Source organism: Ottowia sp., assembly GCF_047975795.1.
In the GTDB taxonomy this organism is placed as follows: domain Bacteria; phylum Pseudomonadota; class Gammaproteobacteria; order Burkholderiales; family Burkholderiaceae_C; genus Ottowia.
The window spans coordinates 1-56,736 of record NZ_JBKEEE010000002.1 but is presented as its reverse complement, the minus strand read 5'-3'; the positions used below and the strand labels follow the sequence as shown (position 1 = coordinate 56,736).

The following is a 56,736-nucleotide window of genomic DNA, read 5'->3' as shown; positions in this document are numbered from 1 at the left end:
TTTGGTGCTCTTGGCTGGCGGTGCCATCGATCAGGCCGCGCAGGGCCTGGCTGACCGGATCGTCGTTTTGCGTCACGCCGTAGGCTGAAAAGCCTAGCTTGGCCGCCGCTTCTTCACGGCGGGCATCGGTTTCGGCGTGGATGATGCGCGCCGGGTTGCCCACCGCCGTGGCCCCGGCGGGTACAGGCTTGGTGACCACGGCGTTGGAGCCTATTTTGGCCCCATCGCCCACCTCAAAGCCACCCAGCACCTGGCTGTTGGCACCGACAATGACGCCTTTACCCAGCGTGGGGTGGCGCTTGCTGCCGCGTGCCAGCGAGGTGCCCCCCAGCGTGACGCCCTGGTAAATGGTGCAGTCGTCGCCTACTTCGGCGGTTTCGCCAATCACCACGCCCATGCCGTGGTCGATGAACACGCGCTCGCCAATGGTGGCACCAGGGTGGATTTCAATGCCGGTGAAAAACCGTCCCCAGTGCGAAATCCAGCGCGCCAGCCAGAACCAGCCGCGCTGCCACAGCGCGTGCGCTGCGCGGTGCAGCACCAGGGCGTGAAAGCTGGGATAAGAAAAAACCACATCCCACACGCTGCGCGCGGCAGGGTCGCGTTCGCGGATGGCCTGGGTGTAGGTACGGATTCGATGCCACATGATGGTTGGCGAGTCTAGCGCCCCTGCCTTTGCGGTGCGGACTTGGCGCGGGCAGCCGGGTCAGCCCGCGCAGGCCAATCGGCTTGAGCCGCCGTCTGCATGGCCTTGGCCATGCCGCGCAGGATATGGATTTCTTCCGGCGTAAGCTGGGCACGGTTGAACAGTTGCGCCAGCCGCGGCATCAGCTTCTTGGGCGCGGCGGGATCAAGAAAGTCCACCGCGATCAGCGCCGTTTCCAGGTGTGCCAGCATGGCGCTGACCTGCGCCGCATCGGCATGGCGTGCGGGCGCGTTTTGGGGGCGATGCCCGGGCTGCACCGTAAAGCCGCCCGCATCGCCAAAGCGCTGCACCAGCGCCTGCCGCCAGTCGTAGGCGATCAACTGCACCGCCGCCGCCAGGTTGAGTGATCCGTAGACCGGGTCGGTGGGGATGCTCAACGCCACGTGGCAGCGGTACACGTCTTCATTTTTCATGCCGTAACGCTCGGAACCGAACAGGAAGGCCACGCCTTCAGGCACCGCGTGTTCAGATGGAGACTTTTGTACCAAATCGCCATCTATCGCAAGCGCATCAAGCGCAGAAAGCTCTTGATTCAATAGCAAATCAAAGTGCGCGCGCGGCGCACGCGTGGGCGGGCCAAAGTCGCGCGGCGTCATAGCGGTGGCGCACAGGTGGGTCATGCCGTGCAGGGCGTCGTCCAGCGTGGGCACGCAGCGGGCAGCGGCCAGCACATCGGTGGCACCGCTGGCGCGCTCCAGCGCTTCGGGGCGCGTGAGCACATCCGCCCAGCGCGGGCGCACCAGCATCAGATCGTCAAAACCCATCACCTTCAACGCCCGCGCCACCGCGCCCACATTGCCTGCGTGGCTGGGTTCGATGAGTACAAAACGGGTGCGCGGCAGCGCGGCAGCATTGCTCATGGCATCCATTGTCGCCGCGCAGCTAACATCGGCGCTTTTGCCCAGCACGCGCCATGACGACTTCCAGCACCACGGTCAACATTCCCAACGTCACCCTTAACCCCCAGGCCAACGTCTACTTCGGCGGCCAATGCGTGTCACACAGCTTCACACTGGCCGACGGCACCCAAAAAAGCGCGGGCGTGGTACTGCCCGCCACCTTGACTTTCAACACCGGCGCGGCCGAAATCATGGAATGCGTGGCGGGCGGCTGCGACTACAAGCTGGCGGGCAGCGATGCATGGGTGCACTGCGGCCCCGGCCAGCAGTTCAGCATTGCCGCCAACTCGTCGTTCGACATCCGCGTGGCTGAGGCTTTTCACTACATCTGTCATTACGGCTGAGCCTGGCCTGAGCATTGCATGGACATCGCCCACTCGCCCCTACATCGGCACCCACCATCGTGCTGCGCGACCCGCGCCCTGGCGACATGGGCTGGGTCATCCGCCAGCATGGCCAGCGCTATGCTGAAGAGTTTGGCTGGAACAGCGACTTTGAGGCGCTGGTGGCCGAGATCGTGGCGGGCATGATGGAGCACCACGACCCCGCGTGGGAGCGCGGCTGGATCGCAGAAGTCAACGGTGAGCGCGCAGACTCGGTCTTTGTGGTGCGCAAAACCGCACAAGATACACAAGACGCGCCTGTTGCAGCACCCCCCCACAGCCCAGTTGCGTTTGCTGCTACTCACCCCCGCCGCCCGTGGCCTGGGTTTGGGTGGCCGCTTGACGGATGAGTGCATGGCCTTCGCCCGCGCCAAGGGCTATCGAAAGCTGGTGCTGTGGACACACGCCAGCCTGACCGCTGCGCGCAAGATTTACGCCCAGCGCGGTTTTGTGCTGACGCACAGCGAACCTTACACCGCCTTTGGGCAATCGCAGGTGAGCGAACAGTGGGAATTGGTGCTCTGACGCTCAAGGAAGGCTGCTTCGTCACGCCCATCTGAATCGACTTGCTGTCTACGCCCGCCCCGGCCCACCGGCCACCCAGCCCGTTTCAACGGCCACGCGGGTCAGCAGCACACGGCCAGGATGGTGCGCAGGCACATGCATCCGCAGGTGTTGCAACCCATACAGCAGCGCTGGCTCCCAGGCGTCTTCGAGCAGCCATGCACCGATGGCGTGGCACACGTCGGGCGGTAGATGCGGCAGCACTTGCGCGAGGGCCGTTTGCGCCCGCTCGGCGGCGTCAAAATCTGGTGCCGCAGCAAAGCGGGCCACAAAGCCCGCGCCGGCCAACGCGGTGATGCAGGCGCGGGCAGCGGCGTCATCGGGCAAGGTCAGTTGCGGGCGGCCACCGCCCACCGCAACATACAACGCGGCCTGTGCCTGGTCTGCCGTCAGGCCCGCGTGCTGCTGCATCAAGTCCAGCGCACGGGGCTTGTCGCGCACACGGCGCAGGCGAAACAGCTCAATGGCACGCATGGGATGGGAACGTGTGGCTTAGAGCGTGTTCAAAGTCTCTGCGCGGGTGTGTGGGCGCGGCCCCGGGCGGTTTGCGCCTTGCCATCCATCCCAATCCGCATCCCTCACGCTGAAACGTTGAACACGCTCTTACACCACCACCGGCTCCGGCTCCAGCCGGATGCCAAAGCGTTCGTACACGCTGGTCTGGATGGCTTTGGCCAGGGTCATCACCTCGCCGCCGGTGGCTGGGTTGTCTGGCCCGCCGCGGTTGATCAGCACCAGCGCCTGCTTGTCGTACACCGCCGCGTTGCCCACGCTTTTGCCCTTCCAGCCGCAGGCGTCGATCAACCAGCCCGCCGCCAGTTTGATGCTGCCATCGGGCATGGGGTAATGCACCACCTTGGGGTCACGACCAATGATGTCCTGGCACTGCTCGGGCGTGACAGTGGGGTTTTTGAAGAAGCTGCCTGCGTTGCCGATCACCGCCGGATCGGGCAGTTTGGCGCGCCGGATAGCCACCACCCAGTCAAAAATCTGGCGCGCACTGGGCCGGGCGATGCCGCTTTCCTGCGCCTTGCGCTGCAAGTCCAGATAGCCCAGCTCAGGCTTCCAATCATGCGGCAGCGCCAGACGCACGCGCAAAATCAGCGCCCGCCCGGCCAATCCCAAGCCACCGGGCTGCGCAGGCATGTGCTTGAACACCGAGTCGCGGTAGCCAAAGCCGCATTGCGCGGCGTTCAGCGTGAATTCCTCACCGCTTTGCAAGTCCACGGCATCCAGTTCGTGAAAACGGTCTTGCAGCTCCACCCCATAAGCGCCGATGTTCTGCACCGGGCTGGCCCCCACGGTGCCCGGAATCAGCGCCATGTTTTCCAGCCCAGGCAGGCCCTGCGTCAGCGTCCAGTCGACCAGGCCGTGCCAGTTTTCGCCCGCGCCAGCTTCGACGATGGTGTGGCGTGCAGTTTGCTGCACCACCCGGCGACCAGGCACCTCTATTTTCAGCACCACGGCTTTGACATCGCCTGTCAGCACCACGTTGCTGCCACCGCCCAGCACCAGCTTGGGCTGGGTGCGCAAATCGGCATCGGCCAGCACGGCGCGCACGTCGTCGGCACTGCGCACGCGCACCAACGTGGCTGCACGGGCGGCAATGCCAAAGCTGTTCAAAGGCTGCAAGGAAACCTGGCGTTCAACGAGCATGGGACAATTGTCGCATTCGACTTTGCCCCCCAACCAGAGAGGAAACAGCCCATGCCTTCTTTCGACACTGTTTGCGACCCCGACATGGTGGAAGTCAAAAACGCGGTGGAAAACGCAGCCAAAGAGATCGGCACGCGCTTCGACTTCAAAGGCACCAGCGCCGCAATTGAGCTGAAAGACAAGGAAATCACCCTGCTGGGCGACGCCGACTTTCAGTTGCAGCAGGTGGAAGACATTTTGCGCAACAAACTCACCAAACGCAGCGTGGACGTGCGCTTTCTGGACAAAGGCGCAGTGCAAAAAGTAGGCGGCGACAAGGTCAAGCAGGTGCTCAAAGTCAAAAGCGGTATCGCCACGGAAGACGGCAAAAAGATCCAAAAACTCATCAAGGAAAGCAAGCTGAAAGTGCAGGCCGCCATTCAGGGCGATGCGGTGCGCGTCACCGGTACCAAGCGCGACGACTTACAGGCCGTGATGGCGCTGCTGCGCAAGGACATGGCCGATTTGCCGCTGTCGTTTGACAATTTCAGGGATTGAAACATCCCCCCTGAGTCGCGCTCCCGCACGCCTTCCCCTAGGGGACGCGCTCAGTGCCGGGGAAACCCCGAACACGAGCGCCCTCGCAATTTCAGCTTGACGAACACGCCCATGGTCATTCAACTCTTGCGCTTTACACCATCCCTGCTGACACTGACGCTCTTGGCAGGCATGCCCGTCGCCCACGCTGCCGACAGCGTGTCGTTGCAAGGCATGCTGGGCAACAAGGCCTTGTTGATCGTAGATGGCGGCGCGCCGCGCACGGTGGCACCGGGCCAAACGCACCAGGGCGTGAAAGTGTTGTCCACCAGTGGCGATCAGGCCGTGGTACTGGTGGGCGGCGAGCGCCTGACGCTGCGCGTGGGCGAAACACCGGCCAGCGTAGGCAGCCATGCCACCACCAGCGGCGGCAACCAGATTGCGTTGACGGCCGATTCGCGCGGCCACTTTGTCACCCAGGGCAGCATCAACAACCGGCCCGTGCGCTTTATGGTGGACACGGGTGCCTCGCTGGTGGCCATGAGCCAGTCCGAAGCCGACCGCCTGGGGCTGGACTACAAAAAAGGTCAGCGCGTGCTGATGGGCACCGCCAACGGCACCTCGGCCGGCTGGACCATCACCATCGATACCCTGCGCGTGGGCGACGTCACCAGCTACAACGTCAGCGCCGTGGTCACCCCTGCCTCCATGCCCGTGGTACTGCTGGGTAACAGCTTTTTGAACCGCTTCAACATGCAGCGCACAGGCAGCCAGATGATGCTGGTCAGGCGCTGAAGTTTTACAAGTTCGCCAGGGAAAGCTTGAGCAACAAGTCTTGATTTTCCTTATGAAGCACCAGCGTGCTTGGGCTTTACTTGCCCCGCACGACGACCTGCCGTCTGGAGCCTCTCCAAAAAAATCTTTCCCCTTCCCGCTGCGGCTAAGAGCGTATTCAACCTCTCAGCCGTGAGGGGTGTGGGATGCGTATCGGGATGGGCTGCAAGGCGAAAACCGCAGCGATACCTGGTGGCGGTATCGCGAGGATTTGCAACGCAGCAGACCGCCCGAGGCCGCGCCCACACACCCGCGCTGAGACATTGAACACGCTCTAAGGCAGTGAAAGGGCTTTGGTTAAGCGGCGGGGCGGGGCGGGCCGCAGCCCGCTCAGGCCCTGGACTGCCGCAGCCCCCACATGGCCGCCAGCAGCCACAGCGACCATTGACCCAGCGTAGGCACGGCCACTGCGCTGGTGCTTCGGAACACAATCGTGACGTGCGACTGGCCGCTGGCCGTCGTGGGTGTGCCGTTGTTGGCCGTCAGGCTCCAGTCGGTGGCACCGCCGGTGGAAACAGGTGTGGGCACCGATGCCGGGGCTCCTGTTGATGAAGATGCGTAACTCGACGGGAAAGTGGGCACGGGATTGGGTGCATTGGCTCCAAAGGTCAGTGTGCCTGCTGCAGGTGCGGTGCTGCTGCTGGTTCCGCCAGAGCCAATGGCCGCGCCACCTGAATAGCTGGCGCTTGCATCTTCCGCGCTGCCCGTCGCGCTGATGACGCCGCCACCAAGGGTCACCGTGGCACCATCGCCGTCCCAGCCACCGCCAATGCCCGCGCCAAATTGGCCACCCGTGGCCGTGACCGTGCCACCCCTTACTTCCACCGTGCCGCCTGCGCCGGAAGAGCCACCGCCAATGCCCGCGCCCTGGTCCCCACCCCTGGCCTCGACCGTGCCGCTACCCCCAGCGCTGCTGTCGACAATCGTGAGTGTCTCAGTTGCGCCGACACCAATGGCGGCAGAATAAATAGGCGGGTTGGTAATGCTGACGCTCTGGCCATTCAAGTCGATGGTCAGGCTGCGCCCGGCAGGGGTGAGCAGATATTCGCCTGCTCCTGCGGTGTAGGCACCCGCCACCAGACAGAACGTCAGATCGGTGGCCGCACCGTTGTAAGCCGTCATCAGACTGCTCCAATCAGTCACGTTGGTGCCCACGCAAGTGCCAGTGTCGGCCCGCGCCGGTGTGCCCACCAGGGCCGCCAGCGCAACAGCGGCAAAGCCAAGGCCCGCTGCGCGGGCAAGCCGCTGGCGAACGTTTGAAACTGGGGGCGCGGTGGTGTCGGAGGTCAAGGTGCTGAAGGTCAAGGTACTGGATATCGAGTGGTCGGCTGGTCAGACTGCACGGTCAATCAGAACTGACGCCAACCCGGTTTGCTGCCAACCACTGTCAAAACCATGAAACCGTCGCCCGATGTCGCCCGATCTCAGCGCCGCGCCGCCACTTCGATGCGCCACGCCGTGGCGATGGACGGCGGTCATGGCTTTTTCTTGCTCCCCAGTTTGGATTCAGTGCCTGTCAGCAGCCGCTGGATGTTTTCGCGGTGCCGCCACAGCAGCAGCGCCCCCATGCCCATCATGGCCAGTGCAATTTGCCCCGATGCGGCCCACAGCGTGCCACCGCCCAGCAGGTAAATCGCCGGGGCCAGTACCGCTGCCGTCATAGATGCCAGCGACGAGTAGCGAAACCCCACCGCCATGCCAATCCACACCAGCAGCGCCGCTGCCCCCAAGCCCGGCTCAAACGCCAGCAGCACGCCCGCCGCCGTGGCCACGCCTTTGCCACCTTCAAAGCGAAAGAACACTGGCCACAAATGCCCCAAAAAAGCCGCCAGCCCCACCAGCGCCTGCGTGCCCTCGCCCAGTCCGTAAGGCGCGCCGAACCACTTGACCAGCACCACTGGCAGCCAGCCTTTGGCCGCATCGAGCAGCAGCGTGACGATGGCCGCCTTTTTTGACCCAGAGCGCAACACGTTGGTCGCTCCGGGATTGCCGCTGCCATAAGTGCGCGGGTCGTTCAGGCCCATCACGCGACTGACGATGACCGCAAAACTCAACGAACCCATCAAATACGCGGCCAACACCGCCAATAAAGGGCCTAGCATGTTTACTCCATATTTGATAGCTGTTTGCGCTTGATGAACAAGCGATAAAGGCTTATTTCATTGATGAAAATTGGCCGTGTGCCGGTCACAAGTCGATCGCGCACTGTACCGGCTTGGCACCCAGCACCTGCACGCACACCTGCGGAGCAATGCCGATCAGATAGCCGCGTCGCCCACCGTTGATGGCGATGCGTGGCAACTCCAAAATGGTCTGCTCCACATACACCGGCATCGCCCGCCGGGTACCAAAAGGCGAAGTGCCACCCACCAGATAACCGCTGTGGCGCTGGGCCACCTCAGGCGCACACGGGGCGACCGATTTGGCCCCGATCTGCCGCGCCAGCTGCTTCGTCGACACCTTGCGGTTGCCGTGCATCAGCACGATCAAGGCTTTGGCATCCTGATCTTGCATCACCAAGGTTTTGACCACCGCATACGGATCAAAACCCAGCACCTCGGCGCTGTGCGTGGCCCCGCCGCGCTCCACGTACTCATAAGGGTGTTCTGTAAAGGCCGCGCTGTGCGCACGCAGCATGGCGGTAGCGGATGTTTCGGCGATGTGCTTGGGCTTGCTCATGCCCGCATTTTGGGGCATGCCCCGCCCTCACCCAACCCTTTGTCGCCAGCGGGAGATGGCACCAAGAGGTCACAAAGCAAGCCAAACCAGCGGGTGCCGTGGCCGGGCTGTGCCCAGGCACCGGTACCGCCTCCTGGAGGGGGGAAGAGCGAAACATGGCCAAGCCAGTGCAGCCAAGGGGGTTGGTCTAATTCGCCGGATCACGCATTTCCAGCCGGATGGCATCGCACGCGGCCAGTATGTCGTCATTGAGTTGCACGTCCCACGCATCCAAGTCTTCGTCCAGTTGTGCCAGCGTGGTCACGCCGATGATGGTGCTGGCCACGCGCCACGAGCGGTAGCAAAACGCCAGCGCCAGTTGCGTGGGCGTCAGGCCGTTGTCCAGCGCCAGCGCGTTGTAGCGCTTGGCGGCGGCCAGTGATGATGGGCGGCCCCAGCGCTGATTTTTCATGCGCTCGTAAATGCTCATGCGGCCGCGCGGCGCATCAGGGCTGTGGATGCCGGTGACGTCGTACTTGCCCGTCAGCAGGCCAAAGCCCAGCGGCGAATAGGCCAGCAGGCCCACGTTCAGCCGGTGGCAGGTTTCGTCCAGCGCGTTGTCGTAGACACGGCTGATCAGGCAATACGGGTTTTGCGTGCTGACGATGCGTGGCAAGCCATGCTCTTCGGCCAGGCGCACGAATTCGTGCACGCCGTAAGGTGTTTCGTTGGACAGGCCAATGTGGCGCACTTTGCCCGCGCGCACCAGCTTGGCCAGCGCCTCCAGTTGTTCACAGATGGGCGTTTGCGTGTGTTCTTGCTGCGGGTTGTAGTACTGCATGCCAAAGGCGGGCACGTGGCGCTCGGGCCAGTGGATTTGGTACAGATCGATCACGTCGGTTTGCAAGCGCTTCAAACTGGCGTGGCACGAGGCTTCAATGTCGGCCGCCGTCATGCCGACCCCTTCACGAATCCAGGGCATGCCACGCGAAGGCCCGGCCACTTTGCTGGCCAACACGATCTTGTCCCGCGCACCCGGGCGAGTACTCAGCCATCGACCAATGATGGTTTCAGTGGCACCGCAGGTGTCGGCGGTGGGCGGCACGGGGTACATCTCGGCGGTATCAAAAAACGTCACGCCGCGCTCCAGCGCGCGGTCCATGATGGCAAAGGCATCGGCTTGAGCCACCTGCTGGCCAAAGGTCATGGTGCCCAGAAAAATGGGGGTGACGTGCAGATCGCTTGTGCCCAGAGAAATAGTTTGCATGGAAGAGTTGGATGGAGTCGACATGCTGCCAAGTCTATGGCCAGTTGCATGAGGCGGCCCCGCGCCAGCCTGTCGCACGACGGACTCCGCAAAGCCCGCACCTGCATGCCACGCCTGAATAATGCGGCCCATGCATTGCACAGACGACGCTCACAATATTTATCAGCCTCGGCGCGCTGCGCGCAGCGAGTTCGTGCCCATCCGCCTGCACCGCTACCACGTGCACGTGTGGGGCAACCCTGCCGCCAGCCAGCCACCACTGGTGCTGATGCACGGCTGGATGGACGTGGGCGCGTCTTACCAGTTCATGGTGGATGCGCTGTCGGACGATTTTCTGGCTGACCGCCTGATCATCGCGCCCGACTGGCGCGGCTTTGGCCGCACCACCGGCCCGGCGTGCGATCACTACAGCTTTGCCGACTATCTGGGCGATCTGGAATACCTGCTTGACCATTACGCGGGCGAGCGCCCGGTCGATCTGGTGGGGCACAGCATGGGCGGCAACGCCGTCATGCTCTACAGCGGCACGCGAGCTGCACGCATTCGCCGCCTGATCAATCTTGAAGGCTTTGGCATGCCCGCCACGCGGGCCAGCCAGGCACCAGGGCGTTACGCCCGCTGGATCGACGAAATCAAAACCCTGCACAGCGGCGGCTACGCCCTCAAAACCTATGCCGACGCTGATGGCGTGGCCGATCGGCTGATGAAAACCAATCGCCGCCTGCTGCGTAACAAGGCTCTTTGGTTGGCCCGGCAATGGGCCGAGTCGCGCCAAGACGCGGACGGCCAAACCCGCTGGCACGTACTGGGCGATGCCGCCCACCGCGTCATCAACCCGCAGCTTTACCGGGTGGACGAGGTGCTGGCCCTGCTGGCGCACATTACCGCCCCCATGCTGATGGTGGAAGCGGCAGATGACAGCCTTTCCGGCTGGTGGGAAGGCAAGTTCACGCTGGACGAATTTCACGAACGCCTGCAAGCCGTGCCCAACGTGCGCCGACTCGTGCTGCCCGACTGCGGCCATATGCTGCACCACGATCAACCCGAGCGGCTGGCGCTCGAACTGGAAGCCTTTTTGCAAAGTTGATGCCTGTGCATTGGTATCCTTTAGCGCTTTTCCCCACAGGAACTCGCCATGCGCACCCGCCACCTGTTCGTATCGCTTTGCTTGATCGCCCCCTCCACCATGCTGGGTGGCATCCCTGCGGCGCTGGCTCAAACCACGGCAGATCAAACACCACAAATCCGCGTCAGCGGCACCGCCGCCGTGCGCGTGGTGCCCGATGAAGTCATGCTGGACATTGGCGTAGAAACCCGCCATGCCGACCTGCAAGAAGCCACGCGCCAAAACGCCGAACGGGTTACCCGCGCGCTGGCGCTGATTCGCCAGCACGGCGTGGCCGAGAAAAACATCCAGACCAACTACCTCCAGGTCGAGCCAGACTACATCCACGACCGCATCGATCCCCCCGCCTACCGGGTGAACAAACGCATCGGCCTGACGCTGACCGATTTAAACCAGTTCGAGGCACTGCTTTCCGGCCTGTATGCCGCTGGCGTCAACCGGGTAGGCAGCATTGAATTTCGCACCACGCAACTGCGCCAGCACCGAGACCGGGCGCGCGGGCTGGCCATCCAGGCCGCACGCGAAAAAGCCGACGCCATGACGGCGCAATTGGACGTCAAGCGAGGACGGCCCTTGCAAATCAGCGAATCTGCGGCCTCCGTGTGGGGCGGATCATGGAGCGGCTGGCGCGGGCGCGACATGCGCCAGCAAAACACCGTCCAACAGGGCGCAGACCAAGCCGCTGGTGGCGATGATGGCTTGACCGTCGGTCAGATCAGCGTCACCGCCACCGTGGACGTGGTATTTCAACTGGAGTAACCAGCTGGCCTTTGCGATGGGGTTTTGCATGAGAAAATCTGCGGTTTTGCCACAGAACCCGCAGGACAACACAGCATGGACGCAGAACGCATCAACCAGATTGGCGACCGCATCGACGACCTTCGCGCGCGCACCGACGCGCTACGGGGGTATCTTTGACTACCCTGCCAAAGCCGAGCGCCTGCGCACTGTGAACGCCGCGCTGGAAGACCCAGCGATCTGGAACGACCCCAAAAAAGCCCAGGAGCTGGGCAAAGAAAAAAAATCCCTCGACAGCGTGGTGGTGGTGCTGGACGCGTTGACGCAAAACCTGTCCGACAACGCCGAGTTGTTCGAGATGAGCCGCGACGAAGGCGACGAAGCCGCCCTGCAGGCCATCGACGACGACGTGGGCAGCCAAGCCAGCACGGTGGAAGACCTGGAGTTCCGCCGCATGTTCAACCAGCCTGCTGACCCCAGCAATGCCTTCATCGACATCCAGGCCGGTGCCGGTGGTACCGAAGCGCAGGACTGGGCCAGCATGCTGCTGCGCCAGTACCTGAAGTACGCTGAACGCAAAGGCTTCAAAACCGACATCGAAGACGAAACACCGGGCGAAACCGCAGGCATCAAGAGCGCTACCATCAAGGTCGAGGGCGAATACGCCTTTGGCCTGCTGCGCACCGAAACCGGCGTGCACCGCCTGGTGCGCAAAAGCCCGTTTGACTCAGCCGGAGGGCGTCACACCTCGTTTGCGTCGATCTTCGTCTACCCCGAGATCGACGATTCGATCGACATCGACATCAACCCCGCCGACGTGCGCGTGGACACCTATCGCGCCTCAGGCGCGGGCGGCCAGCACATCAACAAAACAGATTCCGCCGTGCGCCTGACCCACACACCCACCGGCATCGTGGTGCAGTGCCAGGACAGCCGCAGCCAGCACAGCAACCGCGACGTGGCCTGGCGCCGCCTGCGCAGCCGCCTGTACGACCACGAAATGCGCAAGCGCATGGAAGAGCAGCAAAAGCTCGAAGACAGCAAGACCGACGTCGGCTGGGGCCACCAGATCCGCAGCTACGTGCTGGACCAGAGCCGCATCAAGGACCTGCGCACCAGCGTCGAAATCAGCAACACGCAAAAAGTGCTGGACGGCGATCTTGACCCTTTCATCGAGGCCAGTCTCAAACAAGGCGTCTAAGCCTTTCTCGCCACCACCCCCGCCACAAGCCTTCAGGGGTTTGGGCTACAACCACTTTTTTTCATCCTTCAGGGAGCCTGCATCCAATGAACCACCCAACCACCCGCCTTTTTTGCCTCGCCGCCGCCAGCGCTCTGAGTCTGGCTGCGCTGTCGGCCTGCTCCGACAAGGCCGCCGAGCCAGCCGCCCCAGCCACAGAAACAGCCGCCACCAGCACTCCAGCGCCTGAAACCGCCCCCGCAGCAGCGCCTGCTGCCCCTGCTGCGCCCGCCCCCGAAGTTGTCGACAGCGCTCAAGTCATCAGCGATAAGCTGAACGCCTACATCAAGTGCTACAACGGCGTGAACCAGAGTGCGCAACGGAGCATCGAACGCTACGCCAGTTGGGTCAAGAACATGGACACTGGCCCCACGGGCCAGGAGAGCATCGTCTATGGCCTCGACACGCTCGCCTCAAGTGCCGTCAGCAACTGCAAAGACGACATCACCGCCGCCGTTGCGCAAACGCCAGCCATTGACGGTCTGGACAACGCCGCGCGTGCCTACCTCGACGCGCTGCTGCCACTCAACGACAAGCTGAATGAGGCCGACAATTACTACAGCCGCGAGAATCACAAGGACGACGCCTTCGCCAAAGGCAAAGCCATGCACCAGCCGCTGAGGCAGGCCATGCAGGCCTTTGAGGTCGCCAGCACCGCTATGTCCAACGCGCTCGACGTGGAAAACGACAAACGGCAGGCCACCGAGCTGGCACGCGTCGAGCAAACCGAAGGCCGCAAACTGCGCTACTGGCACATGGCGACCATGGCTGATGCCAAACACCTGGTGCACATCCTCGATAAAGCCTCGTTCAACATGGAAGACGCTACCGCCAAACTCGCGGCCTACGAAAAAACCGCCGACGAACTGGTCGCCTACGCCAAGGCGCACGAAGACGAACGACCCATGATGTGGTCCAGCGTGGACCAACACCTGGAGACTTTTCGCGTCGCGGCCAAAGAGCGCCTGCGCCGCGTGCGCGACAAAACGCCCTACAACAGCGGCGAGCGCATGATCGTCGGCACCGACGGCGAATGGATGGTCAAAGGCTCGCCCGGCAAACTGGTGCACGCCTACAACGACTTGATCAAGAGCAGCAACAGCTTGCGTTGATACCCACCATCCAATGCCCCGCCAGCCTGTACAAACCGTAGGTTGACCGCTTGCCCCCATGAACGCCACCGCAACTTCAGCCCAGGAATGGAAAGCTGCTGTCTATGCCTACGCAGCGGATTTGAATGCCTACATCGCCCGTGGCGATGCCTGCAATTGGAAAGGCATGGATGATCACGACCGCGCACCTGACACCTCAAAGCTGCTCGAGCACATGCTGACGCAGTTGCACGCCGCCAACGCGCAAGGCACCGAATCGGCCATCGCCGCTTTTCGGGCGCAGTGGCCACCGCTGTACGAAGCCACGTTCCCGCTTTTGGAGGACAACAGCCAAGACTTTGCCGGGCTGGCGTGGTTGCCGGATGGCGCGTTGATGGTACGCACGGGTTCCTATTACGAACCGGGTCAGGTGTTCAAAATTCACGGCGTGCAAGTGGCCGAAATGCCCGAGGTCGACATGTTCGGCCTCAGCCCTAACCAGCAGGTATTGGCACTCGTGGCCCCCGGCTCTGATGTGGTCCGGTTGGTGAAAAGCGCAGACCAAACGCCGCTGGCCCAGTTCAATCTGCCCGATGGCAGCGAGGGGCTGCCGCCGGGCTTTACCACCCAGAGCGTCGAAGGCGACTCCAGCAGCGACAACGGGTACGAGGGGCTTAATGTCAACACCTTGGTGCAGATCATTCCTTTTGACGACGCCAGTGGCGTGGTCGTGGTGCAAAACACTGGGGTATTTTTGGTCACAGCCTCTGGCATTCGGCGCTTGTTGCCCACAGCCGATGACCTGCAAGAAGAAATGGAGGGCGCAGAGCCTTACCCGGTTCACCTGGACATGGCGCATGCAGCCATTTCACCAGACGGGCGCTGGATTGTGTGCGGCTCGCAAGACAGTTGCCACTGCGTGTTCAATGCACAAGGCGAATTGATCGACTGCATTGACCCCCACAGCGAATACCCGCACCATGCGGCCTTTTTTGCAGATGGACGGCACGTGGCCTTCAATGCCTGCCACTTGTACAACGGCGCAACCATGGCTGTTGCAGTCGATGCGTTGGGCAGCATCCAAAGTGATCATTACGAAGAGCACCCGGCAGTGACCGATATCGACACCTCTGCGCGTGTTTATGCCAGCGCGGCAGTCGATGACGCGCTGGTGCTGGGCGATGCCAATGGTTACCTCTGGGTGCGCAACCCCAAAGGCGAGTTGCAATGGAAGCAGCACCTGGGCAGCACCATCAACGCCATGGCAGCATCGGCGGACGGAAAGCGCCTGGCCGTGGGAAGCTACTCCGGCACGGTGCACATCATCGATTTGACCAACACCCAGGCTGCACCTGAGCAAATTGGCGTGCGTGCGCGCCGGGAAGTGCGCCGCTGGCTTTTCTGGAAACAGCAAAATCGCCCACTGGCCTGGTAAATCGCACACCAAGCCCATTCAACCTGAAGTACCCAAGGAATTTACATGCGTGAAGGACAAGCCCACGTCACCCGCCGCCAGGACTACGCGTCGCCTGCGTTCTGGATTGATGAGGTCGCGCTCAGCTTCGACCTCGACCCCACCAAGACCCGCGTGCTGAACAAGATGCGCCTGCGCCGCAATCCGGACGTAGCCACCCAGCCGCTGCGCCTGGATGGCGATGGTCTGAACCTCTCGCGCGTGGTGCTGGCGGGCCAGGGTTGCAGCTTTCGCATGGACGGCAGCGCGCTGGTGCTGGAAAACCTGCCCGAAGGGGATGCGCCTTTCGAGCTGGAAATCTTCACCACCTGCAACCCCGAGAAAAACACCCAGCTCATGGGCTTGTTCTTGAGCGGTGGCGACTTTTTTACCCAGTGCGAGGCCGAGGGGTTCAGGCGCATCACCTATTTTCTTGACCGCCCCGACGTCATGGCCACCTACACCGTCACGCTGCGGGCCGACAAGGCGCGCTACCCGGTGCTGCTGTCCAATGGCAACCTCGTCGATGCAGGTGATCTTGAAGACGGTCGCCACTTTGCCACCTGGCACGACCCGCACAAAAAACCCAGCTACCTGTTCGCCCTGGTGGCCGGCCAGTTCGTGGCGCGCGAGCAGCGCATCACCACGCGCAGCGGCGGCGACCATCTGTTGCAGGTGTATGTGCGCCCCGGCGATCTGGACCAGACCGAACACGCCATGCGCTCGCTCATCCACTCAGTGCTGTGGGACGAAGCGCGCTTTGGCCTCAAGCTCGATCTGGAGCGCTTCATGGTGGTGGCCACCAGCGATTTCAACATGGGCGCGATGGAAAACAAGGGCTTGAACATCTTCAACACCCGATTCGTGCTGGCCAAACCCGCCACCGCCACCGATGCTGATTTTGATGCAGTGGAAAGCGTGATCGGCCACGAATACTTTCACAACTGGACCGGCAACCGCGTCACCTGCCGCGACTGGTTCCAGCTCAGCCTGAAAGAAGGGCTGACCGTGTTCCGCGACCAGGAATTCAGCATGGATTTGGCGGGCACGCCCAGCGCGCGCGCCGTCAAGCGCATCGAGGATGTGATCCGCCTGCGCGCCGCACAGTTTCCGGAAGACGCTGGCCCCATGGCGCACCCGGTGCGGCCCGATGAGTACCTGGAGATCAGCAACTTCTACACCACCACCATTTACGAAAAAGGTGCCGAAGTGGTGCGCATGGTGCAAACGCTGGTGGGGCGCGAGGGCTTTCGGCGCGGCATGGATATGTACTTTGAGCGCCACGACGGTCAGGCCGTCACCTGCGACGATTTCGCCCAGGCCATGGCCGATGCCAACCCCGGCAGTGATCTGGCCCGCCTGCTGTCACAGTTCAAGCGCTGGTACAGCCAAGCGGGCACGCCCGTGCTCAAGGCCGAGGAGCATTACGACGCCGCTGCGCGCACCTACACCTTGCAACTGTCGCAAAGCTGCCCGCCCACACCTGGGCAAACCGACAAGCAGCCTTTTGTGATCCCTGTCCGGCTGGGATTGGTGGGCACTGATGGTGCCGACTTGCCCCTGCAACTGGCCGATGCCGAAACGCCGATTCAAAACCACACCTTCGTGCTAAGCGAGGCCCAAACCACGCTGCGCTTTACGGGCGTGGACAGCGTGCCCGTGCCATCGCTGCTGCGCGGTTTTTCTGCCCCGGTGGAATTGTCTGTGGGCCACAGCACCGAGCAGTTGCTGCACCTGCTGGCGCACGACAGCGACCCCTTCAACCGCTGGGAAGCTGGGCAGCAACTGGCGCTGCAATTTGCTACTCAATGTATAGCTGATAACGCAAGCACCAAAAGCACAAAACCGCTCAATGACGCTTACATTCAGGCACTGCGCACGGCCCTGCATGACCCTGCGCTGGACGCCGCCTTCAAAGCCTTGCTGCTCACCCTGCCCAGCGAGGACTACATCGCCGAACAACTGGACGTGGTCGATCCGCAGCACATCCACGCCGTGGCCACGGCCATGGACTGCCAACTGGCAAGCGAGCTGCAAACCGACTGGCAGCAGGCGTATGCACAACATGCCGACACCGGTGCCTACACGCCCGATCCGGTCTCCAGCGGACGCCGCGCACTGGCCGGTCTGGCCCTGCGCATGCTGTGCATGGCAGCACACGTCCAGGGCGACGCCGTATGGCCGGGCAAGGCTTACCAGCGCACCAAAGACGCGGGCAACATGACCGACCGCCTGAACGCCTTGCACGCGCTGGTGTGCAGCGGCCACGATCTGGCCGCACCTGCCCTGCAGCGCTTTTACCAGCAGTTCAAGTCTGAACCTCTGGCGCTGGACAAATGGTTTTCGCTGCAAGCGCGCCAACCCGACCGGGGTGGCCAAGTGTTGCCGCTGGTGCGCGAACTCATGCGCCATCCCGACTTCAAACTGCGCAACCCCAACCGGGCGCGCAGCCTGATCTTTGGTTTTTGCAGTGGCAACCCTGCGGCCTTTCACCGCAGCGACGCCGCAGGCTACGTGTTCTGGGCCGACCGCGTGCTGGAGCTGGACGCCATCAACCCGCAAGTGGCCGCCCGCCTGGCACGCGCGCTCGATGCCTGGGCGCGCCTGGCCGAGCCTTACCGCAGCGCCGCACACGAAGCCATTGCCCGCGTAGCCGCCAAGAGCGATTTGAGCCGCGACGTGCGCGAAGTCATCACCCGCGCGCTGGCTGCGGCCGATACCGACAACCCCGCACCCACTTCCAACCCTTGAACTGAAAAGGCCCACACCATGAGCGCCCGTGTATCCCTGACCCGCCACCTGGTTGAAAAGCAGCGCGTGGACGGCCTTATCCCGTCCAACCTGCGCCTGCTGCTGGAAGTGGTGGCGCGCGCCTGCAAAAGCATCAGCCACGCCGTCAACAAAGGCGCTTTGGGCGGCGTGCTGGGCAGTGCGGGCAGCGAGAACGTGCAAGGCGAGGTACAGAAAAAGCTCGACATCATCGCCAACGAGGTGCTGATCGAGGCCAACGAATGGGGCGGCCACCTGGCGGCCATGGCCAGCGAAGAGATGGACGCCATCCACGTTGTGCCCAACCGCTACCCCAAAGGCGAATACCTGCTGCTGTTCGACCCGCTGGACGGCTCCAGCAACATCGACGTCAACGTCAGCATCGGCACCATCTTTAGCGTGCTGAAAATGCCCGAAGGCGACCGCGGCGTGGAAGAACAAGACTTTCTGCAACCCGGCTGCCAGCAGGTGGCCGCAGGCTATTGCGTGTACGGCCCGCAAACCACGCTGGTGCTGACAGTGGGCGATGGCGTGTCGATGTTCACGCTTGACCGCGAGCAAGGCAGCTTCGTGCTGATCGAGGACAACGTGCGCATTCCTGAAGACACCAAGGAATTTGCCATCAACATGAGCAACATGCGCCACTGGGATACCCCGGTCAAGCGCTACATCGACGAATGCCTGGCCGGCAAAGATGGCCCACGCGGCAAAGATTTCAACATGCGCTGGGTGGCCAGCATGGTGGCCGACGTGCACCGCATCATGACGCGTGGCGGCATCTTCATGTACCCCTGGGACAAGCGTGAACCCCATAAGCCCGGCAAGCTGCGCCTGATGTACGAGGCCAACCCCATGGGCTGGCTGATCGAGCAGGCCGGCGGTGCCGCCACCAACGGCCACCAGCGCGTTCTGGACGTACAGCCCAAACACCTGCATGAGCGCGTGAGCGTGATACTGGGCAGCAAGAACGAGGTGGACCGCCTGACCGCGTATTACAAGGAAAGCGCGCCCGCTGCGCCAATGGTTTCATAGATACTTTTTTGTCAGGCACGGCACGTGCCTTGAAAAGATCGGCGCGGCCCTCGTCAAGGGCCGCATTTTTTTGCTGCACAAGCACACAAGGAAAAACCACATGACAGGGAATCTGCTGGCCAAGCTGCCGCCGCTGACGCGCGTGCTGATGTGGATGGTGGCCCTGCCTTTGGCGCTGGCCGCTTTTGGCGGCTGGGAATTGAGCCAATATCCGGCCTCAGCCCCTGCAGGCATGACCGCCAGCGACAACGCCCAAGCCCAGCACATCCAGGATCTGCAAGCTTTGCAGGCGCAACTGGCCTCGCGCTCGCCACACGACACCGTGCGCATCAACGGCCGCCCTACCACGGTGGTCGTGGCCAGAGCGAAGGTCAAAGCCCTGCTGGATCAGATCAAAGAAGAACAGACGCGCCAAAACATGGCCACCCGCATCGTGCGCCCTGCGGCCTGGACGGTGGTGGTCAGCGGCCTGCTGGCGGCCCTGTGGGGCGTGCTGGGCATTGCGAGCGCACGGCATGCGGGCGGGCGGGCATTGCGTTCACGCGATGCACTGATTGCGGCCTTTGCCCGCTGGCGCGGCTATTTGCAACCTTATCTGGGGGTGCTGCTGGCGCTCATTACCCTGACTTTTCTGGCCCTGACCGTGGTGCGCTGCGCGGTGGCCTACGACGTGTTCACCGCTGATGGCCGCGTATCCAGCGGCATGGTCAAGTGGCAGGCGCTGTTGGTCATGATCACGGCCTTCACGGCCTGGGGCGCTGCCGCCGCATGGTGGCGTCTGCGCCAATCGGTGCAGTTCATCAGCGAACCCAACGACGTCATGGGCCAGGCGCTGACGCCCCAACAAGCGCCTGGGCTGTGGCAGCACGTGCGCGAGCTGGCCGCACGCGTGGGCACGGCCCCGCCCGAGCACATGGTGCTGGGCATGGTCGAAAGCTTTTACGTCACCAACCACACCCTGCGCACGCAGCCTGCACAGCAACTGCTGGAAGGGCGCACACTGCATTTGCCACTGACTTACCTGAGCCTGCTGCGGCGCGACGAGATCGACGCCATCATCGCCCACGAAATGGGGCACTTTCTGGGTGAAGACACCGCCTACAGCATGCGCTTTGTGCCGCTGTACGCCAGCATGGAGCACGCGCTGCACAGCATGACCGACAAGGGCGAAATCCCTTGGGGATCGATCCCCGCCTACACCTTCAGCGCCTATCTGCTGGAAAGCTTTCACGGTGCGGTCAACCACTGGAGCCGCCAGCGCGAGCTGGCGGCTGATGCCGTCAGCGCCCGTGTGGCAAGCCCCGAAGCAGCGGCACGCGCACTGGTGCACGTGTCGGCCCTGGCACCGGTGGTCGAAGAACGCCTGGAGGCCATTGCCCGCCGCCCGGCCGAGACCGGGCACGATTTGATCGCCATGCTGCAAGAAGACGTGCGCGCCAAGCCACTGGCTCCGCCCGATCTCAGCGCCGAGGCCGCCACCACCCACCCGTTCGACACCCACCCGCCCACGATAGACCGGCTGAAAGCCCTGGGCGCACCCCGCATGCCCCAACTGGCTGCCCCCGACGATGATGCGCTGCAATGGGTGCGGTCGCTGTTTGCCGACAGCGCTGCCGTGCAAAGCGCACTGCTGGCCGACTTCAAATCCGCCGCCACCGAATACAACGCCGAAACCCGCCGCCACCTGCAAGCCATGAGCGATCAGGTCAAAGGCACCGTGGTGCTGCACGAATCCCGCGCGCTGCCCATCGGGGTCTTTGCAGCTGCTGCCGTATTGGGCCTGGCCACACTGGCCGCAGCGGCGCTGACTGGCTGGAGTCAGCACCTCGTTGCACTGCTGATCATGCTGACGATCACCGCCGCTTTGGGTGGTCTGGCCGTTTTGTGCTGGAAGCGCACCCAGCACGAGGTGATGACACTGACCCCCGATCACCTGTTGCTGCCCGGCATGGATCAGCCCTTGAGCTGGGGTGCGGTTGAATCGCTGCAAATCAACCTCGTCAACAGCACTTTGAGCGCCATCTTTGACTTGACGCCCGAAACCCCTTTGCCCACCTTGCGCCACAGCAACATGCGGCGCACCGTCGTCAAGGCCCGCAAACACCGGCTCATCGTCTCGGCAGTTGGCACGCGTGGCCTCAAAATCGAGCAAGCCGCCGAGTTGATCGACACCTACCTGAGCGGCTGGCATGCGCGCGAGGCCATGCAGCAGATGTAAGCATCCGGCTGCTATCCGCCCGCATCCGTCACCCCTCATCCATCACAATCTGCGCGTGGCCATTCCCCAGCATTTCATTCAGGAGCTTGTTGCACGCACCGACATCGTGGAGATCGTCGGTCGCTACGTGCCGCTGAAGAAGACCGGGGCCAATTTCTCGGGGCTTTGCCCTTTTCACTCCGAAAAATCGCCCAGCTTCAGCGTCAGTCCGTCCAAACAGTTTTTTCACTGCTTTGGCTGCGGCAAAAACGGCAACGCCATTGGTTTTTTGATGGAGCACACGGGCGCGGGCTTCATAGAAGTGGTGCACGATCTGGCCCAGCAATACGGCATGCCGGTGCCCGAGGACGAGCGCAGTCCCGCCGAGCGCGAGCACGCCGCCCAGCAGGCCGCACAACGCGCCACCCTGACCGACGTGCTGGCGCGCGCAGGCCAAGCCTACAGCAAAGCGCTGAAAGACACGCCCCGCGCCATCGACTACCTCAAACGCCGCGGCCTGTCGGGCGCAGTGGCGCGCGACTTTGGTCTGGGTTATGCGCCCGAAGGCTGGCGCACGCTGGCGGGGGTGTTTCCCGACTACACCGATCCGCTGCTGACCGAAAGCGGCCTGGTCATCACCAGCGAAGAAGATGAGGACAAACGCTATGACCGCTTTCGCGATCGCATCATGTTCCCCATCCGCTCAATCAAGGGCGAGGTCATTGGTTTTGGTGGCCGCGTGCTGGGCGATGAGAAGCCCAAGTACCTCAACTCACCCGAAACCCCGGTGTTTCACAAGGGGCGCGAGTTGTACGGCCTGTTCGAGGCCCGCAGCGCGCTGCGCGAGCACGGCTATGCGCTGGTCACCGAAGGCTACATGGATGTGGTGGCCTTGGCACAGCTTGGGTTTGGCAACGCCGTGGCCACCCTGGGCACGGCCTGCACGCCCGAGCACGTGCAAAAGCTGTTTCGCTTTACCGACAGCGTGGTCTTCAGCTTTGACGGCGACGCCGCAGGCCGCCGCGCCGCCCGCAAGGCGCTGGAAGCCGCCCTGCCCTTTGCCACCGACGTGCGCAGCGTCAAGTTTCTGTTTTTGCCGCCCGAGCACGACCCCGACAGCTTTATCCGCACCGAAGGGGCTGATGCCTTTGGCCAGGCCGTCAAAGACGCCATGCCACTGTCGCTGTTTCTGCGTGAAGTGGCGGCCGAAGACTGCGATTTGAATACGGCTGAAGGGCGTTCACGCATGGCGGCCAACGCCCAGCCTTTGTGGCGCTTGTTGCCCGGCGGCGTGCTGGCGCAGCAAATGCTGGCTGATCTGGCTGCGCAAGTGCACATCGGCACCCATGAGCTGGAGCAGCTCTGGGGTATGCCACAGCGCGGCACGCCCAGCGGCAGCGGCCACCGCGAGCCGCGCCAACCCCATCGGGCACCTGAGCGCACCGCCTCACGCACAGCCATGCGCCCCGCGCTCGAAGCCCATGCCCGCAACATCATCCGCCTGTTGCTGCGCCACACCGCGCTGTGGGACGACCTGACCAGCGCCGACCATGAAATGCTGTGCCGCATCGACGGCCCTTACGGCGACGCTTTTCGTTGGCTGGACGCACAAACGCTGGAGCACGGGCCGCAACCGCTGGCCTTGATCTTCGTGGCGATGGAAGGTGCTGGTTTTGAAAGCCTCGTCAAAACCATTTATGCCGAAGACACCATGCACGCCAGGCTTTCCGACGATGCAGTCCCCAGCAGCAGCCCACAGGAAGCAGACACCTCAACCCAGGACTTGAAGGTTTGTGTGACCAAAGCCTGGCTTGAAGTCACGGGCGATGACATCCGCTTGCTGGCCGAACAACTGGCGGGCAACACCACAGCAGAGGCCACCACAGCAGAGTCAGAAATTCGCACCGAATACCAGCAAGCCATGGCCAAACAGATGCAATTGAAGCGCCAACTGCTTGAACTCACCCGATCCAGCCCCAAGTAAACGTATAATTACAGGTTGTTTTTCAGGCAAGAGCGACAGCAGCACCTCCGAGTCGGCCCGCGCGCCCGCGTCAAGCGCGCAACCCACAATGGGTCAGGCCACCTTATCGCAAGGACTGCATACCAAATGTTCGCCCCACCATCTTGCCCGTAACGCCCGTGACCACCATGTTCGTGGCCGCTTCATGGCGTTGCTGACCGCTTTCTCGCAACTTGTTCGTTAATTTGAGCTGTCCTGCCTGGGGCTTCGTGCGTTGTCATGGGGCTGGGCCTGTCAGCTCGTTCCACAATCCAAGAGGTTTTATTCATGCCGACCAGCGCCAAAACCATCAAAGCAGCCGCCAAACCTGCCATCAAGAAGGCCGCCGCCAAAAAAGCGCCCGCCGCAGAAGAGCTTGAGTCCCAAACAGGCAAAACTGCCAACGCAAAATCTACCGCTGCACCCGCCAAAAAGACAACACGCCCGGCCAAAGGCGCTGCGGCGGCTGAAAAATCAGCACCACCAAAGCGCGGACGTGCGGCGAAAAAATCGGGCCGCAAAGGCGACGATGACGATACCGATTTGTCTGACATCGAAAGCGATCTGGAAGGCGAGCCAGAGGCACCGTCTGAACCCACTGTGGTTGAAAAAGTCAAACCTCTGCGCATGAAAATCAGCAAGGCCAAGGAACGGGCCTTGATGAAAGAGTTTGGCCTGGACGAGGGCGTGCTGTCGGAAGAAGAAGTCAGCACACGCCGCGCCAACCTGAAGGCGCTGCTCAAGCTGGGCAAAACACGCGGCTACCTGACACACCAGGAGATCAACGACCATTTGCCCGAAAAACTGGTTGACACCGAGACGCTGGAGGCCGTGATCTCCATGCTGAATGATCTGGGCGTGGCCGTTTACGAGCAAACGCCCGATGCTGAAACCCTGCTGATCACCAACACCGGCAGCAACACCGCCACCGAAGAAGAGGCCGAAGAAGAAGCCGAGGCCGCACTGTCCACCGTAGACAGCGAATTCGGCCGCACCACCGACCCGGTACGCATGTACATGCGCGAGATGGGCACTGTGGAGCTGCTCACGCGCGAAGGCGAAATCGAAATCGCCAAACGCATCGAAGGCGGCCTGATGGACATGATGCAGGCCATCAGCGCATCGCCCGCCACGATTGCCGAAATTTTGAAAATGGCCGCCGAAATTCGTGAAGGCAAGGTGGTGATCAACACTATCGTCGACGGTTTCAGCGATGCCGATGAAAACGATGACTACGTCGCCGAAGAAGATTTCGACGAATACGACGAAGACGATGATGACGATGGCAAGGGCGGCTCCAAGGCCATGACCCGACTGCTTGAAATGCTGAAAAATCAGGCGCTGGAGCGCTTTGACGAGATTGGCGCACTGTTTGAGAAAGTACACAAAGCCTACGACAAGGAAGGCTGGGGCTCGCCCAACTACACCAAGGCCCAGCATGCGCTGTCTGAGCGGTTGATGACCATCCGATTCACCGCCAAAACCATTGAAAAGCTGTGCGATCTGCTGCGTGGTCAGGTCGACGACGTGCGCAAATACGAGCGCGAGCTGCGCCGCATCATCGTGGACAAATGCGGCTTTCCGCAAGAGCAGTTCATTGCCGATTTTTCAGGCCGCGACAAGGCGGGCAACAAAGCCCCCTCTCACCTGCTCAACCTGAAATGGGTGGAAAAGCAGGCTGCAGCGGGCAAACCCTGGAGCACCATCATGGAGCGCAACATTCCACCCATTCAGGATTTGCAGCAAAAGCTGACCGACCTGCAAGCCCAGGTGGTGGTGCCGCTCGATGAGCTGAAAGGCATCAACAAGCGCATGAACGAGGGCGAAGCCTCCTCGCGCGACGCCAAGAAAGAAATGATCGAGGCCAACCTGCGTCTGGTGATCTCGATCGCCAAAAAATACACCAACCGTGGCCTGCAATTCCTGGATTTGATTCAGGAAGGCAACATCGGCCTGATGAAAGCGGTGGACAAGTTTGAATACCGCCGTGGCTACAAATTCTCGACCTACGCCACCTGGTGGATTCGCCAGGCCATCACGCGCTCCATCGCCGACCAGGCCCGCACCATCCGCATTCCGGTGCACATGATCGAAACCATCAACAAGATGAACCGTATCAGCCGCCAGCATCTGCAAGAGTTTGGTTTTGAGCCAGACGCCGGCATTCTGGCCGAGAAGATGGAAATGCCCGAGGACAAGATTCGCAAGATCATGAAAATCGCCAAAGAGCCGATCTCCATGGAAACACCCATCGGCGACGACGACGATTCGCACCTGGGCGACTTTATCGAAGACCAAAACAACACCGCCCCAGCCGACGCCGCCGTGCAGGCCGGTCTGCGCGATGTGGTCAAAGACATCCTCGATGGCCTGACCCCGCGCGAAGCCAAGGTGCTGCGCATGCGCTTTGGCATCGAAATGACCAGCGACCACACGCTGGAAGAAGTGGGCAAACAGTTCGACGTCACGCGCGAGCGCATCCGCCAGATCGAGGCCAAAGCGCTGCGCAAACTCAAACACCCCAGCCGCTCCGACAAGCTACGCAGCTTTATGGATCCCACAAGCTAAACGCCGATACAGCTACGGCAACCACCACCGCCATCAGCCATGCACTGATGGCGGTTTTTTTATGGATCACCCCAGCAGCCGTTCAATGGCATGCCACTCTTGGGCCGTCACCGGGGTGATCGACAGGCGGTTGCCACGTTGCAGCACACGCATGCCTGCCAGCGCGGGGGTTTCGCGCATTTCTTTCAGGCCCAGCACACGCGTTTTGCGCAACGCCTGCACGTCCAGCAACAACCAGCGCGGGGCGTGCTGCTGGCTGGACGCATCAAAGTAAGGCGACGCAGGATCAAACTGCGTCGGGTCGGCCCGGGTGCCCGAAGCCACGCGCGCAATGCCCACCACGCCCGGCTCGGCGCAACTGGAGTGGTAGAACAACACCCCATCGCCCACACGCATGGCATCGCGCATGAAGTTGCGGGCCTGGTAATTGCGCACACCCGTCCAGGGCACAGTGTGTTGCAGCGCGGCCAATGCATCGTCAATCGAGCACTCCTCAGGCTCTGACTTCATCAACCAGTATTGAATGGCAGATCGGGTTGTCGTCATGCACGCATTGTGTCGCCTGCCGGCATGCGCCCTCCAGGCCCGACAATGGCAACCATGGATGAACCTGCACCTCACCCTTTCAGCCAGCTCACACCCAATTTGGTGCAAGACGCTCTCTCGGCCCTGGGCCTGATGGGCGACGGGCGGCTGATGCCCCTCAACTCGTACGAAAACCGCGTCTACCTGGCCCATCTGGAGCCTGGTACGCCGCTGGCCGCCGAGCACCCGGCGGTGGTGCTCAAGTTCTACCGCCCTGGGCGCTGGTCGCACGCGCAGATTGAAGAGGAACACGCTTTCGCAAACGAACTGGCAGCGGCTGAAGTGCCCGTGGTCGCCCCACTGGCCGTGGGCGGGCGCACGCTGCACCAGCACGGCAACTTTGCCTTCAGCCTGTCGCCTCGCCGTGGGGGCCGCACGCCCGAGCTGAGCGATGCCGAGGCGCTGGAATGGATTGGCCGCTTCATCGCCCGTCTACACACCGTGGGCGCACGCCAGCCTTTTGCACACCGGCCCGCCGTGGACATCGCCAGCTACGGCATCGAACCACGCCACTGGCTGCTGACGCACCACGCCTTGCCGCTGGAAGTCGAACGAACCTGGGCCGATATCAGCCAAGAAGCTATTGATTTAATAGCTATAAACCAAATATCTACCTTCAATAACAATCAATTTGATATTGATAAGAATAGCCTTTCCACCCTGCGCCTGCACGCCGACTGCCACCCCGGCAACATCTTGTGGACGCCCACCGACCGACCTGGCGGCGGCCCGCACTTCGTCGACCTGGACGATTGCCGCACCGGCTGCGCCGTACAAGATTTGTGGATGCTGCTGGCCGGTGACCGCCTTGAACGTCAGCGCGCCCTGGGTACCTTGCTGGACGGCTATGAGCAGGTGCGCCACTTCGATCGACGCGAACTGGCGCTGATCGAGGCCCTGCGCACCCTGCGGCTGATCCACTACAGCGCCTGGCTGGCCCGCCGCTGGGACGACCCGGCTTTTCCCGCTGCCTTTCCCAGCTTTGGCACCCCCGACTACTGGCGCGGCCAGATCAATATCTTGCGCGAACAGATCGAGGCCATGCAGGCCCCGCCGCTGGTGGTCTGAATGCGCTTCACGCCTCTACGTACACCACATGGGTGTGGGTGTACTCGTACAGGCCGTGCTTGCCATCGGCTCCACCCACACCAGATTTGCGCACCCCAGCGTGAAAGCCCTGCATGGCCTCGAAGTTCTCGCGGTTGATATAGGTTTCGCCAAAATCAATCTCACGCATGGCGTGCATGGCCTTGGACAAATCGCGCGTGTAAATGGAAGAGGTCAAACCGTATTCACAGTCGTTGGCCATGGCAATGGCCTCGTCCAGATCATCCACGATCTGGATCGGCAGCACTGGGCCAAAGATCTCTTTGCGCATAATTTCCATATCGGCCTTGCAACCTGCCAGCACAGTGGGCTGGTAGTGAAAGCCCTTGCCAAGGTCGGCCACCTGGCCACCCGTGACCACCTGGGCACCGTCAGCAACCGCCTGGCGCACCTTGGCGGCTACGCCATCCAGTCCTTTTTGATTGATCAGCGGCCCCATTTCCACATCCGCTTGGGCCAGTGGGTCGCCGTAGCGTGTTGCGCTCATTGCCTTGGCCATGCGGTCGGTAAATTCTTGTGCCACAGACCGCTCGACATAAACACGCTCGGCGCAGTTGCAAACCTGGCCCGTGTTGATGATGCGCGAGGCACGAATGGCATTCACCGCCAAATCCAAATCTGCATCAGCGAGCACAATGGCCGGTGCTTTTCCGCCCAGTTCCAGGTTGAGCTTGGTGATGTTGCTGGCTGCCGCCGCCGCAATGCGCGCACCGGTAGGCACGCTGCCGGTAAAGCTGATCATGTTGACACCAGCGTGGGCCGCAATAGCTGCGCCCGTCGCCCCCTGCCCATAGACGACGTTGAACACACCGGCGGGCAAGTCGGTCTCAGCCAGCAGTTCGGTGAAAGCGTGGCAGTTGATGGGCGTTTCTTCGCTGGGCTTGATGACGATGGTGTTTCCAGTCAGCAGGGCGGGAGCCATCTTGCGGGCAATCAGAAAGAAGGGAAAGTTCCAGGGCAGAATGCCGCCCACCACGCCCAGTGGTTTACGCAACAAAAAGATGTTTTCTTTGGGGCGGTCGCTGGTGATGATTTCACCTTCCAGGCGGCGCGCCCATTCGGCCATGTAATCCATATAGTCGGCCGTAAAGTTCACCTCTACTTCGGCCAGCCCGGAAATCTTGCCTTGCTCTTGGGTAATAGTGCGCGCCAAGCGTGGCGCATGTTCGCGCAGTTTGGCGGCAATCCGGCGCAAATGACCTGCGCGTTCGATGGCCGGTTTGCGTGCCCAGTCTTTCTGTGCGGCGCGGGCCGCTTGTAGGGCACGGTCAACGTCTTCCTGGCTTGACAGCGGTGATTGCGCCAGCACCTCCCCCGTAGCTGGGTTTGTGACCTCGTGCAGTTGTGTGCTGTCGGTAAATACGCCGTTGATGTAGTTGCGAAGGGTTGTGACCTTGCTCATGCCTTATCTCCTTGGTGTGGCTTTCAATTTTGTAGTCTGCGGACAATCGCCAGCCCGGTGAGTGAACGTCGATTCACCTTGCGGTCAACGCGCTCTGGTCTGGCACTCAAAACCTGGGCGGGCACATCCCCGAAGCACCCTCTCATACGGGAGACCCAGTGGCACAACTTATACCCCACACGTGCACCCCTCAAACCCAAGATCAAGGCCACCATTTAATCTGCATCAACCTGCCCATTCCTACAATCCACGGTTTGACGTACATTACTAACCAGCCAGTCAGTAACATGAACGCCAGCACCTCCTCACCCACCGATACCGCACACAAGCGCGAACGCCGCAAGCACGATCGCCCGGGCGAGCTGCTGGACGCAGCGCTTCAAGTGTTTGTGGAAAAAGGCTACGCCGCCGCGCGGGTGGAAGAAGTGGCCAGGCGCGCGGGTGTGTCCAAGGGCACGTTGTTTTTGTACTTTGCCAGCAAAGAGGCGCTGTTCAAGGCCGTGGTGCGCGAGAACATTGGACGCCATGTGGCCGATGGACTGCGTCAAGTGGCCGAGTTCACTGGCCCCAGTGACGAGTTGATGCGCGAATTCATCCGTCATTGGTGGCAAAGCTACGGCAGCTCTCCGGCAGCCGGTTTGAGCAAGCTGCTGGTGGCCGAAGCGGCCAACTTCCCGTCGCTGGTCGCGTATTACCGTCAGGAGGTGGTCGAGCCTGAGCATGAACTAGTGCGCCAAATCTTGCAGCGCGGCATGGCGCGGGGCGATTTTCGTGCGGTCGATTTGAACTTGACGCCGCTGCTCATCATCGCCCCGCTGGTGCAGATGACGCTGTGGCGCTTTACCCAAACGGTGTGCTGCACGCCCAGCGTGGCACCGGACCCCACCGCTTTGCTGGAGCAGCATGCCGAGATGGTGATTCGCGGTCTGCGTAAGGATGGTTCCGCCCCATGAAAACCTGGCAAAAACTGGCTTTGACTGCACTGGCGCTGGCTGCACTGGCCGGTCTGGGTGCGCGCAGTTATCAGGCTCGCCAGGCCGAGCGACAAGCCTTGTTAGCGACCACCAAGCCCCCGTTGATGGCGTTGACTCCTGCCGATCTGGCCATCGCGCAGGTGCGCGATCTGGACACCGGCCTGCCCCTGACGGGCACGCTCAAAGCCGTTAACTCGGCCATCGTCAAAGCACGGGTGCCGGGCGAATTGCAGGGCTTGAGCGTGCGCGAAGGCGACAGCGTGCGGGCAGGCCAGGTGCTGGCCCGGGTAGAACCCACCGAATACGCCGAGCGCGTGCGCCAGATGCGGCTGCAAGCCGATGCGGCGCAAGCCCAGGTCGATATCGCCCAGCGCCAGTACGACAACAACGTGGCACTGATGGACAAGGGCTTCATCTCCAAAACCGCGCTCGACAACTCGCTGGCCAGCCTCAACAGCGCCCAGGCGAATTACCGCGCCGCCCAGGCTGGGGCTGAAGTGGTACGCCAATCGCTGTCCGACACGGTGCTCAAAGCGCCCATCGACGGCCAGATTGCCCAGCGCCTGGCCCAACCCGGCGAGCGCGTGTCCCCCGAAGCACGCATTGTCGAAATTGTCGACCTAAGCCGACTGGAGCTGGAAGCCGCGCTGGCCCCTGCCGACTCGGTGGCGGTGCGTGTGGGCCAGCACGCGCTGCTGGACATCGAAGGCGTGGCCCAGCCGGTGCAGGCCACGGTGGCGCGCATCAACCCCAGCGCCCAGGCGGGCAGCCGCAGCGTGCTGGTGTATTTGAACGTGGCCACCCAGCCAGGCCTGCGTCAGGGCCTGTTTGCCCACGGCCAGCTGCGCATGGCCAGTGAACGCGCACTGGCCGTACCCCTGAACGCCGTGCGCACCGACAAGCCTGCGCCTTATGTGCAAGTGGTGGATACGGCCAAGGGCACCATCGAGCACCTGCCGGTGCAAACCGGTGCCCGCGGCAAAGCGCATGACACTGCCCAGAGTGCACCCCAAGGTGCTGCCCACAGCGTGCCGCAAGATGAAACATGGGTGGCCGTGCAGGGCGTGCCCGAAGGCGCATGGGTGCTGCGCGGCACCGCCGGCGTGTTGCGTGCAGGCACCCCTGTCAACGTCGAAGCGATCAAGGCGTCATCGACCGCGCCCTCTTCTGCTGCGGCCAGCGCCGCATCCAGCATGCACCCGTCATGAAAGCGCAGCGCGTGTCAGCCTTTTGCCCCAGTGCAGCAACATCTATCGTTTTGATAGCTGATTGTGCAATATGGTACTGCGTTAAATGCCAATTTGGTTTTCAGACCTGGCATTGCAAGGCACGCTGAACACGCCTCCAAACTGCCATGTGGTTCACCAAAATCAGCCTGAACAATCCGGTGCTCGCCACCATGATGATGCTGACGTTTGTGGTGCTGGGCCTGTTCTCGCTGCAACGCTTGCAGGTCGATCATTTCCCTAACGTGGAATTCCCGGTGGTGGTCGTCACCACCGAATATCCTGGCGCAGCCCCGGCCATTGTCGAGAGCGAAGTCAGCAAGAAGATCGAAGAAGCCGTCAACGCCATTGCGGGCGTCAATCAACTGACCTCGCGCAGCTATGAAGGCATGTCGGTCGTCATCATCGAATTTCAGCTCTACATCGATGGCCGCAAGGCCGCTGACGATGTGCGCGAAAAAATCGGCCAGGTGCGCCCTCTGCTGCGCGACGAGGTGGAAGAGCCGCGCGTGCTGCGCTTTGACCCGGCCAGCCGCCCGGTCTGGTCAGTGGCCGTGGTGCCCGAGCCGCAAAGCGATGCCCAGCCCCTGTCGGCCGTCGAGCTGACCAACTGGGCCGACCAGGTGTTCAAAAAGCGCCTGGAAAACGTGCGCGGCGTGGGGTCAGTCAGCCTGGTGGGTGGCACCAAGCGCGAGCTGAACATTTACCTGCAACCGCAGGCCATGGAAGCACTGGGCATCACGCCCGAACAAGTCATCGCCGCCGTGCGCAGCGGCAACCAGGATCAGCCGCTGGGCGCGGTGCGCGCCCGCGCGCAAGAGCTGACGGTGCAGCTCGATGGCCGCCGCCAGCGGCCTGAAGATTTTGACCGCATCATCGTCACCCGCCGCAATGGCTCACCGGTGTATCTGGCTCAGGTAGCCCGCGTGAACGACGGCGCGCAAGAGCTGGAAAGCCTGGCCCTGTACAACGACCAGCGAACCCTGGTGCTGTCGGTGCAAAAAGCACAAGACGAAAACACCATCGCCGTCGTGGACGGCCTGCATGACGCCTTGCAGGCCATTCAGGCCGAGGTGCCACCCGGCATCCGGCTGGAGCCGGTGACCGACTTGTCGCGCCCGATCCGCGTGGCCGTCAAGAACGTGCGGCAAACCCTGATCGAAGGTGCGCTGCTCACGGTGCTGATCGTGTTTTTGTTTTTGAACAGTTGGCGATCCACCGTCATCACCGGGCTGACGCTGCCCATCTCCATCATCGGCACCTTCTTTTTCATGCAGGTGTTTGGCTTCACCATCAACATGATCACGCTGATGGCGCTCAGCCTGTGCGTGGGCCTGTTGATCGATGACGCCATCGTAGTGCGCGAAAACATCGTGCGTCACGCCCAAATGGGTAAAGCGCCCTACCCCGCTGCCATGCAGGGCACACAAGAAATTGGCCTGGCCGTGCTGGCCACCACATTGTCGATCGTGGCAGTGTTTCTGCCCATCGGCTTCATGCAGGGCATCATCGGCAAGTTCTTTCACGAATTTGGCATCACCATCGTGGCGGCAGTGCTGATCTCGATGTTTGTCAGCTTCACGCTCGACCCCATGCTGTCGTCGGTGTGGGACGACCCGGGTATGCACCGCCACGGCTTCGCCGCAAGTGCTCCCACCACCTGGTATGACCGTACGTACGACCACACATTAGGCCGCGTGACCGGCTGGTTTGACCACGCCACCGATGTGCTGGCCGACAACTACCAACAGGCGCTGCGCTGGGCCTTGGCGCACAAACTGACCACCTTGTTGCTGGCCAGCGCCATTTTTGCACTGAGCCTGGGTATGGTTCGCCTGCTGGGCACCGAGTTCGTCCCCAAAGCCGATTTTTCAGAAACCTACGTGGCGTTCTACATCCCGCAAGGCTCATCGCTGCAAGCCACCGAGGCCAAGGCTCGGCAGGTCAACGCCATCATTCGCCGCCACCCCGAGGTGCGCTACACCGTCACCACCATCAACAGCGGCGCAGCACAGGGCAAGACCAATGCCACGGTCTACATTCGCCTGACCGACCGCCACCTGCGCCAGCACAGCGCCGATGCACTGGCCCACACGCTGCGCCACGAACTGCTGGCCGTGCCGGGCATCACCGTCACCCAGTCGGGCCTGGTGGAGCCAGTGGGCGGGCAAAAGCAGATCGATTTTTCGCTGCACGGCGGCGATCAAGCTGAGTTGGAACGGCTGGCTGGGCCACTGATGGCGCAACTGCGCACCATACCCGGGCTGGTGGATCTGGATTCAAGCAGCAAGCCCGACAAACCCACGGTGGACATCGCCATCAAGGACGATGCCGCGTCTGAGCTGGGCCTGACGGCCGCGCAAATCGCCACCCCTTTGCGCACCCTGGTGGCGGGCACCACCGTGGGCAACTGGCGCGCGCCCGACAACCAGACTTACGACGTCATCGTGCGGCTTCAGCCCGAAGCGCGCACCACGCTGGCCGATCTGGAACGGCTGCCTCTGACCGTGGGCCTGAACCCCGACGGCACGCCCCGCATCGTGCGCCTGAACCAGGTGGCCCGCTTGAGCGAAGCCGCCAGCACCAACCAGGTCAACCGCCTGGCCATGCAGCGCGCCATACAAATCACCGCCAACGTCGAAGGGCGCTCCAGCGGCGAGGTATCTGGCGACATCCAGCAGGCGCTGTCCCAATTGCCTTTTCCGCCCGGCTATGGCTACACCTTCAGCGGATCGACCAAAAACATGCAGGAATCGTTTGGCTACGCCTTGCAGGCACTGGCCATGGGCATCATCTTTATCTACATGATCCTGGCCAGCCAGTTCCGCAGCTTCTTACAGCCTCTGGCGTTGATGACTTCGCTGCCGCTGACGCTGATCGGCGTAGTGCTGGCACTGCTGGTGTTTGGCTCCAGCATGTCGATGTTTTCCATCATTGGCATCGTCATGCTGATGGGCCTGGTGACCAAAAACGCCATTCTGCTGGTGGACTTTGCCAACCGCGCCCGCGCGGGCCAAACGGACGAAACGAATGAAAGAGATGAAACCGCCGAGACAGGCCATGCCGCCAAGCCCATGCCGCGCGAGCAGGCCCTGCTGGCTGCCGCACGCGTACGCCTGCGCCCCATTTTGATGACCACACTGGCCATGGTGTTCGGCATGCTGCCGCTGGCCTTTGCCATCACCGAAGGTGCCGAGCAGCGCGCGCCCATGGGACAGGCGGTCATTGGCGGCGTCATCACGTCCTCTTTGCTGACCCTGGTGGTGGTGCCGGTGGTTTATTGCTACGTGGACGATCTGGCCACCTGGGCCAAGCGACGCTGGCATGGTGGGTCGGCCCGTTCGGCCACATCACCGCTTGAGACGCCACCCCAAACCAGCACCGATAAAATTAATTTTTGACCCTGTAACCCCCGACTTTGGAGCCTGAACCACCATGAACGTCGAACAAGCCCGTTTCAACATGATTGAGCAGCAAATCCGCCCCTGGGACGTGCTGGACGCCCGCATTCTGGAGCTGCTGGCCATCGTGCGCCGCGAAGACTTCGTGCCCCCGGCCCACCAGATCCTGGCCTTTGCCGACATGGAAATTCCGCTCAAGGACAGCGAACCTGCCATTGCCGCAGGCCAGGTGATGCTCAAGCCCATTGTCGAAGCCCGCATGCTGCAAGACCTGGAAGTGGCCAAGCATGAAAAAGTGCTGGAAGTCGGCACCGGCTCGGGCTACATGGCGGCGCTGCTGGGCCACCGCGCCCAGCGCGTGCTGACGCTGGAAATTGACACCGAACTGGCCCGCACCGCCCACGCCAACTTGCAACGCGCGGGGGTGCTGAACGTCGAGGTGCGCGTGGCCGATGCGGCCAGCACCGATTTGTCGGCCGATGGCCCATTTGACGTGATCGCGCTGTCCGGCTCAGTGGCCCGCCTGCCCGAACATCTGGTCAACCTGCTGAGACCGGGCGGGCGTCTGATGGCTATTGTGGGTGACGAGCCGATGATGCGCGCCACACTGGTGCGCCAAAGCGGCGCGGGCGCAGTTGTCACGCAGCCCTGGGACATGGTGGCCCCGCGTTTGCTGAACTTTGCCGAACCATCGCGCTTTCGCTTCTGAAACGGCCCCCACTGTTTGCTCCGCACACTGCCACGCACGGCCACACGCTGCTTGCCATGATCGATCAAATCCCCCCGCACGATCTGTCCGCCTGGCTGGCCGCAGCGCGCGCTGAAGGCCAGCCGCTGTTGCTGGACGTGCGTGAGCCAGTCGAATGGCAAATAGCCAGCGTGCGCGCCGAAAGCGCTGATCTGTTGCAGTTGCCGATGTCTGCGGTGCCTTCGCGCCTGAATGAGCTGGACCCGGACCGCCCCGTGGCCGTGCTGTGCCACCACGGCGGCCGCAGCATGCAGGTGGCCATGTTCTTGCAGCAGCAAGGCTTTGCGCGCATTGCCAATGTGGCGGGCGGCATCGATGCCTGGTCGCTGCAAATCGATCCGTCTGTCCCCCGTTACTGAGCAACTGACGTTGTCCAACCACTGAAAAGAGGTTTTTCGCCCATGCCCTTGCCTTTTCGTCGTACTGCCTTTGGCTGCTCTGTGGCTTTACTCTGGTGCGCCTCAGCCGCGCAGGCGCAATCGCTGCTGACGCTGTACAACACCGCCCAGGGCTACGACGCACCCCTGCAATCGGCCCGCGCCGCCTTGCAGGCCAGCCAGGCCAGCGCCGACCAGGCCCGCGCCGGGCTGCTGCCCCAGGTTGGCCTACAAGCCGGTGCCGACCGCAATTACCTGGACGCCCATATTGGCAGCAGCGGCAGCAGCCGCGAATACAACACGCTGAATGGCGCACTGGTTGGCTCGCAGCCGCTATACCGCCCGGCCAACCGCATCACCTGGGATCAGGGCAAAAAGCAAGTGCAGGTGGCGCAAGAGCAGTTTGCCGCCGCCGAACAAGACCTGATCGTGCGGCTGGCGCAGGCTTACTTTGACGTCCTGAATGCCGAAGACACCCTGTTTTTCGTGCGCGCCTTCAAAGGGGCCGTGACCGAGCAGCTCGAGTCAGCCAAACGCAATTTTGAAGTCGGCAACGCCACCATCACCGACAGCCTGGAAGCGCAATCGCGGTACGACCTGGCCACGGCGCAAGAAGTGGCCTCAGAAAACGACTTGCGGGTCAAAAAACTGGCGCTTGATCAACTGGTGGGGCAGGCGGGCACCCACCCGCAACCGTTGACGCTGCCGGTAACCCTGCCTGAGCCGCAGCCCGACAACGTGGGTGCGTGGGTCAACCAAGCGCTGGACAACCACCCCGCCATACAGCAAAGCCGCACCGCGCTGGACGTGGCCCGACTGGAAACCGACAAAGCCAAAACCGGCCATTTGCCCACGGTGGATTTGCAAGCCAACGTGGCGCAAACGCGCTACCCCGACGGCAACCCCAGCATCAGCGCCGCCCCCCACATGCGCTATCGCGCCACCACCGCCAGCGTGGGTGTGGTGCTGAACTGGCCGCTGTTTGCCGGTTTTGCGGTGGAAAACCGCATCCGCGAAACACTGGCATTGGAAGACAAGGCACTTGCCGATCTGGACAACGCGCAACGCAGCGTGGCACAGGCCACGCGCAGCGCTTTTTTTGGTGTGCAGTCCGGGCTGGGTCAAGTCAAGGCGTTGGAAGCGGCCGAACATTCCAGCAAAACATCGCTGGACGCCAATTTGCTGAGCTACCAGGTGGGCGTGCGCATCAACATCGACGTGCTGAACGCCCAAACCCAGCTTTACCAAACCCGGCGCGATCTGGCCAAGGCGCGCTATGACGTGCTGCTGGGCATGCTGCAACTCAAGCAGGCCAGTGGTGTGCTGGCGTTGAGCGATGTGCAACAGATCAATGCCTTGCTCAAGCCCAGGGAAGAAGGCGCTGCGCCGACAACGCCGTCCACGTCAGCGTCAACACCTGCAGCCACACCGGCATCTACACCCACAACACCGCCAGCCACACCGCCCGCCAAAGTGCCCTGAACCTTGGGGTTTTGGGTCGAAGGTCGTTCCGCTTGCGCTCAATCTTTCAGCGTGGCGGCTGCCTCGCTGGCTTGCGGTGATTCAGGCTTGCCTGCCAGCGCCGCCTCCAGCCACAGCGCGGCCACAAAGCGCTTGTTGAACGACAGCCACAGCAAAATGGGTGCTACAGGCGTCAGCATCAAAAAACCAAACTGATAGCCATAGGCAATCAGGTTGTTCGTCAGGGGCGAATATTGCAGATAAGCCGCCCCGGCTGGCCCCGACAACAAAGCCACGTCGCGCAGCCACTGAAAGCAAATGCCCCACGCCTGCGCAGGCAGCAGCAATACACTGCCCATCAAGCCTTTGAGCCACCAGCGCTCAGTGCGCGACGCCAGCAACATGGCCCACAGCAGCACCAGGCCATAACCATAGATCGGGTAGTTGACCTCGGGGGCCAGCTCGCCCAGCACATCCGCGCCCTGCGGGCCTTTCATGCGCACCTGCACCAGGGTGTGCAGCACCGCCGTCACCCCCTCCTGCTCAAAACCATCGACCCAGGAAAACAGCAGTTTCATCACCGTGCCAGCCAGCCAGATCGATGGGCCTGCAAACCACTTGGCGGCCCAATACCATAGCGGCAACAGCACCGCCAGCCACACAATGGCCAGCAGCAAAAAGCGTCCGATCAGTGTGGCGCGCATAGCGTGTTCTCTGTGCTTGTAGGGCGACGAAATCAGGCCGCAGCCGCCACGGCGGGCGGCCCATCTGGCCGTGCATCATGCCGGGCCACGTAGCGCATCCACAGCAGCCAGACCACCAGCACATCCAGCATGATGAGGGCCTGCCACATGTACAGGTGGGCAAACTCAAAAGCCTTCAAGCTCCACTGCCCCAAAAAAAACAGACTGACAATGCGCAGCAAGTTCACGGCCTGCACGGCGATGAACCCCAGACCGATGCCCCACAGCTTCATCTTCCAGCTGGAGGGAAACGCCAGCATGGCCGCCACCAGCACAATGGTGGCCTCCACCCCGTTGCACCCGGCCTCGATCGACACTCCAAACCCCGTCTGGGCGCTTTGCAGCACCCGGCCATAAGAAATCACCGAAGGGTCGATCAAATGCACAATGGCCGCGCTGGCCTTGGCCAGCCAGCCCGTCCAGGGGTGCACCACAGCGATCTGTACGGGCTTGAGCATTTCAACCCCGAATAGCACTGCCTGCACCGACAAAAAAATCAAAAAGAAACGTGCCACAACTGAATACCCAGATTAGCCGCATTACAACCTATGTCTTGATGACATACCGTAACTGTAACAGCCTCAACCCTGCACACCAACTTGAGAAACACCAAGCACAAGCGTCTTATCATCCAAAATTGCCTAATCAGACCCAAAAAATGAAATGAGCGACGCCTACATCTACGCCATGGCCCATTGGGCCATGGCCGGTCTTTTCCTGCTGGCGGCATACGGTCTTGGCAGTTGCTTGACTCGCATCATTGGTCTTCAGGTGCGGGATATGCACGCCACTTGGTTGGAAATAACCGCCGGGGCAGGCTTGCTGATTTGTATTTTTCTGGGGCTGGCATGGGCAGGCCATCTTCGAGTCTCCATCGTGTGGTTATTCATCGGACTGGCCGCTGCGGCAGGTCTGGTGCATCTCGTGCAAGCGTGCATGCAATGGCGGACAACACAAAGAGGGGGGCACCCGATACCCCATGATCGGCCAAGCCGCCCATGGCAGACATTGGGACGATGGGCCATCGTTGCCATTGTGGTGCCCCTATCCTTTCCTTTGCTGGTCGCGCCGCTTCGTCCACCTTACGTGTGGGACGAAGTGATGTACCACCTGCCCCACGCACGCGAATGGGCCGTCACAGGCCATCTGACCGTCAACGAATGGCTGCGCTACCCATGGTCGCCCATGGGCATGAGCCTGTTGTACGCGGCCGCACTGCTGGTGCAAGACGACGTGCTGCCCCACTTGCTGAACGCAGCCGCAGGCTTTGGCTGCGCACTGCTGATCTGGAGTTTTCGCCATTGGATTGGCGGCTGGGCGGTAGGGTTGATCGCCAGTCTTTTGTGGCTGCAATTGGCTGCACCAGAATTTCCAGGCGCGACAGCGGATTTAGGGTTAAGCCTGTTCGTTACGGCCTCAGTGATGTGCGTTCTGCGCTGGATTGACGATAAGGCGCATGTGCAATGGCTGTTCATCGCTTCCTTTTTGGGTGGATGTGCACTCAGCATGAAATATCAGGCCTTGATCTTTGTGGCCCCGCTCGTTTGCATGCTGGTTTACCTGCTGGTGCGCCGTCAGATCAACTGGCGCACCATCATATTTTGTGCCATTTTGATAGCTCTTCCCTGTATTTACTGGTTTGCCAGAAACTGGCTGGAAACAGGCAACCCGTTCAATCCGCTGGCAAGTTCGATCTTGGGATATTATGACTGGTCTGAATCTGACATGGCATGGCAGCTTGAAGATTTGCGGCGTTCGCGCAACTGGCCGCATCTGATTTTGTGGCCAGCCGTCTTGGGCCCCTTGTCGCCAGGTTTCTGGAAATCCAATATTCGCAAAGCTTTGTATGCGTATGCATTGTATGCATTTTTCACCTGGCTGGTGACATCGCATTATTCACGCTATCTACTTCCGGCAGTCCCTGTTCTGCTGTTACTTTCCATAAGCACCTTGATTGGATTGATTGATTATGTTCTATCATCGCCATCAAAACTGACTCAGAACGGAGAAAAATATCTGCTTATTTCAAAAAAAATCAAAGCTACACTCTTTGTTTTGGCCATTATTTTTATTGCCTACGGATTTGATTACAGATTATCAATAATACCCGTAACGGAAAGTCAAAAACGCGATTTTTTGCTAGACAAAATTCACAGATATGAAATTATTCATCACACCAAACAACTTCAAGACCATAAGGTTTACCAATGGGGCATGGAAGGGATGATTTATTATTTTCCACGTGGTACAAAAGGCGACTTTTTTGGCCCTTGGCGATATTTCGATATGCCTTTTGAACCAGCCAACCTGAGCAAAAAATTAAAACAAGGAAAATTTGACTATCTGGCCACTTCAGAACATGCCAGAGAGAAAATTGAGGCTTATTCCAATTTCAATGATTACTTTGAAACCATTGCCATTACCAAAGATGCCAGCATCTATCGAATAAAATAAAAATATGAATCCACCCCAACCCCGAATAGCCTTGGTTGTGCCGTGCTACAACGAAGCAGTGGCCATTGGCACGGTGCTCGATGAATACAAAGCCGCATGGCCCGAGATGGCGTTGCATGTGTTCGACAACAATTCCACCGACGGCACGGCGGATGTGGCGCGTGCGCACGGTGCACAAGTCACACAGGTGCAGTTTCAGGGCAAAGGCAACGTGGTACGGCGCATGCTGGCTGATGTGGACGCTGATGTTTATGTCATGGTCGACGGCGATGCGACTTACGACGCCTCGGCCCTGCGCGAACACGTCAATCTGCTGATCACCGAAAATCTGGACATGGTGCTGGGCCAGCGCATTGATGACCATGCCGAGGCCGATACCAATTACCGCCGCGGGCACCGCCTGGGCAACCGCGCGTTGACGGGCACCGTGATGTGGATTTTTGGCGGCAGCTTTGCCGACATGCTTTCGGGCTATCGGGTGTTTTCCAGGCGCTTTGCCAAGTCGTTTGCGGCCCATGCACACGGTTTTGAAACCGAAACCGAACTCACGGTGCACGCGCTGGAGCAGCGCATGCCTTGTCGGGAAGTGCCGGTCACGTACCGGTCGCGCCCGGATGGCTCGGTCAGCAAACTTTCGACCTATCGAGACGGCTGGCGTATTTTGCGCACCATCGTCAAGCTGACGTCCACGGAACGGCCCTTAACGTTTTTCGGCATGATCGCGGCGCTGCTGGCGCTGGTCTCGGTCGGCATCGCCATCCCGCTGTTTTCGACCTATTTCGCCACCGGTTTGGTACCGCGCATGCCCACGGCCATGCTGTCTACCGGCCTCATGCTCAGCGCCATGCTGTCGATGCTGTGCGGCGTATTGCTGCACCAGGTGACCCTGGCGCGGCGCGAGGCCAAGCACCTGGCCTATCTGCAAGTGCCTCCGCCTGGTGCCTTGCGCAAACCAACGTGAGCCGTCATCTGCGTTCATTCTTTCTGTTTGGCGTGGTGGGGGCCGCAGGCTTTGTGGTCGATGTGGCTGCACTGTATGCCGCCATTCCACTGCTGGGGCCGTATGGTGGCCGTGTGCTGTCGTTTCTGGCTGCGGCCACTTTCACCTGGGCGCTTAACCGGCGCATCACTTTTCGTGCCGCCGTACCCGTCAACCGCGCTGGGCTACTGACCGAATGGGCGCGCTATCTGGGTCTGATGGTGGTGGGCGCAGTCATCAACTACGCCGCCTATGTGCTGGTATTGCAGCGCTTTCCTGCTGTGGCCTGGGGGCCAGCGCTGGGTGTGGCCGTGGGCAGCCTGGCAGGTCTGGCAGCAAATTACTTCAGCGCGCGGTTTTGGGTATTTGGCGTACCACGCCAACCTGCCCCCCCTCCTCCTCCGCCTTGAGTGCAGATAGCGCTGGACTCATGGCGTATCTCCCATGCGCGCATTCCCCGTTTTTCTTCTACGGTTTTGGCACTGCCAGCGCCAGCATTGCCCGCGCTGTGCGCTCGGCACCGCCACGGTGCGCCTGGGCAAAATCGAGCGCTGCGGCGCGCATGGTCTGCAAGGCTGCCGCATCCTCCAGCAAGGCGCGCGCAGCCGCCACGCCAGCGGCCATGTCAGGCACGCGCTGGGCCGCACCAGCGGCTTGGGACAGATCTGCTGCCTGGGCGAAGTTGAAGGTGTGTGGCCCCATCACCACCGGGCAACCGCAAGCAGCGGCCTCGATCAGGTTTTGCCCACCTAACTGCGCAAAGCTGCCACCCAGCAGGGCCACGTCGGACAAGGCGTAATAAGCCGCCATTTCACCCAGACTGTCGCCCAGCCATACGTCTGCCATGGGCGGCGCGCCATCACCCCAGGCGCTGCGGCGGCTGAGCGTCCAACCTGCACCCATCACCAGCGCCGCCACCTCGGTAAAGCGCTGCGGATGGCGCGGCACGATCAGCCACTGAATGTCTTGCCCAACCCCATTCAACGCTTTGTTGGTCGCTTGGTTTGACGCATCATTTGCTTCATTATCAGTAGCATACTTCACTTGTTGTATCTGCGACAGCGCCTGAATTTGCTTTAAAAATTCAAGCTCTTCGCCCTCGCGCGAGCTGGCCAGCATGAGCACCGGGCGCTGCCCTGCGGCGCGCCAGGTACGGCCTTGTGCCAGCAGCGCTGGGGCAGGCTGTGCGTCGAACTTCAGATTGCCGAACACGCCCGCCACGGGCGCGCCAATGGTGCGCAGGCGCTGAGCATCGGCCTCGGTCTGCGCCCACACGGCGGCCAGCGCGGCATAGGCAGGCCGCATCAACGCACCAAAGCGTTCTGCCCCACGCAGCGATTTGGCCGACAGACGTGCGTTGGCCAGCGCCAGCGGCACGCCCGCGGCGGCACACTCGGCGATCAAGTTGGGCCACACCTCGGTTTCCATCAGCACGCCCACATCGGGCCGAAAGTGGTGCAAAAACCGGCGCACCGCTGCGCGCGTATCCCACGGCTGCCAGACCTGCACATCACCCGGCTGCAATAGCGCCGCGCCATCGGCCCGCCCGGTAGCCGTACCATGCGTGAGCAGCAGGCGCAGGCCGGGCCGCTGGCGACGCAATTCGGCCAGCAAAATCGCCGCCGCCCGTGTTTCCCCCAGCGACACGGCGTGCATCCACACCAGCGGCGCGCCGCCCTCAGGCTGCGGACGCGCCATGGTGTAATGGCCAAAGCGCTCCTCTACCGCGTGCAGATACCCCGGCTCGGCCTGCCCCCGCTTGCGCAGTTTGCGCCTCAGCAAGGGCTGAATGGCCCACAAAACAAGGTTGTAGAGCGCGCGGATCATGGAGCCGGGCCTGCCCTCACCCCTACCCTCTCCCACAGGGAGATGGCGTCAAGACCCCGGTGCCGCATTGGCCCCATTTCATGCTGACGAAAGATGACTGAGGGGTTGGTCGGCAACAGATCAAGGGTCATTATCTCAATGCGCGCTGCCGCCCAGCTTGGCATCGGGCTTGACCCGCCGCAGCAGCGCCAGCATCTCGCCCTCAATGCGTTGGAGTGCCGCATTGGTCTGCCCCTCAAAGCGCAGCACCAGCACCGGCGTGGTGTTGCTGGCGCGAATCAGACCGAAGCCGTCAGGCCAATCAATGCGCAAACCGTCGATGGTTGAGACCTGCGCAGGCGCGGTAAACACACCTGCCGCCAAACTTTGCAGCTCAGCCGCCAGGCGGTGCGGCTCGCCCTCGGCGCAGGGCACGTTCAACTCGGGGGTGCTGTGGCTGGTGGGCAGTGCATTCAGCACAGCACTGGCGTCCGGGCTGCGGCTGACGATCTCCAGCAAGCGGCCGCCCGCGTAGGTGCCGTCGTCAAAGCCATACCAGCGTTCTTTGAAGAAAATGTGGCCGCTCATCTCGCCGCCCAACGGTGCGTCCACCTCTTTCATTTTGGCCTTGATGAGCGAATGGCCAGTCTTGAACATCAGCGGCTGTCCGCCCGCTGCGGCAATCGCCGGGCCTAAACGCTGCGTGCACTTGACGTCGAACACGATGGTGCCGCCCAGCACGCGGGTCAGCACATCTTGCGCAAACAGCATCATTTGCCGGTCAGGGAAGATGTTTTGTCCATCCTTGGTAACGATGCCCAGGCGATCACCATCGCCGTCAAAGGCCAGGCCCAGCTCAGCATCGGTGCTTTGCAGCGCGGCGATCACGTCGCGCAGGTTGTCGGGCTTGCTCGGGTCGGGGTGGTGGTTAGGAAAGCACCCATCCACCTCGGTAAACAACTCGATGACATCGCAGCCAATGGCGCGGAAGATAGCCGGCGCGCTGGCCCCAGCCACGCCGTTGCCGCAGTCCACCACCACCTTCATCGGTCGCGCCAATTTAATATCGCCCACGATGCGCGCGCAGTAGGCTGGCCCCACGTCGTGCTGGCGCAGGCTGCCGCCTGTACGGCGCTGCCAGCTTTCAGCCTGCATCATCTGGCGCAGCGCCTGAATATCGTCGCCATAAATCGCACGGCCCGCCAGCACCATCTTGAAGCCGTTGTCATCGCGCGGGTTGTGGCTGCCCGTCACCTGAATGCCGCTCGTGCACAGCGTGCTGGCGGCAAAGTACAGCATGGGCGTGGTGACCATGCCGATGTCGATCACCTCGCAACCGGCTGCCACCAGACCGCGCATCAGCGCGCTGCTCAGCGCCGTGCCGGACAGGCGCCCGTCACGCCCCACCGCCACCACGCGCTCGCCCGCCGCCAGCGCAGTGCTGCCAAAGGCCAGGCCCAGACCTTCGGCCACCGCCTCGTTCAGCGTAGTCGGCGTGGTGCCGCGAATGTCGTAGGCCTTGAAAATAGACGGGGTCATTTGCATGGGGCAGATTGTAGGCAGCCCAACACTGCGGCTCTATCTTGTCGACTCGTTTGTCCAAACCACGTACCCCAACCAACCTGCCATACAGCCAAAATGGCATAGAGTGTCCCCATGCCTGCTCTTCATCTCGACCCCGCCCACCAGCCGCGCGAATTTCTCCGGCACTTGTTTGACGTGGCGGTAGCCCGCGCGCAACCCGCCCAGGTGCTGGCTGGGCACTTGCCGCCGCCGCCACGCGGACGCACGCTGGTGCTGGGCGCAGGCAAGGCGGCGGGGGCCATGGCACACGCGCTGGAAGCTGCCTGGCCTGCCGATGCGCCGCTGTCCGGCCTGGTGGTCACGCGCTATGGCCACACGCCGCCACAGCCTGCGAGCGTGTCATCACGCATCGAGATCGCCGAGGCCGCGCACCCCGTGCCCGACAGCGCGGGCCAAGCCGCCGCAACCCGCATGCTGGCGCTGGCCAAAGGGCTGACTGCTGATGACCTGATGCTGTGCCTGATCTCGGGCGGCGGCTCGGCCCTGCTGACTCTGCCCGCCGAAGGGCTGACGCTGGCAGACAAGCAGCGCATCAACCAGCAACTGCTGGCCAGCGGCGCGGGTATTCATGAGATGAACACGCTGCGCAAACATTTGTCGCGCATCAAAGGCGGGCGGCTGGCCGCCGCCTGCGCACCCGCTCCAGTGATCACGCTGGCCATCAGCGACGTGCCGGGTGACGATCTGGCGGTGATTGCCAGCGGCCCCACAGTGGGTGACGCCAGCACCTGCGCTGAAGCGCTGGCCATTGCGCAGCGCTACGGGGTTGATTTGCCACCAAGCATCGTCGACGCACTGCAATCGGGCGCGCTGGAAACACCCAAGCCAACGCACCCGTTATTCAGCCAGCACCGGGCACACACCATCGCCACGCCCATGCAATCGCTGCAAGCGGCTGCTGAAGCTGCCCGCGCGCACGGGTTGGCAGCGCACATTCTCAGCGATGAGGTCGAAGGCGAATCGCACGACATTGGCCGCATGCACGGCGCTCTGGCGCGTGCGGCGGCCCAGGGCCAAGGGGCTTTTCAGCCGCCCTGCGTGCTGCTCAGCGGGGGCGAAACCACCGTCACGCTGGGCCAACCTGCTGCCAACGAACGCACTGGGCGCGGCGGCCGGGCGGGCGAATTCTGTCTGGGCCTGGCGCAAACCCTGTCTGGGCAGCCAAACGTCTGGGCACTGGCGGCCGACACCGACGGCATTGACGGCATAGAAGACAACGCCGGTTGCCTGGTCGGCCCCGACACGCTGGCACGCGCTGCGCAGGCCCACCTCAGCTTGAGCGAGCACATCGCCAGACACGATGCCTATGGCTTTTTTGACGCCCTGGGCGATCTGGTCATCACCGGCCCCACCCACACCAACGTGAACGATTTCCGGGCGCTGCTGATACTGGCGTAACTACTTGTCGTGACTTCCGCTGCGGTTGACGTGCATCAAGGCCATTGGGTGCGCTGCGGGGCACAGTGCGCGCATGCACGCATCCATTCTGCCCAACCGGCCAGACTCTGTGGCCACCTTGCCGCAGGGCAGCTTGGTGCTGCAACGCGGCACCCCCATCACCCACGTTGACCATGTGGATGAAGGCCGAATCGCCATAGGCTTGCTGGAGCAAGGCCAACTGGCGCACCGCATGGGCACCATTCAAGGCCCCTGCTGGCTCAACGCCTCATGTGTGGTGCTGGGCATGACCCCGCTGGTGGATGCAGTGGCCGAAACTGCGGTGCAAGTGCGCCGCATCCCGCTGGAGCAGTTCAACGCTGAACTTCAATCCATGCCCGAATCGGCCCGCTCGGTACTGTTTGACATCGCCAAAGCCCACCGCCTGCAAACCGAACTGGCGGTCAGCCGCCTGTCCAAAGACGCCGAGGCGCGTTGCGCCGAATGGCTGCTGCGCCATGCCGAGCCTGCCAGCCACACCCCCGGCGAGCTGACAGTGATGCTGCGCCAGCGCAAACGATTGATTGCCGCACAACTGGGCATTGCGCCCGAAACCTTCTCGCGCGTGCTGCGCCAGTTGCGCGAGCAAAGCCTGATCAGCGGCTCTGGCCGTGAGTTGAATCTGCTCGATTTGAACGGGCTGCGCACGTTGGCGCGCATTTAGCTCGGGGCTGTCAACACCAACGCGCAGGCGACACCTGCCTTGGATCAACCCCTTGGCCGGGCGGGCCGTAGCTTTGCATGAACATGGCGGCTGACCGCCCGGTGCTGTGTATGCCGGGCTGTGCTTCGCGCTCCAGGCTCAGCCCGCGCGGGTCAGTCGCCACGCCAGCGACGCACCCGCCATGCCAGCGCCGACGATGAGTACATCACAGGGTTCCACGCGGCCATTCTTTCATCCCTGCTTGCACGTCATCGCGCTCCATCCGCATGAAAAACCCGGCGCACTGTCCAGGCTGAATGACAAAAGAAATCAGACCACGCGCACGGCCCGAAGTCTGAGCGAAAAATCGCGCAAGGCGGCAATGCCGCTGCTTTCAGCGCGGCAGCACCAGACTTGTAGATCGGCCACCAGTTGCTCACGCGAGCGGCCCGTGTTCAGCCACAACTGGCGCAACTCTTCGCGCATGACAACCATTTTGTCGAGCACCGGGTAAGCGGCGCGCGCATGGGCCAACTGCGGGGCGGCTGCGGCAGGCACTTTGTCCGCGTCGCGGTGCAGCCAGCGGCGCGCAGCGCGCACAGCCTTGCTGCGCGCATCGTAGGCATTGGCTGTTTGTTGCTGAAACACTTCACGCATGTGGCGGGCGTAATGGGCCATCATTTCGTAGCGGTGGGCAATCAGCGCTTGCAGCGTTTGGTCATCGGCCACGGGGCGCAACGCACCGTAACGCAGGCGCGGGGGCGTTTTCTTGGGCCGCGCCAGTCCCAGCCTGGACAGCACGGTGATGTACACCCAGCCGATGTCCAGTTCATAAGGCTTGACCGAAAATTTGGCCGACGTGGGATAGGTATGGTGGTTGTTGTGCAGCTCTTCGCCGCCAATCAGAATGCCCCAGGGCGAAACGTTGGTGGAGGCGTCAGGCGCTTCAAAGTTGCGGTAGCCCCAGTAATGGCCCACGCCGTTAATGACCCCGGCAGCCCAAAACGGAATCCACACCATCTGCATGGCCCACAAAGCCGCGCCCCAGGCCCCGAACAGCGCCACGTTGATCACCAGCATCAGGCCCACGCCCAGCGCTGAAAAGCGGCTGTACACATGCCGCTCGATCCAGTCATCGGGCGTGCCGTGGCCGTAGCGTGCCAGCGTCTCGGCGTTTTGGGCTTCGGCCCGGTACAGCTCGGCCCCTTGCCACAGCACCTTGCGCAAGCCATAGATCTGCGGGCTGTGCGGATCGTCCGGCTGCTCGCACTTGGCGTGGTGTTTGCGGTGGATGGCCGTCCATGCCTTGGTGGTCATGCCCGTGGTCAGCCACAGCCAGCAGCGGAAGAAATGCTGCAACGCCGGATGCAAATCCAGCGCGCGGTGCGCCGAATGCCGGTGCAGGTACAGCGTCACGCTGACGATGGTGATGTGGGTCAGGCCCAACCCCAGCAGCAGCACCTGCCACCAGGCCCAGCCCAACCAGCCATGGGCGGTCCAGTCCATGACCGCATTCAACACAAAAAAATCAAAAGTGGGCCACATGCTGCTTTAACCTCCATCACCTGTCTGACACCATAGGCTGAAAACCGCCCAACCAACGTCGTTTGGAGCGCCGGACACGCCAAAGGTTCGCTGAAACGCGGCCCCTCAATCCTGCCGCTGCCACGCGGCGGCAAAAAAACCGTCCATGGCGTGCTGGTGCGGCCACAGGCGCAAAAAACGGCCTGGCTCAATCCCCTCAACCGCCACGCCCGGGCTGCACAAGCTGGCCGCATCCGCCACCTTCAGGCCCTGCAACAGATCAGCGACGTTGAGCGGCTTGAACTCAGGATGCGCCGCCGCAAACGCCTGGGCCACGCCTTCGTTTTCTTCTGGCAACAGGCTGCACGTGGCGTACACCAATCGGCCACCGGGTTTGAGCAAGCGCGCCGCACTGCTCAAAATGGCCTGCTGCTTGAGCACCAGCTCCTCCACGTCCTTGAGCGACTGACGCCACTTCAAATCCGGATTGCGCCGCAGCGTGCCCAGACCCGAGCACGGGGCGTCGACCAGCACGCGATCCAGCTTGCCTGCCAAACGCTTGATGCGCTCATCACGCTCATGCGCAATCGCCACCGGATGCACGTTGGACAAACCGCTGCGCGCCAAGCGGGGCTTTAACGCATTCAGCCGGTGCTGCGACACATCAAACGCATACAGCCTGCCCGTGTTGCGCATGCTCGCGCCAATGGCCAAGGTCTTGCCGCCAGCACCGGCGCAAAAATCGGCCACCATCTCGCCGCGCCGCGCATCCAGCAATAAGGCCAGCAGTTGCGAGCCTTCGTCCTGCACCTCCACCGCGCCACGGGTAAACACCTCCAGCCTGTTCAGCGCCGGTTTACCCGCCAGGCGCAAGCCCCAGGGCGAATATGGCGTGGGCGCCAAATCAAACCCCAGCGCTTGCAATTCTTGCATCACATGCTCTCTTTTTTGTTGCACTGTATTCACGCGCACATCCAGCGGCGCGCTGTGCAGCAAGGCCGCAGCCAGCGCATCAAACGCCGCCGCATCGCCAAGCTGGGCCTGCAAACGCTCGGCCAGCCACGTCGGCAAGTTGTGACGATGAATGGGCAGCAACTCGTTCGGTGCCACCGCATCGCAGGCGGCAAGCCATTGCTTTTCGCCCTCAGACAACGCTTGCTGCAAAAAGGTGCGTGGTGCATGAAAGCCCAAAATGGCCAGCCGCCGCTCGCGCGCACCCTGCCCCGCGCGGGCCAGGTGTTCAAACAGCGGCTTGCGGCGCAGCACCGCATAAGCCGTTTCGGCCAGCGTAGCGCGCTCACGTGGCCCCAATTGGCGGTGCTCACGAAAAAAGCGCGACACCACCGCATCGGCCGGGTGATCGAGCCGCAGCACGCGGCGCACCAGTTCGGTGGCGGTGTCGAGCAAGGGTTTGGGGTGCATGGCGGTCAGTTCAAACAGGCAGATGAAATCAAGGCTGAAAATATAAGCCAAGGGCCTTGGCAAGCATTGAAGCGGATAGCGTTTGACCAAGGTTTGACCAAGGATGGCCGCGCCTTGCAAAAAATCTTGCAAACCATTGGCGATCAAGCCGGAAGCTCAGTGTCCAGCCAGAATATGTCGACCAGTTCGCCCTCGGCGCTTTCCAGCCACCACTCCATCATGATGCTTCGTGGGCCTATGCCCAACACGGCCAGCAGCCCGCGCGCTGGCCCCAGACGCGGGCAGCGCCACAGCACGTCGCCCGGCTGCAGCTGCGCCAGCACCGCCTGGCGAATAGCCTCGGGCACTTCGGCGTCGGTCAGGTCAACCTGGTAGTCCTTTAGGTCTTGCATGTCGTTCCCATCATCCACGCTCGACGTTCCTGCTGGCAATGTCCCCCAGCGCGCAGGCAAAAGCCCTGCCCACACCGCCAGCAGTCCCAGCAATGCCACCACCAGCATGGTCTTGGGCCACACCGTGGTCAGCAACACCCCAACGATGGAGATGGCGGCCAGCAGCCACGTCATGGCCCCGCGTTCCATCAAGTATCGACCCATCAGGCGCGGCGCTGGCGCGAGGCGCGCTTGGTCAGTGTCGTGGCGGATACACCGGGTGCGGTGCCCAGCCCTGATAGAGCCGCCCGCTGCTGGTTCAGCGCCAGTAGACGGCGTAGCACCTCGTCATCGGGCATGGCAGGCGTGTAATCGGCCCAGCCGTAGGCGGCGGCCACCGCGGTGTCCAGCACCTCGTGCGCCTGCGCCAGCCACACCGGACGCTGGTTGTACAGGTTCGAGCCGGACGGTGTGCACTTCGCTGGGGTGGCCGTTGAAGTGGGTGTGGATGCGGATGGTCAGGCGGTCGCACACGACGAGCAAGGGCGGGTTGGCCAGATCCATGCTGTACTGCTGCAACTGGCGCAGGGCGGCGTCGAGGTTTTTGCCGGGGGCTTTGTTTTCCCACGCGAAGTGGTCGCGGTAGAACACGTCGGCGTAGCCGCGCCCCTGGCCGAGTTGCAGCACGCGGCGCTCGAACACGTATTCATCAGCGGTGTCGTCACCGGGTTTGGGCACACCGAGCAGATCGCACAGATCCAGGAAATGGCTTTGCGCGCCCTGCTCTTCATTCAGGTCGTGCGAGGGGCCACCAGGGCCCCATTTGGCGATGAATTCGGCGGCGGTCATGGTGTTGAAACAGTGGTTTATTCGTTATTGTTTTGATAGCTGTTGTCGCAGATGGTTGTAGCGGCAACGGCTGTTTTTACTTAAAGAATTTTCTTGATCTTCAGCCTGTGCCCAACACCTCGGGGTTGATCGGCGTAGGCGGCTGGCTGCCGCTGAGGTGGGCAATCAGGTTGCGGGCAGCCAAGTCAGCCATGGCGCGGCGGGTGGGCAGGCTGGCGCTGGCGATGTGGGGGGTAAGCACCACGTTGGTGCAGACCAGCAGATCGGGGTGCACCTTGGGTTCGCCTTCAAACACGTCCAGCCCGGCGGCTGCAATGCGCCCGGCGCGCAAGACGGCGGCCAAGGCGACATCGTCCACCGTGCCGCCACGGCCAATGTTGGTGAGGGTGGCGGTGGGTTTCATCAGCGCCAGCTCGGGCGCGCCGATGGCGTGGCGGGTTTGGGCGCTGTAGGGCAGCACCAGCACCACATGGTCGGCGGTTTGCAGCAGTTCTTGTTTAGTCACATAGCGGGCGTTGCCTGCGGCGGCTTCATCTGTGGCGCTCAGGCGGTTGCGGTTGTGGTACAGCACGTTCATGCCAAAGCCGAGTGCGCCGCGTCGGGCAATGCCCTGGCCGATGCGGCCCATGCCGATGACACCCAAGGTGCTGCCGTGCACGTCGACCCCGGCAAACTGGTCGTAGCGCCAACCATGCCACTGGCCCGCGCGCAGGTAATGTTCGCTTTCAGTCACGCGGCGGGCGGCGGCCATCATAAGGGCAAAGCCAAAGTCGGCGGTGGTTTCGGTCAACACACCGGGGGCGTTGGTGGCCAGCACGCCCGCAGCGGTCATGGCGGGCACGTCGAAGTTGTTGTAGCCGACAGACATGTTGGCGCAGATTTTCAGATCAGGGCACGCCGCCAGCAGCGCGACGTTGATGCGCTCGCCGCCAGTGGTCAACACGCCTTGCTTGCCTTGCAGGCGGCGGATGAATTCGTCTTGCGGCCAGGCGGTGTCGGCCTGGTTGGATTCGACCTCGAAGTGCTGGGCCAACTGCTCGATCACCTCGGGGAAGATGGCGCGGGCAATGACGATACGAGGGCGTGAGGAATCGGGGGCGGTGATGGTCATTCAACCATTCTATTGAGGCTTGCGAGGCCAGGCTGCTTGCCGGAATACGCTGCCGTGGCTGAAAGCACGCCCCCCGGCCCCGTCACCCCAGCGACAAAACCAGCGCCGCAGGCCCACCTATGATGGCGTTGAACAATTTTTGACCTTCATCAGGAGACACCCCACATGCACGCATGGCTTTGCGAAACCCCCACCGGCGTCGACGCGCTGACCTGGAAAGAGCTGCCCACGCCCCAGCCCGGCAAGGGCCAGGTGCTGGTACGCGTTCAGGCGGCCAGCCTGAATTTTCCAGACCTGCTGATCGTGCAAAACAAATACCAGATCAAGCCAGAGCTGCCTTTTGTGCCGGGGTCGGAATACGCGGGCATGGTGGAGGCCGTGGGCGAAGGCGTCACGCACCTGCAACCCGGCCAAATGGTGGCCTGCGTGTCGGGCACGGGCGGCTTTGGCACCCACGCGCTGGCTCCAGCCAAGCTGTGCATGCCGCTGCCGCCGGGTTTTGCGGCGGCCGATGCGGCAGCCTTCATCATGATTTACGCCACCAGCCACCACGCCTTGATTGACCGCGGCCAGCTCAAAAGCGGCGAAACCGTGCTGGTGCTGGGTGCAGCAGGCGGCGTGGGCATGTCGGCCATCCAAATCGCCAAGCTGGCCGGTGCCAAAGTGATCGCCGCCGCCTCGACCGACGAGAAACTGGCGTTTTGCAAGCAACTGGGCGCAGACGAAATCATCAATTACAGCACGCAAGATTTACGCGAGCAAATCAAGGCACTGACCGACGGCCAAGGTCCCGACGTGATTTACGACCCCGTGGGCGGGCCATTCACCGAGCCTGCGCTGCGCTCCATCGCCTGGCGCGGACGGCATCTGGTGGTGGGCTTTGCGGCGGGCGACATTCCGGCCATCAAAATCAATCTGGCGCTGGTCAAAGGAGCCAGCATCGTGGGTGTGTTCTGGGGCGACTTTGCGCGACGCGAACCCGAAGCCAACGCCACCATGATGGCCGAGCTGGCCCGCTGGTACACCGAAGGCAAAATCAAACCCCTGATCGACACCCAGATGCCCATGGCCGATCTGAAAGCCGCCTATGCACGCATGGATGCCCGCGCCGTCAAAGGCAAGCTGGTATTGGTCAACCCTTGAAGCGCGACAGGCAAGAAAAAAGCACCTGACATCGCTGTCAGATGCTTGATTCAACCATGAAAGTTTGGTAGGCGCGATTGGACTCGAACCAACGACCCCCACCATGTCAAGGTGGTGCTCTAACCAGCTGAGCTACGCGCCTAAAAGTCCGAAGCGCGCAAGTGTAGCAGAGATCGTTGCGGCCTTTTTGGGCTATCTCCGCCGCGCCGTGCGCACGCCTGGCAAGCCTTGCACTTGATGCAGCACTTGGCCCAGCCGACGGGTATCGTCCACCTCGATGGTAAAGATCATCCAGGCCCAGCCTTTGGCCGATTGGGTTTGCACGCCAATCACGTTCATCTTCTCGCGCGCCAGCACGTCGGAGATGTCGCGCAGCAAGCCAGGCCGGTCGGTGGCCTCCACCGTCACGTCGACCGGATAAGCGGGGGTATAGCCACTGGTGGACGTGCTCCAGTCCACATCGATCACGCGCTCAGGCTCGCGCGTCAGCAGTTCACGAAAGCTCGCGCAGTCGCGCCGGTGCACGCTGACGCCGCGCCCGCGTGTGACGTAGCCTGCAATACTGTCAGGCGGCGCTGGTTTGCAACAGCGGGCGGTTTGCGTCAGCAGCGAGTCCAGCCCCACCACCAACACACCGCCCGCACCGCCGCCTGCGCTGGGCTTGCGCAACAAAGCCTGGGTATCGGTATCCAGCGGCGGCTCTGGCGGGCGCAAGGCGTTTTCGATGCTGCGCAGCGACAGCTCGTCCTTGCCCACGGTTTCAAACAAGGCGTCGGGGGTTTTAAAACCCAGCCCGGTCGCCAGATGCTCCAGCGACACGGCGGTACGGCCTTCGCGCTGCAACAGCTTTTCGACCATCTCACGGCCGCGGGCGATGTTTTCGCGCGTGTGCTGGGCGTTGAACCATGCGCGCACCTTGGAGCGCGCGCGCGGCGATGCCAGGTAGCCCAATTCAGCGTTCAGCCAGTCGAGCGATGGCCCGCCCTCTTTGCCCGCCACCACTTCCACGGTCTGACCATTTTTGAGCGCGGTGTTCAGCGGCACCATGGCCCCATCGACCTTGGCACCCCGACAGCGGTGGCCCAGCTCGGTGTGCACGCTGTAGGCAAAGTCGACTGGCGTGGCCCCTGCGGCCAGCTCGACGATGGCGGCCTCGGGCGTCAGCACATAAATACGGTCTTCAAACAGCGCGTGCTGCGCGTCGCTGGCCGACAAATCGCGCTCCCAGGCCAGTAGCTGGCGCAGCACGGCGATTTTGGCGTCGTAATCGCTGGCAGCTGACACACCCGCGTAGCCCTTGGCACCGGCTTCTTTGTAGGCCCAGTGCGCGGCCACGCCGTTTTCGGCATGCTGGTGCATGTCGTGCGTGCGGATCTGAATTTCCCAGGCTTTGTCGTCCTCGTCACGCACCACAGTGTGCAGCGATTGATAGCCATTGACCTTGGGCTTGGCGATGTAGTCGTCAAACTCGTCCGGCACCTGGGTGTAGCGCTGATGCACCCAGGCCAGCGCGGCGTAGCACTCGTCGACCGTGGTCACCATCACGCGCAGCGCACGCACGTCGAACACGTGGTTGAAGTCCAGCCCCTTGCCGCGCATTTTGCGCACGATGGAGCTGATGTGTTTGGGCCGCCCACTCACTGACGCGTGCAGCCCCTGCGCTTGCAAAGCATGTTCGATGTCAGCGCGGCGTTGCTCCAGCGCAGCCTCACGCTCGACGCGCTTTTCTTCCAGCAGTTTGGCCACTTGCCGATAGATTTCAGGCTCCTGAAAACGGAACACCAAGTCTTCCATTTCCCACTTGATCTGCCAGATGCCCAGGCGGTTGGCCAGGGGCGCAAACACCTCGTGCGATTCGCGCAGCAAGCCGGGCGAGGGCAAGTGGCGCGCTGCCGCGCAGTAGCGCAGCGTTTGCAGGCGCGAGGCCAGGCGCAGCAGCACCACGCGCAAATCGCGGCTGAAGGCCAGCAGCATCTTGCGCACGTATTCGGTTTGCTGGCCTGCGCGCTCGGAATCGGGGGCGTGGTTTTGGCGGCTGACGCGCGAGCGCTGTTGCACGCGTTCGAGCTTGGATGTTTCCAGCGCCAGTGTGGCAAAGCTGACTCCAAAAGCTTTGCCGATCACCTCGTCAGGCCGGTGGAGCTGGGCACAGGCGTAGCTTAAGTACACCGCCGCCTGAATGGCGTCTGAGCCGCCAATTTCGGCCAGAATCTGCGCCACCGCGTCGGCATGGGCCAGCACGTTTTCGCCACTGCTGGTGGATTCGCCGTCCAACAGCGGCTCGGCAAACGCGCGCGCGCGCGGCCGAATATCGGCAGCGGCAGGCAGCGTGTGAGCTACGGCGGCGATGACTTCTGCCACTGGCGCACCAGCAGGTGGTGCCAGCACATGCGCCGTCTTCATTCGTTGGCTGCCTCCGAGGTCACCTCAGTCCGTACAGGCAGCAAAAAATCCAGCACCACGCGCACCTGATCCGATGCAATCAGTGTGGGCGCATGGCCGACGCCTGCAAATTCGACCACATGGGCCTGTGGCCCGCGCTCACCCATGGCCACCACTGTGGCACGGCTGAGCAAATCTGACTCCGCACCGCGCAACACCAGGGTATTGGCCCGGATGGCGTCGTACAACTGCCACAGCGTGGCCTCAACTTCAGCAGCTGCTTCGCGGGTCATAGCCGCATAAGGCACGGCCAAAGCCGGGTCGTAGTGCAGTCGCCAGCGGCCTTCTTCTGGTGCGGGCCGGAACATCGGGCGTGACAAGGCCATCCATTGCTCATCGGTGTGCGGGCCAAAGCTTTGCGACAGCGCCCGCATGGCTTGCGCACCCTCTTCCACACTGGCAAAGGTGCCCGCCTTGCCCACGTATTGCCCAATACGTTCCAGCGCTACCCATTCAATGGCAGGCCCCACGTCGTTCAACACCAGGCGGCGAATGGGCACGGGCAACGGCAGCTGGGCCGTACCAGCCATCGTCATGCCAATCAGCCCGCCCATGCTGGTGCCCACCCAATCCAAGGTGGTGATGGGGGCTTGACCGTGCAGCGCGCCCAGCAGCGCCAGCATGTCGGCCGCATAGGTGGGGAAACCATAACCCATCGGGTCTTTCAGCCAGTCGCTTTCACCCCGGCCCACCACGTCCACGCAGACCACTCGCAGTGTCTTGCCAAGCTGTGCCGCACGTTCAAGCAACGCCTGCGCCAGCACATCGAAGTCGCGCCCCTGGCGCGTCAAACCGTGCACGCCCATCACCACATGCGGCGACTGGGCATCGCCCCATTGCCACCAGGCCATGCGGTGGCCACCCTGGGCATCAGGACATTGAACATGGTGCAGCGTGGGTTGATCGGTCATCACAAGCCTCTTTCACTTTCACAGTAAACAAACAACAAACGCCAGCCATCAGCGCCAACCAATGCTGGCGTGCCAAGCGGTCTGTCAATCAAGATACACCAAGTGCGGGGGGCGGTGATGACTTGGGTTTGAACTGAGTCGAAAAATTTAGCAAAAGATATTGAATTTATAGCTGCATATTCAATGTCTATAGTGTTTATCGACACTTTTGAATTTTAAGGAAGGTCTGCACAACCCCCGCTGCAGGGCGAGGTGACGCGTGAATGTTCACATGGCGAAACGAGCGTTGAATTTCTCATCGTTTTGCGCTGTTTTTGGTTCGCTTGACCCTGATTTT

At 62.2% G+C, this 56,736-nt stretch carries 50 protein-coding genes, 1 tRNA gene and 1 pseudogene (1 of these 52 only partly in view); 28 read left to right on the top strand and 24 right to left on the bottom strand.

Annotation, left to right across the window (positions count from 1 at the left end; translation table 11 throughout):
* On the bottom strand, positions 1–646 hold the 5' portion of the coding sequence (cysE, locus tag ACK5NW_RS00275; protein ID WP_416924247.1) for a serine O-acetyltransferase. Its footprint begins 125 nt before the window's first position; 646 of the gene's 771 nt are visible here — the first part of the coding sequence; its start codon is at positions 644–646; its stop codon lies off the left edge, out of view.
* A gap of 14 nt (positions 647–660) precedes the next feature.
* On the bottom strand, positions 661–1,575 hold the full coding sequence (locus ACK5NW_RS00270; protein ID WP_416924246.1) for an RNA methyltransferase: 915 nt from the start codon (positions 1,573–1,575) through the stop codon (positions 661–663).
* A gap of 44 nt (positions 1,576–1,619) precedes the next feature.
* On the opposite strand from ACK5NW_RS00270, the gene ACK5NW_RS00265 reads away from it, so the two are divergent.
* The 3 genes from ACK5NW_RS00265 to ACK5NW_RS00255 are packed head-to-tail and all read left to right on the top strand — an operon-like array spanning position 1,620 to position 2,513.
* Positions 1,620–1,949 (top strand): pyrimidine/purine nucleoside phosphorylase, encoded by a 330-nt coding sequence (locus ACK5NW_RS00265; protein ID WP_416924245.1) that lies wholly within the window; start codon positions 1,620–1,622, stop codon positions 1,947–1,949.
* A 14-nt stretch (positions 1,950–1,963) separates the two neighbouring features.
* Positions 1,964–2,338: a hypothetical protein gene (locus tag ACK5NW_RS00260; protein WP_416924262.1), complete on the top strand. Its 375-nt coding sequence runs from the start codon at positions 1,964–1,966 to the stop codon at positions 2,336–2,338.
* Positions 2,250–2,513 (top strand): GNAT family N-acetyltransferase, encoded by a 264-nt coding sequence (locus ACK5NW_RS00255; RefSeq protein ID WP_416924244.1) that lies wholly within the window; start codon positions 2,250–2,252, stop codon positions 2,511–2,513. Before ACK5NW_RS00260 ends, ACK5NW_RS00255 begins: the two co-directional genes overlap by 89 nt.
* 48 nt (positions 2,514–2,561) lie before the next feature.
* Here ACK5NW_RS00255 and ACK5NW_RS00250 read toward each other — a convergent pair whose 3' ends face one another.
* Positions 2,562–3,026: a hypothetical protein gene (locus ACK5NW_RS00250; protein ID WP_416924243.1), complete on the bottom strand. Its 465-nt coding sequence runs from the start codon at positions 3,024–3,026 to the stop codon at positions 2,562–2,564.
* 129 nt (positions 3,027–3,155) lie between these two features.
* The gene (gene murB / locus ACK5NW_RS00245) at positions 3,156–4,208 is read right to left on the bottom strand and encodes a UDP-N-acetylmuramate dehydrogenase (RefSeq protein ID WP_416924242.1); all 1,053 of its coding nucleotides are present in this window, start codon (positions 4,206–4,208) and stop codon (positions 3,156–3,158) included.
* A gap of 51 nt (positions 4,209–4,259) precedes the next feature.
* Between murB and ACK5NW_RS00240 the strand changes: the two genes are divergently transcribed.
* Together ACK5NW_RS00240 and ACK5NW_RS00235 are read left to right on the top strand one after the other, a co-directional pair.
* On the top strand, positions 4,260–4,745 hold the full coding sequence (locus ACK5NW_RS00240; protein WP_416924241.1) for a YajQ family cyclic di-GMP-binding protein: 486 nt from the start codon (positions 4,260–4,262) through the stop codon (positions 4,743–4,745).
* 111 nt (positions 4,746–4,856) lie between these two features.
* Complete coding sequence (locus ACK5NW_RS00235; RefSeq protein WP_416924240.1) at positions 4,857–5,519, top strand: retropepsin-like aspartic protease family protein; 663 nt, start codon at positions 4,857–4,859, stop codon at positions 5,517–5,519.
* 369 nt (positions 5,520–5,888) lie between these two features.
* Here ACK5NW_RS00235 and ACK5NW_RS00230 read toward each other — a convergent pair whose 3' ends face one another.
* The 4 genes from ACK5NW_RS00230 to ACK5NW_RS00215 form a co-directional block, all read right to left on the bottom strand.
* The gene (locus ACK5NW_RS00230; RefSeq protein WP_416924239.1) at positions 5,889–6,848 is read right to left on the bottom strand and encodes a hypothetical protein; all 960 of its coding nucleotides are present in this window, start codon (positions 6,846–6,848) and stop codon (positions 5,889–5,891) included.
* Positions 6,849–7,033: 185 nt separating this feature from the next.
* Entirely contained in the window at positions 7,034–7,660 is a 627-nt protein-coding gene (plsY, locus tag ACK5NW_RS00225) for a glycerol-3-phosphate 1-O-acyltransferase PlsY (RefSeq protein ID WP_416924238.1), read from the bottom strand.
* Positions 7,661–7,745: 85 nt separating this feature from the next.
* On the bottom strand, positions 7,746–8,237 hold the full coding sequence (locus tag ACK5NW_RS00220; RefSeq protein WP_416924237.1) for an aminoacyl-tRNA deacylase: 492 nt from the start codon (positions 8,235–8,237) through the stop codon (positions 7,746–7,748).
* A gap of 187 nt (positions 8,238–8,424) precedes the next feature.
* The gene (locus ACK5NW_RS00215; protein ID WP_416924236.1) at positions 8,425–9,483 is read right to left on the bottom strand and encodes an aldo/keto reductase; all 1,059 of its coding nucleotides are present in this window, start codon (positions 9,481–9,483) and stop codon (positions 8,425–8,427) included.
* 157 nt (positions 9,484–9,640) lie between these two features.
* Here ACK5NW_RS00215 and ACK5NW_RS00210 point away from each other — a divergent pair, with 157 nt between their 5' ends.
* From ACK5NW_RS00210 to rpoD, 10 genes are all read left to right on the top strand, one after another.
* Complete coding sequence (locus ACK5NW_RS00210; protein WP_416924261.1) at positions 9,641–10,570, top strand: alpha/beta fold hydrolase; 930 nt, start codon at positions 9,641–9,643, stop codon at positions 10,568–10,570.
* A gap of 48 nt (positions 10,571–10,618) precedes the next feature.
* Complete coding sequence (locus tag ACK5NW_RS00205) at positions 10,619–11,368, top strand: SIMPL domain-containing protein (protein WP_416924235.1); 750 nt, start codon at positions 10,619–10,621, stop codon at positions 11,366–11,368.
* A gap of 75 nt (positions 11,369–11,443) precedes the next feature.
* Positions 11,444–12,548, top strand: a protein-coding gene (gene prfB, locus ACK5NW_RS00200; RefSeq protein ID WP_416924234.1) for a peptide chain release factor 2 whose coding sequence is annotated in 2 segments (ribosomal slippage) — positions 11,444–11,524 and positions 11,526–12,548 — 1,104 coding nt in all. Because the reading frame shifts where the segments join, the coding sequence is not laid out codon by codon here.
* An 86-nt stretch (positions 12,549–12,634) separates the two neighbouring features.
* On the top strand, positions 12,635–13,699 hold the full coding sequence (locus ACK5NW_RS00195; RefSeq protein WP_416924233.1) for a YiiG family protein: 1,065 nt from the start codon (positions 12,635–12,637) through the stop codon (positions 13,697–13,699).
* Positions 13,700–13,757: 58 nt separating this feature from the next.
* Complete coding sequence (locus tag ACK5NW_RS00190) at positions 13,758–15,113, top strand: WD40 repeat domain-containing protein (RefSeq protein ID WP_416924232.1); 1,356 nt, start codon at positions 13,758–13,760, stop codon at positions 15,111–15,113.
* A gap of 45 nt (positions 15,114–15,158) precedes the next feature.
* The gene (pepN, locus tag ACK5NW_RS00185; RefSeq protein WP_416924231.1) at positions 15,159–17,882 is read left to right on the top strand and encodes an aminopeptidase N; all 2,724 of its coding nucleotides are present in this window, start codon (positions 15,159–15,161) and stop codon (positions 17,880–17,882) included.
* Positions 17,883–17,900: 18 nt separating this feature from the next.
* Positions 17,901–18,932 (top strand): class 1 fructose-bisphosphatase, encoded by a 1,032-nt coding sequence (locus ACK5NW_RS00180; RefSeq protein ID WP_416924230.1) that lies wholly within the window; start codon positions 17,901–17,903, stop codon positions 18,930–18,932.
* Positions 18,933–19,032: 100 nt separating this feature from the next.
* Positions 19,033–21,150 (top strand): M48 family metallopeptidase, encoded by a 2,118-nt coding sequence (locus ACK5NW_RS00175; protein ID WP_416924229.1) that lies wholly within the window; start codon positions 19,033–19,035, stop codon positions 21,148–21,150.
* A gap of 55 nt (positions 21,151–21,205) precedes the next feature.
* Positions 21,206–23,113 (top strand): DNA primase, encoded by a 1,908-nt coding sequence (gene dnaG, locus ACK5NW_RS00170; RefSeq protein WP_416924228.1) that lies wholly within the window; start codon positions 21,206–21,208, stop codon positions 23,111–23,113.
* A gap of 306 nt (positions 23,114–23,419) precedes the next feature.
* A complete protein-coding gene (rpoD, locus tag ACK5NW_RS00165) occupies positions 23,420–25,699 on the top strand; it encodes an RNA polymerase sigma factor RpoD (protein WP_416924227.1) in 2,280 nt (759 codons plus the stop codon).
* Between the two features lie 66 nt (positions 25,700–25,765).
* Here the strand turns inward: rpoD and ACK5NW_RS00160 are convergent, their stop codons facing one another.
* A complete protein-coding gene (locus ACK5NW_RS00160) occupies positions 25,766–26,245 on the bottom strand; it encodes an EVE domain-containing protein (protein ID WP_416924226.1) in 480 nt (159 codons plus the stop codon).
* A gap of 54 nt (positions 26,246–26,299) precedes the next feature.
* Here ACK5NW_RS00160 and ACK5NW_RS00155 point away from each other — a divergent pair, with 54 nt between their 5' ends.
* Positions 26,300–27,352: a serine/threonine protein kinase gene (locus ACK5NW_RS00155; protein ID WP_416924225.1), complete on the top strand. Its 1,053-nt coding sequence runs from the start codon at positions 26,300–26,302 to the stop codon at positions 27,350–27,352.
* 7 nt (positions 27,353–27,359) lie between these two features.
* Here the strand turns inward: ACK5NW_RS00155 and aldA are convergent, their stop codons facing one another.
* Positions 27,360–28,793, bottom strand: a complete 1,434-nt coding sequence (gene aldA / locus ACK5NW_RS00150; protein ID WP_416924224.1) for an aldehyde dehydrogenase — start codon at positions 28,791–28,793, stop codon at positions 27,360–27,362.
* A gap of 287 nt (positions 28,794–29,080) precedes the next feature.
* On the opposite strand from aldA, the gene ACK5NW_RS00145 reads away from it, so the two are divergent.
* The 6 genes from ACK5NW_RS00145 (at position 29,081) to ACK5NW_RS00120 (ending at position 37,001) form a co-directional block, all read left to right on the top strand.
* Positions 29,081–29,746: a TetR/AcrR family transcriptional regulator gene (locus tag ACK5NW_RS00145; protein ID WP_416924223.1), complete on the top strand. Its 666-nt coding sequence runs from the start codon at positions 29,081–29,083 to the stop codon at positions 29,744–29,746.
* Positions 29,743–30,975, top strand: coding sequence for an efflux RND transporter periplasmic adaptor subunit (locus ACK5NW_RS00140; protein ID WP_416924222.1), 1,233 nt, complete (start codon positions 29,743–29,745; stop codon positions 30,973–30,975). The genes ACK5NW_RS00145 and ACK5NW_RS00140 overlap by 4 nt, the downstream gene beginning before the upstream one ends.
* A gap of 146 nt (positions 30,976–31,121) precedes the next feature.
* Positions 31,122–34,394 (top strand): efflux RND transporter permease subunit, encoded by a 3,273-nt coding sequence (locus tag ACK5NW_RS00135; RefSeq protein WP_416924221.1) that lies wholly within the window; start codon positions 31,122–31,124, stop codon positions 34,392–34,394.
* Positions 34,395–34,428: 34 nt separating this feature from the next.
* Entirely contained in the window at positions 34,429–35,103 is a 675-nt protein-coding gene (locus ACK5NW_RS00130) for a protein-L-isoaspartate O-methyltransferase family protein (protein WP_416924220.1), read from the top strand.
* 56 nt (positions 35,104–35,159) lie between these two features.
* Positions 35,160–35,501: a rhodanese-like domain-containing protein gene (locus ACK5NW_RS00125; protein WP_416924219.1), complete on the top strand. Its 342-nt coding sequence runs from the start codon at positions 35,160–35,162 to the stop codon at positions 35,499–35,501.
* Between the two features lie 42 nt (positions 35,502–35,543).
* Positions 35,544–37,001, top strand: a complete 1,458-nt coding sequence (locus ACK5NW_RS00120; RefSeq protein ID WP_416924218.1) for a TolC family outer membrane protein — start codon at positions 35,544–35,546, stop codon at positions 36,999–37,001.
* A 38-nt stretch (positions 37,002–37,039) separates the two neighbouring features.
* Here ACK5NW_RS00120 and ACK5NW_RS00115 read toward each other — a convergent pair whose 3' ends face one another.
* Complete coding sequence (locus tag ACK5NW_RS00115; protein WP_416924217.1) at positions 37,040–37,684, bottom strand: exosortase H-associated membrane protein; 645 nt, start codon at positions 37,682–37,684, stop codon at positions 37,040–37,042.
* A 32-nt stretch (positions 37,685–37,716) separates the two neighbouring features.
* Positions 37,717–38,238, bottom strand: a complete 522-nt coding sequence (gene xrtH / locus ACK5NW_RS00110) for an exosortase H (protein WP_416924216.1) — start codon at positions 38,236–38,238, stop codon at positions 37,717–37,719.
* 148 nt (positions 38,239–38,386) lie between these two features.
* Between xrtH and ACK5NW_RS00105 the strand changes: the two genes are divergently transcribed.
* From ACK5NW_RS00105 to ACK5NW_RS00095, 3 genes are read left to right on the top strand one after another with little or no spacing between them, the layout of a single operon-like run.
* Positions 38,387–40,177, top strand: a complete 1,791-nt coding sequence (locus ACK5NW_RS00105; RefSeq protein ID WP_416924215.1) for an ArnT family glycosyltransferase — start codon at positions 38,387–38,389, stop codon at positions 40,175–40,177.
* Positions 40,178–40,181: 4 nt separating this feature from the next.
* Positions 40,182–41,138 (top strand): glycosyltransferase family 2 protein, encoded by a 957-nt coding sequence (locus tag ACK5NW_RS00100; RefSeq protein WP_416924214.1) that lies wholly within the window; start codon positions 40,182–40,184, stop codon positions 41,136–41,138.
* Entirely contained in the window at positions 41,135–41,566 is a 432-nt protein-coding gene (locus tag ACK5NW_RS00095; RefSeq protein ID WP_416924213.1) for a GtrA family protein, read from the top strand. Before ACK5NW_RS00100 ends, ACK5NW_RS00095 begins: the two co-directional genes overlap by 4 nt.
* 58 nt (positions 41,567–41,624) lie before the next feature.
* On the opposite strand, the gene ACK5NW_RS00090 is transcribed toward ACK5NW_RS00095, so the two are convergent.
* Positions 41,625–42,983, bottom strand: a complete 1,359-nt coding sequence (locus tag ACK5NW_RS00090) for a 3-deoxy-D-manno-octulosonic acid transferase (protein ID WP_416924212.1) — start codon at positions 42,981–42,983, stop codon at positions 41,625–41,627.
* 135 nt (positions 42,984–43,118) lie between these two features.
* Positions 43,119–44,507, bottom strand: a complete 1,389-nt coding sequence (locus tag ACK5NW_RS00085; protein WP_416924211.1) for a phosphomannomutase/phosphoglucomutase — start codon at positions 44,505–44,507, stop codon at positions 43,119–43,121.
* 111 nt (positions 44,508–44,618) lie between these two features.
* On the opposite strand from ACK5NW_RS00085, the gene ACK5NW_RS00080 reads away from it, so the two are divergent.
* Positions 44,619–45,944, top strand: coding sequence for a glycerate kinase type-2 family protein (locus ACK5NW_RS00080; protein ID WP_416924210.1), 1,326 nt, complete (start codon positions 44,619–44,621; stop codon positions 45,942–45,944).
* A gap of 73 nt (positions 45,945–46,017) precedes the next feature.
* A complete protein-coding gene (locus tag ACK5NW_RS00075; RefSeq protein ID WP_416924209.1) occupies positions 46,018–46,647 on the top strand; it encodes a Crp/Fnr family transcriptional regulator in 630 nt (209 codons plus the stop codon).
* 61 nt (positions 46,648–46,708) lie between these two features.
* Here the strand turns inward: ACK5NW_RS00075 and ACK5NW_RS00070 are convergent.
* The 7 genes and pseudogenes from ACK5NW_RS00070 to ACK5NW_RS00040 all read right to left on the bottom strand — a co-directional run.
* Positions 46,709–46,830, bottom strand: a pseudogene (locus ACK5NW_RS00070) (FAD-dependent oxidoreductase); the annotation flags it as partial.
* Positions 46,831–46,956: 126 nt separating this feature from the next.
* A complete protein-coding gene (locus ACK5NW_RS00065; RefSeq protein ID WP_416924208.1) occupies positions 46,957–48,171 on the bottom strand; it encodes an acyl-CoA desaturase in 1,215 nt (404 codons plus the stop codon).
* A gap of 105 nt (positions 48,172–48,276) precedes the next feature.
* On the bottom strand, positions 48,277–49,572 hold the full coding sequence (locus ACK5NW_RS00060; RefSeq protein ID WP_416924207.1) for an RsmB/NOP family class I SAM-dependent RNA methyltransferase: 1,296 nt from the start codon (positions 49,570–49,572) through the stop codon (positions 48,277–48,279).
* 143 nt (positions 49,573–49,715) lie between these two features.
* Complete coding sequence (locus ACK5NW_RS00055) at positions 49,716–50,138, bottom strand: hypothetical protein (protein WP_416924206.1); 423 nt, start codon at positions 50,136–50,138, stop codon at positions 49,716–49,718.
* A gap of 29 nt (positions 50,139–50,167) precedes the next feature.
* Positions 50,168–50,302: a hypothetical protein gene (locus tag ACK5NW_RS00050; protein ID WP_416924205.1), complete on the bottom strand. Its 135-nt coding sequence runs from the start codon at positions 50,300–50,302 to the stop codon at positions 50,168–50,170.
* Positions 50,292–50,792 (bottom strand): type IIL restriction-modification enzyme MmeI, encoded by a 501-nt coding sequence (locus ACK5NW_RS00045; RefSeq protein ID WP_416924204.1) that lies wholly within the window; start codon positions 50,790–50,792, stop codon positions 50,292–50,294. Before ACK5NW_RS00045 ends, ACK5NW_RS00050 begins: the two co-directional genes overlap by 11 nt.
* 100 nt (positions 50,793–50,892) lie before the next feature.
* Positions 50,893–51,903 (bottom strand): 2-hydroxyacid dehydrogenase, encoded by a 1,011-nt coding sequence (locus ACK5NW_RS00040; protein WP_416924203.1) that lies wholly within the window; start codon positions 51,901–51,903, stop codon positions 50,893–50,895.
* A gap of 165 nt (positions 51,904–52,068) precedes the next feature.
* Here ACK5NW_RS00040 and ACK5NW_RS00035 point away from each other — a divergent pair, with 165 nt between their 5' ends.
* Entirely contained in the window at positions 52,069–53,046 is a 978-nt protein-coding gene (locus tag ACK5NW_RS00035; RefSeq protein WP_416924202.1) for an NADPH:quinone oxidoreductase family protein, read from the top strand.
* Positions 53,047–53,111: 65 nt separating this feature from the next.
* Here ACK5NW_RS00035 and ACK5NW_RS00030 read toward each other — a convergent pair.
* The 3 genes from ACK5NW_RS00030 to ACK5NW_RS00020 all read right to left on the bottom strand — a co-directional run bounded on the left by ACK5NW_RS00030 (position 53,112) and on the right by ACK5NW_RS00020 (position 56,399).
* Positions 53,112–53,188: transfer RNA gene (locus ACK5NW_RS00030), tRNA-Val, on the bottom strand.
* Between the two features lie 50 nt (positions 53,189–53,238).
* Positions 53,239–55,449: a RelA/SpoT family protein gene (locus tag ACK5NW_RS00025; RefSeq protein ID WP_416924201.1), complete on the bottom strand. Its 2,211-nt coding sequence runs from the start codon at positions 55,447–55,449 to the stop codon at positions 53,239–53,241.
* A complete protein-coding gene (locus ACK5NW_RS00020; protein ID WP_416924200.1) occupies positions 55,446–56,399 on the bottom strand; it encodes an alpha/beta fold hydrolase in 954 nt (317 codons plus the stop codon). The genes ACK5NW_RS00025 and ACK5NW_RS00020 overlap by 4 nt, the downstream gene beginning before the upstream one ends.
* Between the last annotated feature and the right edge of the window lie 337 nt (positions 56,400–56,736).

What these genes read in the sequence shown, in the direction of transcription:
- ACK5NW_RS00270 (WP_416924246.1), bottom strand. Translation starts at nt 1,575, where the DNA reads ATGGATGCCATGAGCAATGCTGCCGCGCTGCCGCGCACCCGTTTTGTA.
- ACK5NW_RS00265 (WP_416924245.1), top strand. Translation starts at nt 1,620, where the DNA reads ATGACGACTTCCAGCACCACGGTCAACATTCCCAACGTCACCCTTAAC.
- ACK5NW_RS00250 (WP_416924243.1), bottom strand. Translation starts at nt 3,026, where the DNA reads ATGCGTGCCATTGAGCTGTTTCGCCTGCGCCGTGTGCGCGACAAGCCC.
- murB (WP_416924242.1), bottom strand. Translation starts at nt 4,208, where the DNA reads ATGCTCGTTGAACGCCAGGTTTCCTTGCAGCCTTTGAACAGCTTTGGC.
- ACK5NW_RS00240 (WP_416924241.1), top strand. Translation starts at nt 4,260, where the DNA reads ATGCCTTCTTTCGACACTGTTTGCGACCCCGACATGGTGGAAGTCAAA.
- ACK5NW_RS00235 (WP_416924240.1), top strand. Translation starts at nt 4,857, where the DNA reads ATGGTCATTCAACTCTTGCGCTTTACACCATCCCTGCTGACACTGACG.
- plsY (WP_416924238.1), bottom strand. Translation starts at nt 7,660, where the DNA reads ATGCTAGGCCCTTTATTGGCGGTGTTGGCCGCGTATTTGATGGGTTCG.
- ACK5NW_RS00220 (WP_416924237.1), bottom strand. Translation starts at nt 8,237, where the DNA reads ATGAGCAAGCCCAAGCACATCGCCGAAACATCCGCTACCGCCATGCTG.
- ACK5NW_RS00215 (WP_416924236.1), bottom strand. Translation starts at nt 9,483, where the DNA reads ATGCAAACTATTTCTCTGGGCACAAGCGATCTGCACGTCACCCCCATT.
- ACK5NW_RS00205 (WP_416924235.1), top strand. Translation starts at nt 10,619, where the DNA reads ATGCGCACCCGCCACCTGTTCGTATCGCTTTGCTTGATCGCCCCCTCC.
- ACK5NW_RS00195 (WP_416924233.1), top strand. Translation starts at nt 12,635, where the DNA reads ATGAACCACCCAACCACCCGCCTTTTTTGCCTCGCCGCCGCCAGCGCT.
- ACK5NW_RS00190 (WP_416924232.1), top strand. Translation starts at nt 13,758, where the DNA reads ATGAACGCCACCGCAACTTCAGCCCAGGAATGGAAAGCTGCTGTCTAT.
- pepN (WP_416924231.1), top strand. Translation starts at nt 15,159, where the DNA reads ATGCGTGAAGGACAAGCCCACGTCACCCGCCGCCAGGACTACGCGTCG.
- ACK5NW_RS00180 (WP_416924230.1), top strand. Translation starts at nt 17,901, where the DNA reads ATGAGCGCCCGTGTATCCCTGACCCGCCACCTGGTTGAAAAGCAGCGC.
- ACK5NW_RS00175 (WP_416924229.1), top strand. Translation starts at nt 19,033, where the DNA reads ATGACAGGGAATCTGCTGGCCAAGCTGCCGCCGCTGACGCGCGTGCTG.
- rpoD (WP_416924227.1), top strand. Translation starts at nt 23,420, where the DNA reads ATGCCGACCAGCGCCAAAACCATCAAAGCAGCCGCCAAACCTGCCATC.
- ACK5NW_RS00160 (WP_416924226.1), bottom strand. Translation starts at nt 26,245, where the DNA reads ATGACGACAACCCGATCTGCCATTCAATACTGGTTGATGAAGTCAGAG.
- ACK5NW_RS00155 (WP_416924225.1), top strand. Translation starts at nt 26,300, where the DNA reads ATGGATGAACCTGCACCTCACCCTTTCAGCCAGCTCACACCCAATTTG.
- aldA (WP_416924224.1), bottom strand. Translation starts at nt 28,793, where the DNA reads ATGAGCAAGGTCACAACCCTTCGCAACTACATCAACGGCGTATTTACC.
- ACK5NW_RS00145 (WP_416924223.1), top strand. Translation starts at nt 29,081, where the DNA reads ATGAACGCCAGCACCTCCTCACCCACCGATACCGCACACAAGCGCGAA.
- ACK5NW_RS00140 (WP_416924222.1), top strand. Translation starts at nt 29,743, where the DNA reads ATGAAAACCTGGCAAAAACTGGCTTTGACTGCACTGGCGCTGGCTGCA.
- ACK5NW_RS00135 (WP_416924221.1), top strand. Translation starts at nt 31,122, where the DNA reads ATGTGGTTCACCAAAATCAGCCTGAACAATCCGGTGCTCGCCACCATG.
- ACK5NW_RS00130 (WP_416924220.1), top strand. Translation starts at nt 34,429, where the DNA reads ATGAACGTCGAACAAGCCCGTTTCAACATGATTGAGCAGCAAATCCGC.
- ACK5NW_RS00125 (WP_416924219.1), top strand. Translation starts at nt 35,160, where the DNA reads ATGATCGATCAAATCCCCCCGCACGATCTGTCCGCCTGGCTGGCCGCA.
- ACK5NW_RS00120 (WP_416924218.1), top strand. Translation starts at nt 35,544, where the DNA reads ATGCCCTTGCCTTTTCGTCGTACTGCCTTTGGCTGCTCTGTGGCTTTA.
- ACK5NW_RS00115 (WP_416924217.1), bottom strand. Translation starts at nt 37,684, where the DNA reads ATGCGCGCCACACTGATCGGACGCTTTTTGCTGCTGGCCATTGTGTGG.
- ACK5NW_RS00105 (WP_416924215.1), top strand. Translation starts at nt 38,387, where the DNA reads ATGAGCGACGCCTACATCTACGCCATGGCCCATTGGGCCATGGCCGGT.
- ACK5NW_RS00100 (WP_416924214.1), top strand. Translation starts at nt 40,182, where the DNA reads ATGAATCCACCCCAACCCCGAATAGCCTTGGTTGTGCCGTGCTACAAC.
- ACK5NW_RS00090 (WP_416924212.1), bottom strand. Translation starts at nt 42,983, where the DNA reads ATGATCCGCGCGCTCTACAACCTTGTTTTGTGGGCCATTCAGCCCTTG.
- ACK5NW_RS00085 (WP_416924211.1), bottom strand. Translation starts at nt 44,507, where the DNA reads ATGCAAATGACCCCGTCTATTTTCAAGGCCTACGACATTCGCGGCACC.
- ACK5NW_RS00080 (WP_416924210.1), top strand. Translation starts at nt 44,619, where the DNA reads ATGCCTGCTCTTCATCTCGACCCCGCCCACCAGCCGCGCGAATTTCTC.
- ACK5NW_RS00075 (WP_416924209.1), top strand. Translation starts at nt 46,018, where the DNA reads ATGCACGCATCCATTCTGCCCAACCGGCCAGACTCTGTGGCCACCTTG.
- ACK5NW_RS00065 (WP_416924208.1), bottom strand. Translation starts at nt 48,171, where the DNA reads ATGTGGCCCACTTTTGATTTTTTTGTGTTGAATGCGGTCATGGACTGG.
- ACK5NW_RS00060 (WP_416924207.1), bottom strand. Translation starts at nt 49,572, where the DNA reads ATGCACCCCAAACCCTTGCTCGACACCGCCACCGAACTGGTGCGCCGC.
- ACK5NW_RS00055 (WP_416924206.1), bottom strand. Translation starts at nt 50,138, where the DNA reads ATGACGTGGCTGCTGGCCGCCATCTCCATCGTTGGGGTGTTGCTGACC.
- ACK5NW_RS00050 (WP_416924205.1), bottom strand. Translation starts at nt 50,302, where the DNA reads ATGCCCGATGACGAGGTGCTACGCCGTCTACTGGCGCTGAACCAGCAG.
- ACK5NW_RS00045 (WP_416924204.1), bottom strand. Translation starts at nt 50,792, where the DNA reads ATGACCGCCGCCGAATTCATCGCCAAATGGGGCCCTGGTGGCCCCTCG.
- ACK5NW_RS00040 (WP_416924203.1), bottom strand. Translation starts at nt 51,903, where the DNA reads ATGACCATCACCGCCCCCGATTCCTCACGCCCTCGTATCGTCATTGCC.
- ACK5NW_RS00035 (WP_416924202.1), top strand. Translation starts at nt 52,069, where the DNA reads ATGCACGCATGGCTTTGCGAAACCCCCACCGGCGTCGACGCGCTGACC.
- ACK5NW_RS00025 (WP_416924201.1), bottom strand. Translation starts at nt 55,449, where the DNA reads ATGAAGACGGCGCATGTGCTGGCACCACCTGCTGGTGCGCCAGTGGCA.
- ACK5NW_RS00020 (WP_416924200.1), bottom strand. Translation starts at nt 56,399, where the DNA reads ATGACCGATCAACCCACGCTGCACCATGTTCAATGTCCTGATGCCCAG.